This window comes from Georgenia soli (genome assembly GCF_002563695.1).
In the GTDB taxonomy this organism is placed as follows: Bacteria; Actinomycetota; Actinomycetes; order Actinomycetales; family Actinomycetaceae; genus Georgenia; species Georgenia soli.
The window spans coordinates 2336305-2392032 of sequence record NZ_PDJI01000004.1 but is presented as its reverse complement, the minus strand read 5'-3'; the positions used below and the strand labels follow the sequence as shown (position 1 = coordinate 2392032).

At 72.8% G+C, this 55728-nt stretch carries 57 protein-coding genes (2 of these 57 cut by a window edge); 37 read left to right on the top strand and 20 right to left on the bottom strand.

Annotation, left to right across the window (positions count from 1 at the left end):
- On the bottom strand, positions 1 to 408 hold the 5' portion of the coding sequence (mug, locus tag ATJ97_RS12140) for a G/U mismatch-specific DNA glycosylase (RefSeq protein ID WP_098483967.1). The gene continues 180 nt to the left of window position 1, outside the view; 408 of the gene's 588 nt are visible here — the first part of the coding sequence; the start codon lies at positions 406 to 408; the stop codon falls past the left edge of the window.
- Between the two features lie 852 nt (positions 409 to 1260).
- Here mug and ATJ97_RS12135 point away from each other — a divergent pair.
- Positions 1261 to 3255: a thioredoxin domain-containing protein gene (locus ATJ97_RS12135; protein ID WP_098485427.1), complete on the top strand. Its 1995-nt coding sequence runs from the start codon at positions 1261 to 1263 to the stop codon at positions 3253 to 3255.
- A gap of 114 nt (positions 3256 to 3369) precedes the next feature.
- Here ATJ97_RS12135 and ATJ97_RS12130 read toward each other — a convergent pair whose 3' ends face one another.
- Positions 3370 to 3942 (bottom strand): SRPBCC family protein, encoded by a 573-nt coding sequence (locus ATJ97_RS12130; protein WP_098483966.1) that lies wholly within the window; start codon positions 3940 to 3942, stop codon positions 3370 to 3372.
- A gap of 196 nt (positions 3943 to 4138) precedes the next feature.
- Between ATJ97_RS12130 and ATJ97_RS12125 the strand changes: the two genes are divergently transcribed.
- From ATJ97_RS12125 to ATJ97_RS12110, 4 genes are all read left to right on the top strand, one after another.
- A complete protein-coding gene (locus tag ATJ97_RS12125) occupies positions 4139 to 5128 on the top strand; it encodes a J domain-containing protein (RefSeq protein WP_098483965.1) in 990 nt (329 codons plus the stop codon).
- 141 nt (positions 5129 to 5269) lie between these two features.
- Positions 5270 to 6055 (top strand): TIGR01458 family HAD-type hydrolase, encoded by a 786-nt coding sequence (locus ATJ97_RS12120; protein WP_098485426.1) that lies wholly within the window; start codon positions 5270 to 5272, stop codon positions 6053 to 6055.
- Between the two features lie 44 nt (positions 6056 to 6099).
- On the top strand, positions 6100 to 6471 hold the full coding sequence (locus ATJ97_RS12115) for a nuclear transport factor 2 family protein (RefSeq protein WP_170037421.1): 372 nt from the start codon (positions 6100 to 6102) through the stop codon (positions 6469 to 6471).
- A 104-nt stretch (positions 6472 to 6575) separates the two neighbouring features.
- Positions 6576 to 7205: a class I SAM-dependent methyltransferase gene (locus ATJ97_RS12110; RefSeq protein WP_245862433.1), complete on the top strand. Its 630-nt coding sequence runs from the start codon at positions 6576 to 6578 to the stop codon at positions 7203 to 7205.
- 738 nt (positions 7206 to 7943) lie between these two features.
- Here ATJ97_RS12110 and ATJ97_RS12105 read toward each other — a convergent pair.
- Positions 7944 to 9308, bottom strand: a complete 1365-nt coding sequence (locus ATJ97_RS12105; protein WP_098483963.1) for an APC family permease — start codon at positions 9306 to 9308, stop codon at positions 7944 to 7946.
- 178 nt (positions 9309 to 9486) lie between these two features.
- On the opposite strand from ATJ97_RS12105, the gene ATJ97_RS12100 reads away from it, so the two are divergent.
- Entirely contained in the window at positions 9487 to 10596 is a 1110-nt protein-coding gene (locus ATJ97_RS12100) for a YihY/virulence factor BrkB family protein (RefSeq protein ID WP_098483962.1), read from the top strand.
- 90 nt (positions 10597 to 10686) lie between these two features.
- On the opposite strand, the gene ATJ97_RS12095 is transcribed toward ATJ97_RS12100, so the two are convergent.
- Both ATJ97_RS12095 and ATJ97_RS12090 read right to left on the bottom strand, forming a co-directional pair.
- Positions 10687 to 11769 (bottom strand): PQQ-dependent sugar dehydrogenase, encoded by a 1083-nt coding sequence (locus ATJ97_RS12095; RefSeq protein ID WP_245862430.1) that lies wholly within the window; start codon positions 11767 to 11769, stop codon positions 10687 to 10689.
- Between the two features lie 315 nt (positions 11770 to 12084).
- Complete coding sequence (locus ATJ97_RS12090; RefSeq protein ID WP_170037418.1) at positions 12085 to 13602, bottom strand: aldehyde dehydrogenase family protein; 1518 nt, start codon at positions 13600 to 13602, stop codon at positions 12085 to 12087.
- Between the two features lie 142 nt (positions 13603 to 13744).
- On the opposite strand from ATJ97_RS12090, the gene ATJ97_RS12085 reads away from it, so the two are divergent.
- Genes ATJ97_RS12085 through ATJ97_RS12045 form a run of 9 tightly spaced genes read left to right on the top strand, consistent with a single transcriptional unit; the run spans position 13745 to position 24599 of the window.
- Complete coding sequence (locus ATJ97_RS12085; protein WP_098483959.1) at positions 13745 to 15439, top strand: carbamoyltransferase family protein; 1695 nt, start codon at positions 13745 to 13747, stop codon at positions 15437 to 15439.
- Complete coding sequence (locus tag ATJ97_RS12080) at positions 15436 to 17220, top strand: HAD-IIIA family hydrolase (protein WP_098483958.1); 1785 nt, start codon at positions 15436 to 15438, stop codon at positions 17218 to 17220. Before ATJ97_RS12085 ends, ATJ97_RS12080 begins: the two co-directional genes overlap by 4 nt.
- Positions 17217 to 18377, top strand: coding sequence for a glycosyltransferase family 9 protein (locus ATJ97_RS12075; RefSeq protein WP_098483957.1), 1161 nt, complete (start codon positions 17217 to 17219; stop codon positions 18375 to 18377). Before ATJ97_RS12080 ends, ATJ97_RS12075 begins: the two co-directional genes overlap by 4 nt.
- Positions 18374 to 19333: a glycosyltransferase gene (locus tag ATJ97_RS12070; RefSeq protein WP_098483956.1), complete on the top strand. Its 960-nt coding sequence runs from the start codon at positions 18374 to 18376 to the stop codon at positions 19331 to 19333. Before ATJ97_RS12075 ends, ATJ97_RS12070 begins: the two co-directional genes overlap by 4 nt.
- A complete protein-coding gene (locus ATJ97_RS12065; RefSeq protein ID WP_098483955.1) occupies positions 19330 to 20607 on the top strand; it encodes a glycosyltransferase in 1278 nt (425 codons plus the stop codon). Before ATJ97_RS12070 ends, ATJ97_RS12065 begins: the two co-directional genes overlap by 4 nt.
- A complete protein-coding gene (locus ATJ97_RS12060; protein ID WP_098483954.1) occupies positions 20604 to 21293 on the top strand; it encodes a D-sedoheptulose-7-phosphate isomerase in 690 nt (229 codons plus the stop codon). The genes ATJ97_RS12065 and ATJ97_RS12060 overlap by 4 nt, the downstream gene beginning before the upstream one ends.
- Positions 21290 to 22783 carry a PfkB family carbohydrate kinase gene (locus tag ATJ97_RS12055; protein WP_098483953.1) on the top strand — a complete coding sequence of 498 codons (1494 nt, stop codon included), beginning with the start codon at positions 21290 to 21292 and terminating at the stop codon, positions 22781 to 22783. The genes ATJ97_RS12060 and ATJ97_RS12055 overlap by 4 nt, the downstream gene beginning before the upstream one ends.
- Positions 22780 to 23496 carry an SDR family oxidoreductase gene (locus ATJ97_RS12050; protein ID WP_098483952.1) on the top strand — a complete coding sequence of 239 codons (717 nt, stop codon included), beginning with the start codon at positions 22780 to 22782 and terminating at the stop codon, positions 23494 to 23496. The genes ATJ97_RS12055 and ATJ97_RS12050 overlap by 4 nt, the downstream gene beginning before the upstream one ends.
- On the top strand, positions 23493 to 24599 hold the full coding sequence (locus tag ATJ97_RS12045; protein WP_245862427.1) for a glycosyltransferase family 9 protein: 1107 nt from the start codon (positions 23493 to 23495) through the stop codon (positions 24597 to 24599). Before ATJ97_RS12050 ends, ATJ97_RS12045 begins: the two co-directional genes overlap by 4 nt.
- Here the strand turns inward: ATJ97_RS12045 and ATJ97_RS12040 are convergent.
- Positions 24578 to 25144 (bottom strand): recombinase family protein, encoded by a 567-nt coding sequence (locus tag ATJ97_RS12040; protein ID WP_098483951.1) that lies wholly within the window; start codon positions 25142 to 25144, stop codon positions 24578 to 24580. The genes ATJ97_RS12045 and ATJ97_RS12040 overlap by 22 nt on opposite strands.
- 252 nt (positions 25145 to 25396) lie before the next feature.
- Here ATJ97_RS12040 and ATJ97_RS12035 point away from each other — a divergent pair, with 252 nt between their 5' ends.
- Entirely contained in the window at positions 25397 to 26095 is a 699-nt protein-coding gene (locus ATJ97_RS12035; protein WP_211287200.1) for a recombinase family protein, read from the top strand.
- Positions 26096 to 26160: 65 nt separating this feature from the next.
- On the opposite strand, the gene ATJ97_RS12030 is transcribed toward ATJ97_RS12035, so the two are convergent.
- The 3 genes from ATJ97_RS12030 to ATJ97_RS12020 all read right to left on the bottom strand — a co-directional run bounded on the left by ATJ97_RS12030 (position 26161) and on the right by ATJ97_RS12020 (position 28312).
- Positions 26161 to 26583 (bottom strand): hypothetical protein, encoded by a 423-nt coding sequence (locus ATJ97_RS12030; protein WP_098483950.1) that lies wholly within the window; start codon positions 26581 to 26583, stop codon positions 26161 to 26163.
- A gap of 193 nt (positions 26584 to 26776) precedes the next feature.
- Positions 26777 to 27241 carry a hypothetical protein gene (locus ATJ97_RS12025; protein ID WP_143427011.1) on the bottom strand — a complete coding sequence of 155 codons (465 nt, stop codon included), beginning with the start codon at positions 27239 to 27241 and terminating at the stop codon, positions 26777 to 26779.
- A gap of 690 nt (positions 27242 to 27931) precedes the next feature.
- A complete protein-coding gene (locus ATJ97_RS12020) occupies positions 27932 to 28312 on the bottom strand; it encodes a hypothetical protein (RefSeq protein WP_143427010.1) in 381 nt (126 codons plus the stop codon).
- Positions 28313 to 28458: 146 nt separating this feature from the next.
- On the opposite strand from ATJ97_RS12020, the gene ATJ97_RS12015 reads away from it, so the two are divergent.
- Positions 28459 to 28713, top strand: coding sequence for a DUF2283 domain-containing protein (locus ATJ97_RS12015; protein ID WP_170037415.1), 255 nt, complete (start codon positions 28459 to 28461; stop codon positions 28711 to 28713).
- Positions 28714 to 28903: 190 nt separating this feature from the next.
- Positions 28904 to 29440, top strand: a complete 537-nt coding sequence (locus tag ATJ97_RS12010; protein ID WP_143427009.1) for a class I SAM-dependent methyltransferase — start codon at positions 28904 to 28906, stop codon at positions 29438 to 29440.
- 50 nt (positions 29441 to 29490) lie between these two features.
- Here the strand turns inward: ATJ97_RS12010 and ATJ97_RS12005 are convergent, their stop codons facing one another.
- Complete coding sequence (locus tag ATJ97_RS12005; RefSeq protein ID WP_098483945.1) at positions 29491 to 30018, bottom strand: hypothetical protein; 528 nt, start codon at positions 30016 to 30018, stop codon at positions 29491 to 29493.
- A gap of 216 nt (positions 30019 to 30234) precedes the next feature.
- On the opposite strand from ATJ97_RS12005, the gene ATJ97_RS12000 reads away from it, so the two are divergent.
- The 4 genes from ATJ97_RS12000 to ATJ97_RS11985 all read left to right on the top strand — a co-directional run bounded on the left by ATJ97_RS12000 (position 30235) and on the right by ATJ97_RS11985 (position 34599).
- On the top strand, positions 30235 to 30765 hold the full coding sequence (locus tag ATJ97_RS12000; RefSeq protein ID WP_098483944.1) for an RNA polymerase sigma factor: 531 nt from the start codon (positions 30235 to 30237) through the stop codon (positions 30763 to 30765).
- On the top strand, positions 30762 to 31781 hold the full coding sequence (locus ATJ97_RS11995) for a CU044_5270 family protein (RefSeq protein WP_098483943.1): 1020 nt from the start codon (positions 30762 to 30764) through the stop codon (positions 31779 to 31781). Before ATJ97_RS12000 ends, ATJ97_RS11995 begins: the two co-directional genes overlap by 4 nt.
- A 1471-nt stretch (positions 31782 to 33252) precedes the next feature.
- Complete coding sequence (locus ATJ97_RS11990; protein WP_143427008.1) at positions 33253 to 33735, top strand: cytochrome d ubiquinol oxidase subunit II; 483 nt, start codon at positions 33253 to 33255, stop codon at positions 33733 to 33735.
- Positions 33736 to 33801: 66 nt separating this feature from the next.
- Complete coding sequence (locus ATJ97_RS11985; RefSeq protein WP_143427007.1) at positions 33802 to 34599, top strand: hypothetical protein; 798 nt, start codon at positions 33802 to 33804, stop codon at positions 34597 to 34599.
- 39 nt (positions 34600 to 34638) lie between these two features.
- Here ATJ97_RS11985 and ATJ97_RS11980 read toward each other — a convergent pair whose 3' ends face one another.
- The 5 genes from ATJ97_RS11980 to ATJ97_RS11960 all read right to left on the bottom strand — a co-directional run bounded on the left by ATJ97_RS11980 (position 34639) and on the right by ATJ97_RS11960 (position 39141).
- Positions 34639 to 35625: a hypothetical protein gene (locus ATJ97_RS11980; RefSeq protein ID WP_098483940.1), complete on the bottom strand. Its 987-nt coding sequence runs from the start codon at positions 35623 to 35625 to the stop codon at positions 34639 to 34641.
- 462 nt (positions 35626 to 36087) lie between these two features.
- The gene (locus ATJ97_RS11975; RefSeq protein ID WP_143427006.1) at positions 36088 to 36348 is read right to left on the bottom strand and encodes a hypothetical protein; all 261 of its coding nucleotides are present in this window, start codon (positions 36346 to 36348) and stop codon (positions 36088 to 36090) included.
- Positions 36349 to 36515: 167 nt separating this feature from the next.
- Entirely contained in the window at positions 36516 to 37502 is a 987-nt protein-coding gene (locus ATJ97_RS11970) for a UDP-glucuronic acid decarboxylase family protein (RefSeq protein WP_098483938.1), read from the bottom strand.
- On the bottom strand, positions 37499 to 38470 hold the full coding sequence (locus ATJ97_RS11965) for a glycosyltransferase family 2 protein (RefSeq protein WP_098483937.1): 972 nt from the start codon (positions 38468 to 38470) through the stop codon (positions 37499 to 37501). The genes ATJ97_RS11970 and ATJ97_RS11965 overlap by 4 nt, the downstream gene beginning before the upstream one ends.
- A 215-nt stretch (positions 38471 to 38685) precedes the next feature.
- Positions 38686 to 39141 carry a DUF1440 domain-containing protein gene (locus tag ATJ97_RS11960; protein WP_143427005.1) on the bottom strand — a complete coding sequence of 152 codons (456 nt, stop codon included), beginning with the start codon at positions 39139 to 39141 and terminating at the stop codon, positions 38686 to 38688.
- A gap of 312 nt (positions 39142 to 39453) precedes the next feature.
- On the opposite strand from ATJ97_RS11960, the gene ATJ97_RS19840 reads away from it, so the two are divergent.
- The 4 genes from ATJ97_RS19840 (at position 39454) to ATJ97_RS11940 (ending at position 43754) form a co-directional block, all read left to right on the top strand.
- Positions 39454 to 39603, top strand: a complete 150-nt coding sequence (locus tag ATJ97_RS19840) for a hypothetical protein (RefSeq protein ID WP_170037412.1) — start codon at positions 39454 to 39456, stop codon at positions 39601 to 39603.
- Positions 39604 to 39748: 145 nt separating this feature from the next.
- On the top strand, positions 39749 to 40981 hold the full coding sequence (locus tag ATJ97_RS11950) for a zinc-dependent alcohol dehydrogenase (RefSeq protein WP_098483934.1): 1233 nt from the start codon (positions 39749 to 39751) through the stop codon (positions 40979 to 40981).
- Positions 40982 to 41037: 56 nt separating this feature from the next.
- Positions 41038 to 42699, top strand: a complete 1662-nt coding sequence (locus tag ATJ97_RS11945; RefSeq protein ID WP_098483933.1) for an NAD-dependent epimerase/dehydratase family protein — start codon at positions 41038 to 41040, stop codon at positions 42697 to 42699.
- 5 nt (positions 42700 to 42704) lie between these two features.
- Entirely contained in the window at positions 42705 to 43754 is a 1050-nt protein-coding gene (locus tag ATJ97_RS11940; RefSeq protein WP_098483932.1) for a zinc-dependent alcohol dehydrogenase family protein, read from the top strand.
- Positions 43755 to 43825: 71 nt separating this feature from the next.
- Here the strand turns inward: ATJ97_RS11940 and ATJ97_RS11935 are convergent, their stop codons facing one another.
- A complete protein-coding gene (locus ATJ97_RS11935) occupies positions 43826 to 44563 on the bottom strand; it encodes a hypothetical protein (RefSeq protein WP_098483931.1) in 738 nt (245 codons plus the stop codon).
- Between the two features lie 87 nt (positions 44564 to 44650).
- Here ATJ97_RS11935 and ATJ97_RS11930 point away from each other — a divergent pair, with 87 nt between their 5' ends.
- Positions 44651 to 45769, top strand: coding sequence for a ThuA domain-containing protein (locus ATJ97_RS11930; protein ID WP_098483930.1), 1119 nt, complete (start codon positions 44651 to 44653; stop codon positions 45767 to 45769).
- A gap of 153 nt (positions 45770 to 45922) precedes the next feature.
- Here ATJ97_RS11930 and ATJ97_RS11925 read toward each other — a convergent pair whose 3' ends face one another.
- Positions 45923 to 46768 carry a hypothetical protein gene (locus tag ATJ97_RS11925; protein ID WP_098483929.1) on the bottom strand — a complete coding sequence of 282 codons (846 nt, stop codon included), beginning with the start codon at positions 46766 to 46768 and terminating at the stop codon, positions 45923 to 45925.
- Positions 46769 to 46839: 71 nt separating this feature from the next.
- Positions 46840 to 47202, bottom strand: coding sequence for a nuclear transport factor 2 family protein (locus ATJ97_RS11920; RefSeq protein ID WP_211287197.1), 363 nt, complete (start codon positions 47200 to 47202; stop codon positions 46840 to 46842).
- Between the two features lie 103 nt (positions 47203 to 47305).
- Between ATJ97_RS11920 and ATJ97_RS11915 the strand changes: the two genes are divergently transcribed.
- From ATJ97_RS11915 to ATJ97_RS11885, 7 genes are all read left to right on the top strand, one after another.
- Complete coding sequence (locus ATJ97_RS11915) at positions 47306 to 48445, top strand: carboxylate-amine ligase (protein ID WP_245862424.1); 1140 nt, start codon at positions 47306 to 47308, stop codon at positions 48443 to 48445.
- Between the two features lie 90 nt (positions 48446 to 48535).
- The gene (locus ATJ97_RS11910) at positions 48536 to 49012 is read left to right on the top strand and encodes an RNA polymerase sigma factor (RefSeq protein WP_098483927.1); all 477 of its coding nucleotides are present in this window, start codon (positions 48536 to 48538) and stop codon (positions 49010 to 49012) included.
- Between the two features lie 4 nt (positions 49013 to 49016).
- Positions 49017 to 49724: a formylglycine-generating enzyme family protein gene (locus ATJ97_RS11905; RefSeq protein WP_098483926.1), complete on the top strand. Its 708-nt coding sequence runs from the start codon at positions 49017 to 49019 to the stop codon at positions 49722 to 49724.
- Positions 49725 to 49835: 111 nt separating this feature from the next.
- Positions 49836 to 51269 (top strand): hypothetical protein, encoded by a 1434-nt coding sequence (locus ATJ97_RS11900; protein WP_098483925.1) that lies wholly within the window; start codon positions 49836 to 49838, stop codon positions 51267 to 51269.
- A 76-nt stretch (positions 51270 to 51345) separates the two neighbouring features.
- Positions 51346 to 52920 carry a patatin-like phospholipase family protein gene (locus ATJ97_RS20060; protein ID WP_098483924.1) on the top strand — a complete coding sequence of 525 codons (1575 nt, stop codon included), beginning with the start codon at positions 51346 to 51348 and terminating at the stop codon, positions 52918 to 52920.
- A 125-nt stretch (positions 52921 to 53045) separates the two neighbouring features.
- Positions 53046 to 53408, top strand: coding sequence for a DUF1622 domain-containing protein (locus ATJ97_RS11890; protein WP_098485421.1), 363 nt, complete (start codon positions 53046 to 53048; stop codon positions 53406 to 53408).
- Positions 53405 to 53704, top strand: coding sequence for a hypothetical protein (locus tag ATJ97_RS11885; protein WP_211287193.1), 300 nt, complete (start codon positions 53405 to 53407; stop codon positions 53702 to 53704). The genes ATJ97_RS11890 and ATJ97_RS11885 overlap by 4 nt, the downstream gene beginning before the upstream one ends.
- A gap of 31 nt (positions 53705 to 53735) precedes the next feature.
- On the opposite strand, the gene ATJ97_RS11880 is transcribed toward ATJ97_RS11885, so the two are convergent.
- Positions 53736 to 54578: an SDR family oxidoreductase gene (locus ATJ97_RS11880; protein ID WP_098483923.1), complete on the bottom strand. Its 843-nt coding sequence runs from the start codon at positions 54576 to 54578 to the stop codon at positions 53736 to 53738.
- Positions 54575 to 54808, bottom strand: coding sequence for a hypothetical protein (locus ATJ97_RS11875; protein ID WP_170037039.1), 234 nt, complete (start codon positions 54806 to 54808; stop codon positions 54575 to 54577). Before ATJ97_RS11875 ends, ATJ97_RS11880 begins: the two co-directional genes overlap by 4 nt.
- Positions 54809 to 54926: 118 nt before the next feature.
- Between ATJ97_RS11875 and ATJ97_RS20585 the strand changes: the two genes are divergently transcribed.
- The 3 genes from ATJ97_RS20585 to ATJ97_RS11870 form a co-directional block, all read left to right on the top strand.
- Positions 54927 to 55049 (top strand): hypothetical protein, encoded by a 123-nt coding sequence (locus ATJ97_RS20585; RefSeq protein ID WP_281254951.1) that lies wholly within the window; start codon positions 54927 to 54929, stop codon positions 55047 to 55049.
- A gap of 185 nt (positions 55050 to 55234) precedes the next feature.
- Positions 55235 to 55390: a hypothetical protein gene (locus ATJ97_RS19830; protein WP_170037408.1), complete on the top strand. Its 156-nt coding sequence runs from the start codon at positions 55235 to 55237 to the stop codon at positions 55388 to 55390.
- Between the two features lie 87 nt (positions 55391 to 55477).
- Positions 55478 to 55728, top strand: partial view of a hypothetical protein gene (locus ATJ97_RS11870; RefSeq protein ID WP_098483921.1) — the 5' portion only. Its footprint extends 244 nt past the window's final position; 251 of the gene's 495 nt are visible here — the first part of the coding sequence; the start codon lies at positions 55478 to 55480; its stop codon lies off the right edge, out of view.

Here is a 55728-nt window from a genome sequence, read left to right as displayed (position 1 = left end):
CCCCAGGACCGCCAGCCACGCCGGCGCGTACGTCCGGACCTCCTCCGCCAGCCGCTCGCCGCCCTCCCGCAGCTCAGTGATGCTCAGCTCGGCGGCCGTCGCGGTGGCCCGGTTGACGACGTTCGTGATCCCCAGGCCGTGCTCCAGCAGCTCGCCCTGCTCGGCGGGAGCGAGGAGCCGCGGGGTCAGCCCCGACCTGTGCAGCGCCGGCCAGAACCGGTTGCCCGGTCGGGCGAAGTGGTGCCCCGTCCACGCCGAGTACAGGCCGGGGTTGATCCCGCACATGAGGATCCGCAGCCCCGGCGCAATCACCGGGGGGATGCCGCGACCGACGCAGGCCTCAAGTTCCTCCCGGCTCGGCCGCGGCGCGGTGGCCTGCCCGTCCGCCCGCCCCTTCGTCCGTCCCATCGCACGAGTGTGCCCTGCCTCCCTGCCCGTGTGGTGCCGGACCTTGCGCAACGGCTCTCGGTTGCGGACGCTCGCCGCCGGGTTAGCCTGCCGGGTGAGGCACCAGGCGAGAGCCGGGGGACGGAGCTACCTCCCGCCCGGGGGGCGCGAGGCAGAGAGGGCGGACCGACATGCGTGCGCGTGGTCCCGCCTTCGGACGTCGGGAGGCCTCCTCCGTGGCGGTGGGCCTGGTGGCCGGTCTGAGCCTCGCTGCGTCCGTCTCGTCCGGCGTCGTGCCGGTGCCCTGGGCCGACGGCGCGGCTCCGGCGGATGCCCCGCCGGAACACGTCGACGGGCCACGCGACGCGCCGGAGGCCGACCGGCAGGCGACGACACCGCCGGCCGCGCCGACGACGTCCACGCCGGCCTCCGCGGAACTCGGTCCGGCGGCCGGGGAGCCTCCTCCGGCACAGTCCGGGACCGAGGAGCCCGATCGCGCCGCCGCTGCAGTCACCCCGCCCCCCGCGCGGCTCCCCGAGGAGGGCTCGCAGAGCCCTGCGCCATCCGGTGGTGCCGACCCTTCCGCCTCACCGCCGGAGGCCAGGGCTGGCAGGGCCCAGCCTGAGGCGCCCGGCTCCCCGGCGGCTGGTGACCGGTCGCCGACGCGGAGTCCCGGTCCGACGGCGAGCACCAGCCCGACCGAGACGCATACCGCCGTGGACGCACCGTCGGAGGACGATGGCGGAGCGAGCCAGAACGACCGGCCCGGCGTGCCCCTGCTCCGGTGGCTGGTCGGGTAGGCGCGCGGGCCGTGCCCGTAAGTCGGCACGCTGCCCGGATGACGGACCTTGCCGGGCGTTCTACCGTGTGGAGATGAACCGCCTCGGCTCAGCGACGAGCCCTTACCTGCTCCAGCACAAGGACAACCCCGTGGCCTGGCAGGAGTGGGGCGAGGAGGCCTTCGCCGAGGCGCGTCGCCGCGACGTCCCCGTCCTGCTCTCGGTCGGCTACGCGGCCTGCCACTGGTGCCACGTGATGGCGCACGAGTCCTTCGAGGACCCCGACGTTGCCGCCGTGCTCAACAGCGGGTTCGTCTCGATCAAGGTCGACCGCGAGGAGCGCCCGGACGTGGACGCGGTGTACATGACCGCGACCACCGCCATGACCGGCCAGGGCGGCTGGCCCATGACGTGCTTCCTCACGCCCGACGGCGAGCCGTTCTTCTGCGGCACCTACTACCCCCGCGCCCAGTTCCTCCAGCTCCTCGGTGCGGTCCGCGAGGCCTGGACCACACGCCGCGACCAGGTCGACGCCACGGGGGCCAACGTCGCCCGCGCGCTGGGCCAGATGGCCCGCGCCGCCTCGCCGGACGCGCTTGACGAGGACGCCCTGGACGGCGCCGTCGCGGCCCTGTCCGAGGACTTCGACCCGGTCCACGGCGGCTTCGGGGGCGCGCCGAAGTTCCCGCCCTCCCCCGTGCTGGAGTTCCTGCTGCGCCACCACGCCCGCACGGGGGACGACGACGCCCTGCGCATGGTTGAGGCCACCTGCGAGGCCATGGCGCGCGGCGGGATGTACGACCAGCTCGCCGGTGGCTTCGCCCGCTACTCGGTGGACGCGCGATGGATCGTGCCGCACTTCGAGAAGATGCTCTACGACAACGCCCAGCTCCTGCGCGTCTACCTCCACCTGCACCGGGCCACGGGGTCGGCGCTCGCGGAGCGGGTCGTGCGCGAGACCGCCGACTTCCTGCTGCGGGACCTCGGCACCCCGCAAGGGGCCTTCGCCTCCTCCCTGGACGCGGACGCGGCCGGCGTCGAAGGGCTCACCTACGTGTGGAAGCCCGCCCAGCTCGCGGAGGTTCTCGGCCCCGACGACGGCGCCCGGGCCGCCGAGCTGCTCTCGGTGACGGACCTCGGGACCTTCGAGCGCGGCAGCTCCACCCTGCAGCTGCGCCGCGAGCCCGAGGACCGGGCGTGGTGGGCGGACGTCCGCGAGCGCCTTCTCACCGCCCGCGCGGAGCGCCCGCAGCCCGGCCGGGACGACAAGGTCGTCACCTCCTGGAACGGCCTGACGATCGCCGCGCTCGCCGAGGCTGGCGTGCTGCTGCAGGAGCCCGCCTACCTCGACGCCGCGCGTGCCTGCGCCGAGTTCGTCCTCGCCACCCACCTCGTCGACGGGCGGCTGCGCCGAGCCTCCCGCGACGGCGTCGTGGGCGCCGCGGCCGGCGTCGCCGACGACCACGGCAACCTGGCCGAGGGGCTGCTCGCCCTGCACCAGGCGACCGGCGAGCCCCGGTGGCTCGAGGCCGCCGGTGACCTGCTGGAGACCGCGCTGACGCACTTCGCCGACGGCGCGGGCGGGTTCTTCGACGTCGCCGACGACGCCGAGCGGCTGGTGACCCGGCCGAAGGACCCCAGCGACAACGTCGAGCCGTCCGGGCAGTCCTCGCTCGGCGGTGCCCTGCTCACGTACTCCGCGCTCACCGGGTCCTCCCGGCACCGGGAGGCGGCGGAGAGCGCGCTGGCCGCGGCCGGGGCGATCGCCCGCGCGGCCCCGCGCTTCGCCGGGTGGAGCCTGGCCGTCGCCGAGGCCGCGGCCGCCGGGCCGCTCCAGGTCGCCGTCGTCGGGGACGACGACGCAGCCGCCGAGCTGGCGGCCCTCGCCCGGGCGAGCACCTCGCCCGGGCTCGTGGTGGCGGTCGGGCCCCCGGACGCGCCCGGGGTGCCGCTGCTGGCGGACCGCCCGCTGGTGCGCGGCGGCGCCGCGGCGTACGTGTGCCGCGGCTTCGTGTGCGACCTGCCGGTCACGACGGCGCCGGACCTCGCCGCCCAGCTGGGCACCGGCTCCCGCGAGACCGCCTCGTAGGCCGCACCTTCTGCACAGCGTGCCGCACGGCCCGGTCCTGCACAGCGAGGAGGGCAGGCGCCTCAGCGCCTGCCCTCGTGCTCGTCCGAAGACCTGGGGGTCTCCTGGGACCGCTCAGATACCGCCGGTGGTGCCGGTCGTGCCGCCGAGGCCCGTGGTGCCGGTCCCGCCGACACCGGTGGTCCCGACCGAGCCGCCCGCACCCATGGTGCCGCCGGTGCCGGCAGACCCGCCGGCGCCGATGGTCCCGCGCCAGGCGCCCGTCGCGTACCCCTCGTCCTCGATGAACTCCTTGAACTTCTTCAGGTCGGACTCCGCCTGACGCTCGACGATCCCGAGGGTGTCACCGGCCTTCTCGACCACGCCCTCCGGCTCGAACTCCAGCGTCAGGGACACCTCGGTGCGGCCGTCGCCGAGGTCGCGGAACTCGACCGTGCCGGCGTTCGTCGCACCCTCCGACGCCGCCCAGGCGACCCGGGTGTCGGGCACCTGCTCGACGATCCTCGCCTTCCAGGTGCGCTTGACGCCGGCGATCTGCGCGACCCACTCCAGGCTCGCGTCCGTCAGCTGGGTCACCTTCTCGACCCCACCCATGAAGTGGGGGAAGTCTTCGAACTGTGTCCACTGGTTGTAGACCGTGGTGATCGGGACGTCGACCTGAACCGTCTTGTGAACCTTCGTGGTCATGCCAGAGCTCCTCCTTCTCGTCGTGCGAGCGAGGGACGGGGATCCGTCCGGTCTGTCCCCTCCAGCATCGGGGATCGTGGCGGACCTCGCGAGGCGAGCCGAAACTTCGGACCCGCGGGGCGCCCCGCAGAGATCGAGGAAACTCCCAGGTCAGGGCTGTACCGTGAAACCCGCTGTGCACACCCCACACACCTCCATGACCGACACCGCGCCCGGCACGCCCTACGACGTCCTCGGTGTGGACCGACACGCGTCCGCCGAGGAGCTGCGCCGCGCCTACCGGCGCCGGCAGCGCGAGACACATCCCGACCTCGGCGGCGACCCCGCCGCCTTCCACGCCGTGCAGGTGGCCTGGGAGCTCATCGGCACCCCGGCGCTCCGTGCGGAGTACGACCGCACGGCCGCCGGCGCCCCGCGGTCGGCACGCTCCCCGCAGGCGCAGGACGAGGGCACACGGGTCTGGACCACCGGGATGGGCCGGGGCAGCGCCCGTCCGCCGTCCGCCGCCCGCTCGTACGGGCACCCCGGCGGGGCGTCGCGCCAGCGCTACCTCACCCTCATCCGGGAGTGGGCGGGCCGCGGCGTCGAGCTCGACGACCCGTACCAGGAGGATCTGCTCCGACGCGCGCCCCTGGAGGTCCGGCACGCCCTCGCCGACGCGCTCGCCGAGGAGGCGACCGCGCGGATCGTGAGCAGCCTGGGACCGGCCTTCGCCGTCTGGCACGACGTCGCGACGGCCCGCGACAGCGAGGCGTGGACCCGGGACGCCGGTCTGGGGCCGTCCGAGTCGGCCAAGCTCGACCACGTCGTCCTCGGACCGACCGGGCTGTTCGTCCTGCAGTCGGAGGACTGGGGCGCCCCGGCCCGCCCCCGCGGCGGCGACCTCGTGAGCGACGCGCTCCCGCCGGGCGCGCAGCCGCTGCGGTCCCTCGCCCGCCGGGCGCGGATCGCCAGGTCGTGGGGCGCGGCGGTCACGGCCCTGGTGGTCGTGCTCCCCGACGGCGCGCTCGAGGAGGACGTCGTCCTGCTGCGCCGGGGACGCGGGCGCCGGCCCGCTCGGCTCGCCGTCCGGCGCAGCTCGCTGAGCTTCCTGCTGACCGTCGGCCTGCCCGGCACCGGCCGGCTGCCGGACGCCGCGTTCTTCGAGCTCCGCGCCCGGCTGCAGGAGTACATCCGCTTCGTCTGACCCGTGGAGGACGCCATGCCCGAGCCTCAGGACGCCCCTCGTGAGGCGGCCGCCGGATGGGCGGGCGGGCGGCGCGGCGGCGGGACCGACCGGCGCGGCGGCAAGACGGACCGGCACGGCGGCGGGACGGACCGGCGGGACCTGCGCGCGGTGCTGCTCGACATCGACGGCGTCCTCACCGTCTCCTGGAAGGCGGTGCCGGGCGCCGTCGAGGCGTTCGAGGCGCTGCACTGCGCGGGGCTCCGGGTAGCGCTCGTCACCAACACGACCTCCCGGACGCGCGCCGGCATCGGCGAGGCGTTGCGGGAGGCCGGCTTCGCCGTCGGGGACGAGCAGATCGTCACGGCCCCGATCGCCACGGCCGCCTACCTTGCGGAGCACCACCCCGGCGCCCGGTGTCTGCTGCTGAGCAGCGGGGACGTGGCGGCAGACCTCGCGGGCGTGACGCTGGTCCGGCCCGATGAGAGCGACGTCGACGTCGTCCTGGTGGGCGGCGGCGGCCCCGAGCTCGACTACGCCGCTCTCAACCGCGCCTTCGCGGCCCTGCGGTCGGGCGCCGCCCTGGTCGCGATGCACCGCACGATGTACTGGCGCACCGACGCCGGGCTCCAGCTGGACGCGGGCGCGTTCGTCGTGGCGCTGGAGGCCGCGGCGGGCGTCGAGGCGGAGGTGGTCGGCAAGCCGGCACGGGGGCTGTTCGCCGCAGCGCTCCAGGCGGTCGGTGCCGGTGCTGACGAGGCCGTGATGGTCGGGGACGACCTCCACTCCGACGTCCTCGCCGCCCAGGAGCACGGCCTCACCGGTGTCCTGGTCCGGACCGGCAAGTTCCTGCCCGAGGTGCTGGAGCACTCGCCCGCCAGGCCGGACGTCGTGCTGGACAGCGTCGCCGACCTGCCCGGCTGGCTCGCCGCCGACCGGTCGCTCTGACGGTACCCACCCGCCTACCGTGGGGAACGACGAACGGAGGCATCGTGACGCGGTCCACCCGAGAGGTGCTCGAGTCCCACCTGGCCCACCGTGAGGAGGGCGAGCTGGACGCTGATCTGGAGGAGAACTACGACCCCGACGTCGTCGTGCTCTCCTGGGGAGAGGGAGCGAGCCGCGGGCTGGAGGCGGTGCGGCACCGCGCGGAGGCGCTCTCGTCCTACCTCGGCCACGGGGCGTTCCGGTACGAGGAGCTCCTCGTCGAGGGCGAGTTCGGGATGCTGAGGTGGAGCGGACGCTCGCCGCAGGTGCGGGTGCGCAACGGTGTCGACTCGTTCGTCGTCCGTGACGGGCGGATCATCGCCCAGACGATCTACTACGCGGTCCAGAACGGCCGGAGCGCGGTCAGCGGACGGTGAGCGGTGGAAGCCCGGTCACCGGCCGGTGAGCGGCCGGCGAGCGGCCGGCGAGCGGCCGGCGACCGCGAAGAGGTGCCCCGAGCACCGTCGAAGAAGGAGGAAGAGTGCAGGAGCCGAGCGGCTGGCAGCGCATCACCGAGGCGAACCCCGACCACTCCCGGTGGTACGTCGAGCGGTTCCGCACCATGGCGGCCTCCGGGGCGGACCTCGCGGGCGAGGCGCGCCTGGTCGACGCGATGGTGCCCCGCGAGGCGCGGATCCTCGACGCCGGCTGCGGCCCCGGCCGGGTGGGCTCCGCACTGGCCGCGGCGGGCCACGAGGTGGTCGGCGTCGACGTCGACCCGGTCCTGATCGCCGCCGCCGAGGAGGACCACCCGGGACCCACCTGGCTGGTGGGCGACCTGGCCGAGCTCGACCTGCCGGCCCGGGGCGTCGCCGACGGGTTCGACGCGATCGTCTGCGCGGGCAACGTCATGACCTTCCTCGCGCCCAGCACCCGGCGCGAGGTCCTGCGGCGCTTCGCACTCCACCTGCGCGCGGGCGGGCGGGCGGCGGTGGGCTTCGGTGCCGGGCGCGGCTACGACTTCGAGGAGTTCCTGGCCGACGCCGCGGCCTCCGGGCTCGAGCCGGAGGTGCTGCTCTCGAGCTGGGACCTGCGCCCGCTCGGCCAGGGCTCCGACTTCCTCGTGGCGCTCCTCGGCAGGGCCGGCGAGACGGCCGCCGCCCAGCGGTAGCCGTAGCGGCGCAGCTGCTCCGTCCAGGTGTAGGCGCTGAGGCCGCGCGGCGCGTTCGACAGCGGCCGGAAGCGGATGGCCTCGTCGTGCGCGTCGGCCGGGGGACGTTCGCACTCCAGCGTGGCGAAGGTGCGCCACGGCCCGCCCGGCCTCGCCCACTCGAGCACGAAGATGCGCGGGTCGTCGGACGGCTCCGCCCCCAGCAACACCGGCCCGCGCGGTCCCTTGAACGGCATCAGGCTCGTGAACGCCCCGTCCTCGGGACGACGGCGGAAGGTCAGCACCCACCGGCTCCACCTGCCGCGGCCGGTCGAGGCGAGCAGGACGTCGATGGGGCCGGTCTCGTCGTGCACCCGCATCGCCAGGCCCTGGATGTCCGGGAACGACTCGGGCAGCCCGATCGCCCGCGAGAACCGCACCGTCGCCTCGCGGCGCCCCGGCACGCCGAGCGGCATCCCGAGCTCCGCCGGGCGGGAGTGCAGGTTGATCGACGCCCTCACCACCGAGCCGCGCGGGTGCAGCGGCTTGGCGCCGCGCACCACCCCGATCGCCACGGCCACGCCGCCCAGCAGCACACCGCCGGCCGCGGCGGCCACCGCCGCCGCACCCTGAAGGACGGCCATCCTCGTCACCTCTCGTCGGCGTCGACCGGACGGGTCAACGATCCCGCGCCGCGGCGCCGTCCGCCAGCGAGACGACGCCCGAGGAAGACCTGACCGGCGAGACGGCGCTCGAGCCCTACCTGACCGCGGGGGCGGCCGCACGCTCCTGCTCGTGCTCCGCCCGCACCGCCCGCGCGTGCGCGGTGCGCCGGGTGAACAGGTGCAGCACCACGCCCAGTGCCAGCATCCCGAGCCCGTACGCCCACACCTGCAGCGACTGCTGGGTGAGCAGCACCAGGCACGAGACGACGGCGAGCACGGGCAGGGCAACCGGGGTGCGGTAGTGCTCGTGCGCCACGCGGTCCTTGCGCAGCACGAGCACCGCGACGTTCGTGCTCAGGAAGACGAAGAGCAGCAGCAGCACGACGGTCTCGGCGAGCATCGCCAGGTCACCGACCAGGGTCAGCCCCACCGCCAGCAGGGTGGTGAGGACGATGGCGAGCCACGGCGTGCGCCGGTTCGGCAGGACCCGGGTGAGGGGGCGGGGCAGCAGCCCCTCGTCGGCCATGCCGTACGCCATGCGGCTGGACATGATCATCGTGAGCAGCGCCCCGTTCGCGACGGCGACGAGGGCGATGGCGCTGAACGCCCAGTCGGGCAGGCCGATCCCGGTGGCCCCGACGACGTCGAGCAGGGGGCTCGTGGAGCCGCTGAGCTCGGCGGGTGCGATGACCAGGGCGGAGACCACGGCGATGAGCACGTAGACCGCACCGGCCACCGCGAGCGCGCCGAACAGGGCGCGCGGGTACACGCGGTTGACGTGGTGGACCTCCTCGGCGACGTTGGCCGAGACCTCGAAGCCGACGAACGAGTAGAAGGCGATGAGGGCGCCGCCGAGGACGGCCGCGCCCAGGCCCACGCCTTCGGGGAGCTCGGTGAGCCGGCCGGGGTCGGCCTGCCCGCGGCCGACGGCGACCGCTCCGAGGACGATGACCAGCACCAGCCCGGACACCTCGATGACCGTCATGACCACGTTGGAGCGCACCGACTCCTTGATGCCCCGGGCGTTGAGCAGTGCGAGAAGGACGAGGAAGATCGGCGCGGCCACGGCCGTGGGGACGTCGACGAAGGTGGCGAGGTAGTCGCCGGAGAAGGCGATCGCGAGCCCCGCCGCGCTGGTAACGCCGGCGGCGAGCATGGAGAAGCCGACGAGGAAGGAGATGACCGGGCGGCCGAACGCGCGGCGCGCGAAGACGGCGGCACCGCCCGCCTTGGGGTACTTGGTGACGAGCTCGGCGTAGCTCGACGCCGTGAGCAGCGCCATCGCCATGGCGACCAGCAGCGGCGCCCACATCATGCCGCCGGCTTCCTCGGCCAGCACGCCCACGAGGGCGTAGACCCCGGCCCCGAGGACGTCCCCGAGGATGAACAGGAACAGCAGGGCGGGGGTGATGCCCTTCTTCAGGCGCGAGCGTCGCTCCGCCGGTGCGTCAGTGGTCATCGGCAAAGGTTCAGGCCCGCGGGGCCGGTCGGCAACCGGAAGCCGGACGGCGTCCCCGGCCACCCCGGTTGGCCACCGGCGCTCACCCGGTCTCCGGTTGCCGCCCCCACCTGGTGGCATCACGCTGGCAGCACGCACGGCACCGGGGGTGCCGCAGCACACGCGGAGGAGAACCTCGATGAGCAAGAAGCACGCGGTGGACGCCGAGCATCCGGCCAAGCCGGACTCGGTCACCGACATCAGCAAGCCCTCGTGGGGCTACACGCTGCGCAAGACCGTCCGTGAGTTCATGGACGACGACTGCATGGACCTCGCCGCCGCGCTGACCTATTACGCGGTGCTCTCGCTCTTCCCCGCACTCATCGCGCTCGCGTCGATCCTCGCCCTCGTCGGTCAGGGGAACACCACGCAGACCATCGTGGACACAGCCTCGGAGTTCGTGCCCAAGGACACGATGGAGCAGCTGCGCCCGATCATCGACAACATCACGTCGACCGACGCACCCGGCATCGGCCTGGTGCTCGGTCTCCTCGTGGCGCTGTGGACGGCGTCGAACTACGTCAACGCCTTCTCGCGGGCCATGAACCGCATGTACGAGGTGGCGGAGGGCCGGCCGATCTGGAAGCTCCGGCCCGTGATGTATCTGCTCACCCTGGTGATGCTGATCCTCGTGGCGATCGCGGGTGTCATCCTCGCGGTCTCCGGGCCCATCGCCAAGACGGTGTTCGGCCTCATCGGGCTGAGCGACGTCGGCCAGACCGTCTGGAGCATCGCCAAGTGGCCGGTGCTGCTGCTCATCGTCGTGGTCGCCATCGCCCTGCTCTACTACGTGACCCCCAACGTGAAGCAGCCCAAGTTCCGCTGGATCAGCATCGGGGCGGTCATCGCGATCGTCATCGCCGGTCTCGCGGCGCTCGCCCTCGGGCTCTACGTCTCCTCGGACCTCGCCAGCTACAACAAGACCTACGGCGCGCTGGCCGGCGTCATCATCTTCCTGCTGCTGCTGTGGATCGTGAATCTCGCCCTGCTGTTCGGTGCCGAGTTCGACGCCGAGCTCGAGCGGGCCCGCCAGCTGCAGGCGGGCATCCCGGCCGAGGAGACCGTCCAGCTGCCGCCGCGGGACACCAAGGCGAGTGACAAGAAGGCCAAGAAGGCGCAGGAGGACATCGAGCGCGGGCGGGCGCTGCGCGTGTCGCGCGGCCAGACCACCGACCTCGACGCGGTCGACGACGTGGCCCTCCCGTCCGACGGCAGCCCGAGCCGCACGGACGAGGCCCGGCACCGCTGACCAAAGAAATCGCGGGCGCCCGGCACTGCCAGGCGCCCGCGATTCCGGTCCCGCGGTTCCGCTGTCCGTCGGCTCCCCCGTCTCGGCGGCCTACCCGAGCTCCTTGAGGGCGACGACGACGATCCGGTCGTCGTCGGGCGTGGGGTTACCGCGGGAGACGTTGGACGTCAGCAGCCACAGGTTCCCCGCGCCGTCGGGCTCGACGGCCCTCAGCCGCCCGTACTCGCCCTGGAGCAGCCGGACCGGCTCGCCGGTTCCGCCGTCCGCGGTCAGCGGCACCCGCCACAGCGACTCACCGCGGAGAGCCGCCAGGTACACCGCGTCGTCCACGACGGCGATGCCGCTCGGTGACGCCTCGTCCGTGGGCCACTGGCGCAGCGGGTCGACGTAGCCCTTCACGCCGGCGGCGCCCTCCACCTCCGGCCAGCCGTAGTTGGCGCCCGGCCTGATCAGGTTCAGCTCGTCGTAGGTGTGCTGACCGAACTCGCTGGCGTACATCCGGCCGTCCGCGTCCCAGGCGATGCCCTGCACGTTGCGGTGCCCGTAGGACCACACCGGGGACCCGTCGAAGGGGTTGCCGGGCGCGGGGCGGCCCTCCTGGTCGATACGCAGGATCTTCCCGCCGAGCGAGCCGAGGTCCTGAGCCCGGGACGGGACGCCCGCGTCCCCCGTGGTGACGTAGAGGTAGCCGTCGGGGCCGAAGGCCAGGCGTCCGCCGTTGTGGTTCCCGGCCCGCGGGATGCCGTCGAGGACGACCGTGGGCGACCCGAGGGCGTCGTCGGCCAGGCGCATGCACAGCACCCGGTTGTCCTGCTCGGTCGTGGCGTACACGAAGACGTTGCGGCTGCGGCCGAAGTCGGGGGCGACGGCGATCCCGAGCAGTCCCCCCTCGCCGCCGTGCCGCACGCCGGGGACGGTGCCGAGCGCCTTCACCGCGCCGCCGGGCGAGACGCGGAGCACCCTGCCGGTGTCGCGCTCGGTGACGAGGGCGTCGCCGTCGGGAAGAAAGTCGATCCCCCAAGGGGAGACGAGGTCGGTCGCGAGGACGCCGGGTCGCGCCGTCGCGGAGGGGCTGGCCGTTGCGGACGCGCCCGCGCCGGCCGACTGGCCGGCGTCACCCGACGGGCTGCCCCCGCCGGACGGAGCGGCCGTGCCCGACGGCGCAGCGCTCACCGACGGCTCACCGCCGGAAGGGGCCGCCGAGCCGCTCGAGGATCCGTTCCCGCCGGCCGCACAACCTGCAAGCACGAGCGCGAGCAGGAGCGCCACGGGTCCACCCCGGCGCACGCGCCCTGCCGCCCTCCGCACGGGCCTCACCCCCTCGGACCCATGATGACGCGCGAGGGCGCAGGACCGCCTACATCTTGGGGGCGGCGTTCGCGCTCGGCACCACGCTGATGCCGCCCGACGTCTCCAGCACGGCCCACTTGATCTGGTCCATACGCTCGAGGCCCTGCGTCTCCCGGGCGGCCGAGAGGGTCCGCCGCCTCAGCGGGCCGCCTCGAGGTGCACCGTCTTGAGCACCGTCATGGCCGTGAGCAGGTCGGGCCCGTAGCCGGCCCCCGCACCGCTGTCCCGTCGCGGGTCCGCCGAGCCACCGGGCGCACCGCCGAAGACGGCGTTGATCTTCACGGTCCCGACATCCAGCTCCTCGCTCGCACGCAGCGCGTGCCCCAGGTAGGGGGTGAGGACGGTGGCGGCGAGTCCGTACCGTCCCGTACCGGCGAGACGCAGCGCCTCGTCGAAGTCGCGCACGCGGGTGACGGCCGCGACGGGCCCGAAGGTCTCTTCCGTCATGACCGCCATCTCGGCGGTGCACCCGTCCAGGACGGTCGCCGGGTAGTAGCACCCCGGCCGGTCCTCCCGCGCGCCCCCGGCCAGGCACCGGGCGCCGCCTGCCACAGCGGCGGACACGTGCTCGGCGACCACCGCGAGCTGCGCCTCGTCGACGAGCGGGCCGAGCTTCGTGGCCGGGTCGTCCGGAGAGCCCACGCGCAGGTCGTCGGCGAGGCGCACGAGCTCGGCCAGGACGTCGTCGGCGACGGACTCGTGGAGGTAGACCCGCTCCACGGAGGTGCAGATCTGACCGGTGTTCGTGAAGGCGCCGAGGGCGATCTGCCCCGCCGCCCACACCGGGTCGACACCCGCGTCGACGACGATGGGGTCCTTGCCGCCGTTCTCCAGGAGCACCCGGGCCCCGCGAGCGCCCGCGGTCGCGGCGATCCGACGCCCGGCGGCGGTGGAGCCGACGTGGGCGACCAGGGCCACCCGCTCGTCCAGCACGAGGCCGGCGCCGGTCTCGCCGTCGCCGTTGACGATGTTGAGCACGCCGGCGGGCAGCTCCTCCGCGATGAGGCGGGCCATCGCCCACCCCGGGGCGGCGCTGCGCTCGGAGGGCTTGTGCACCACGGTGTTGCCGGTGACGAGGGCGGCGGCGAGCAGCCCGGCCGCCGCCGGGAAGGGGTCGTTCCACGGGGTGACGACGGCGACCACACCGCGCGGCTCCCGGCGGACCACGTCCAGGGCTGACGATCCCCCGGCCAGGGTCCGCCCCGTGGCGCCGAGTCCCGTGGTCGCGGCCTCCTCGAGCAGGTCCGCGGCCACCTCTGCCCCCTCGACGGCCTGGCCGATCAGCCGCCCGGTGGTCGCCGTGAGCAGCGCACCCAGCTCGGGCGCGGCCGCCCGCACCGCGGCAGCCGCACGGCGCAGCGCGGCCGCACGCTCGGCCGGCGGCGTCCGGCGCCACGCCGCCCGGGCGGCGTCCGCGGCGCCGACAGCCTCGGCCACCTCGGCGTGGGTCGCCGGGACCACGACGCACGCCGGCTCCCCCGTCGACGGGCTGGTGCGCCGGATCTCGCGCTCGTTCGCGGCCGGCACCTCCCGTCCCCCGACGTAGTGGGTGGCCAGCACCCGTGCGGCAGGCGTGGTGGTGGGCACCCCGGCGGCCTCGGCACCACGGGCGGGGACCGAGGTTCCGGCGGTGGACCGGTCAGCGGTGGCAGTCACAGACACTTCCTTTTCTGCACAACAGAAGCGGTTCTGCTGTGCGGAACGATTCGGCGTGCGGTGGAGGGGAAGACGGTCCACGGTGAAGTGAACCGAATCACCTATAGGTGACTGTGAACGAGTACGAGGAGGTACGCCACTCATGCGCGTGCTCGGAGTGAACGCCCTTTTCCACGACCCCTCGGCCGCCCTCGTGATCGACGGGAGGGTCGTGGCCGCCGCGGAGGAGGAGCGCTTCAGCCGCCGCAAGCACGGCAAGCGTCCGGTGCCCTTCGCGGCGTGGGAGCTGCCGGAGCTCGCCATGCGGTGGTGCCTGGAGCAGGCGGGGCTCCGCCCGCAGGACCTCGACGTGGTGGCGTACTCCTACGACCCCGACCTGGCCCGGCCGGCCGAGGAGATGGGCCTCACCGACCCCTGGGACCACCTGCGCCAGACCTACGCCCGCCGCGCGCCGCAGTTCCTCGCGGCCGCGCTGCCCGGGCTCGACCCGGCCAAGGTGCGGTTCGTCCCGCACCACGTGGCCCACGCGGCGTCAGGCGCGCTCGCCTCACCGCACCCGAGCAGCAGCGTCCTCGTCCTCGACGGCCGCGGCGAGCACGCCTCGCACCTGTCCGGGCGCTACACCGGCGGCTCCCTCGAGATTCTCGCCGGCCAGGACCTCCCCCACTCCCTCGGCCTGCTGTACGAGTCCCTCACCGAGCACCTCGGGTTCCTGCGCTCCTCCGACGAGTACAAGGTCATGGCGCTCGCCTCCTACGGCACACCGCGGCACCTGGAGGAGCTCCGCGAGACGATCCGTGCCACCGACGACGGCGGTTTCCAGGCGCCGATCCCGGACTGGTCGCGCTGGGCGCCGCCTCGGGACCGGGACGCCAAGCTCGACGAGGACTCCTGGCGGGGCGCGCACGCGGACCTCGCCTGCTCGGTGCAGGCCCGCCTGGAGGAGGTGCTGGTCGACCTCGCCACCTGGATCCACGAGCGCACCGGCGACAAGGTCCTCACGATGGCCGGCGGCACGGCGCTGAACTGCGTGGCGAACTCCCGGATCTGGCGCGAGACGCCGTTCGAGGACGTCTGGGTCCAGCCCGCCGCGGGCGACGCCGGCACGGCCCTCGGCGCCGCCCTGCAGGCGGCCGCCGACCGCGGCGAGACCACCCTCCCCATGCCGTCGGCCGCGCTCGGGCGCTCCTGGTCCGACGACGAGCTCGCCGCCTGGCTGCGCGGCGCGGCCGTCCCTTTCACCACGCCGGACGACCTCGCCGGCGAGGTCGCCGACGTCCTCGCGCGCAACGGCGTCGTGGCGTGGTTCGACGGGCGCAGCGAGTTCGGCCCGCGGGCGCTGGGCCAGCGCTCCCTCATTGCCAACCCCGGCGTCGCGGCCAACCTCGAGCGCCTCAACGACGTCAAGGGCCGCGAGCAGTTCCGGCCCGTCGCCCCCATGGTGCTCGCCGACCGCGCGGCCGAGATCTTCTCCGGCGGCCCGATCCCGAGCCCGTACATGCTCTTCGTCCACGAGGTGGCGCCCGAGTGGCGCGACCGGATCCCCGCCGTCGTCCACGTGGACGGCACTGCGCGCATCCAGACCGTGGACCCGGCCACCCAGCCGCGGCTCGGCGCCATGATCGAGGCTTTCGAGCGCCGGACGGGGCTGCCGGTGGTCGTGAACACCTCGCTCAACACGGCCGGCCGGCCGATGGTCGACGACCCGCGCGACGCGCTGGAGCTGTTCGGCTCCGCCCCGGTGGACCTGCTCGTCCTGGGACCGCACCTCGTGCGCCGGGGGGCGATGTTCCGCAGCGCGGACGTCTCGTCCGCCGAGCTCGAGGCCGTCCTGTGAGCCCGGCGCCGTCCTACACCGTCGTCGTCCCCACCATCGGGCGGCCCTCCCTGGCGGCCCTGCTGGACTCCCTCGCCGCCCAGGCCGAGGACCCCGGCCACGCCGCGCCCGCCGAGGTGGTCCTGGCCGACGACCGCCGGCTGGACCTCTCTCCCGGCGCCGCGGTGCCGCCGCCCCTGGAGGTGCCGGAGCTGCCGTGGCCGGTGCGCGTGGTGCGTACCGGTGGGCGCGGACCCGCGGCGGCACGCAACGCGGGCTGGCGCGTCACCACCACCGAGTGGGTGGCGTTCCTCGACGACGACGTGCTGCTGCCCGCCGACTGGTCCCGCCGCCTCGCCGCCGACCTCGCGGCCGCGGACGAGACCGGCGGCGGCCACCGCGTCGGCGCCACCCAGGGCCACATCCTCGTCCCGCTGCCCACGCACCGGCGGCCCACCGACTGGGAGCGCAACACCGCCGGGCTGACCACGGCGCTGTGGGCGACGGCCGACATGGCGTACCGGCGGGAGGCGCTCGCCGCGGTGCACGGCTTCGACGAGCGGTTCCCCCGCGCCTACCGCGAGGACGCCGACCTCGCGCTGCGTGTGCGGCGGGCCGGCTGGCGCCTGGTGCGCGGCGGGCGGACCATCATCCATCCCGCCCGGCCCGCCGACTGGACGGTCAGCCTGCGCATGCAGGCGGGCGCCCGCTCCGACGCGCTCATGCGCGCCCTCCACGGGCCCGCCTGGCGCGAGGAGGCGGAGACTGGCCGCGGTCGTTTCCGCTGGCATCTCGCCACCGTCGCGGCGGGTGTCGCGGCGGGCCTCGCGGCGGGTCTTGCCGCCGGCATCACGGCCGCTGAGGCTGCGACCTCACGGGCAACCAGGGGCGAGGAAGTGGTCCTGCGGCGGAACAGTGGGCCCAGGACGACTTCACCTGCGCAGCAGCACTTATCCCCACATCGCTTCACGGCGCCGGCGGTCGCGGCCGCTGCGTGGGCGGCCCTGACCGCAGACTTCGCGAGGCGTCGCATCGCGCCCGGCCCCCGACCCGGTGAGGAGGGCTGGCTCGCCGAGTGGGCTCGCATGGCCGTCACCAGCGCCGCCATCCCCTGGCTCGCCGTCTGGCACCGCGCGCGCGGCGAGCGGAACTACCGTCACGGGGTCGCGCCCTGGCCCCCTCCACTGCGGGCCGTGCTCCTCGACCGCGACGGCACTCTCGTCCACGACGTGCCCTACAACGCGGACCCGGACAAGGTCCGCCTCGTCGACGGCGCCGCCCAGGCCGTGCGCCGGCTGTGCGCCGCCGGGCTGCGCACCGGTCTGGTCACGAACCAGTCGGGGGTCGCCCGCGGACTCCTCACGGAGGACGACGTCCGTGCCGTCAACGCGCGCCTCCTCGACGAGCTCGGCGGCCTGGACACGGCCCAGCACTGCCCGCACGGTCCCGGCGACGGGTGCGCGTGCCGCAAGCCCGGACCGCTCATGGTTCTGCGGGCCGCCGCCGCACTGGGTGTCGCGCCCTACGAGTGTGCGGTGGTCGGGGACATCGGCGCCGACGTCGACGCGGCGCGGGCCGCCGGCGCCCGGTCGGTCCTCGTTCCGACGCCGGAGACCCGGCCGGAGGAGGTCGAGCAGGCGGACGTCGTCGCCCCTGGCCTGTCTGCGGCTGCCGAGCTCCTGCTGGCCATGGCGCGGGGCACGCACGGGGACAGTGCTCTCCGCGGGCGCCCCGTCCACGACGGTCGTGGCGCTCTGGACAAGTCCGCTCCGGCGGCCCCTGACCTGGCGGTGTCGCGATGACCCGGGTGCTGGCCGTCCGGCTCGACAACGACGGCGACGTGCTCCTGGCGGGTCCCGCCGTCCGTGCGCTCGCCCCCTCCGCCGACTCGCTCGACATGCTCGTCAGCCCCGCCGGTCAGGCTGCCGCCCGGTTGCTCCCGGGTGTGAGCGACGTCCTGGTCGCCGACGTCCCCTGGTCCGGGTACGCCCCGGCCCCGGCGGACGCGTCCAGGCTTCAGGCGCTCGTCGCGCTCCTCGCGGAGCGGCACTACGACCGGTGCACCGTCTTCACCTCCTTCCACCAGAGCCCGCTGCCCATGGCGCTGATCGCCAGGATGGCGGGTATCGGGTACGTCGCCGCGACGAGCGTCGACTACCCCGGCTCGTTGCTCGACGTGCGCCACCAGCGTCCGGAGGGACTGCACGAGGTGGAGGCCGCCCTCGATCTCGTGCGCGCCACGGGCGTCACGCCCCCTGCCGACGACGACGGCCGCCTGGCCCTGCGCCGGCCGTTGCCGCCGGTCCCGGCGCTCGTGCCGGCCGGTCCGTACGTCGTCGTCCATCCGGGGGCGTCGGTGCCGGCCCGGGCGATGACCCCCGACCACGCCCGGGCGATCGTCGCGGCACTGCGCGCGGCCGGCTGGCCGGTGGTCGTCACGGGCGGGCCGAGCGAGCGCGAGCTGGCGGCCGTGGTCGCCGGGCCCACGGAGGCCGCGTCCCGCCCCGCCGCCGGGCCCGCGGCCCCCGCCCGGGTGATCGACCTCGCCGGACGGACCGACCTGGCGGAGCTGGCGGCGGTCCTCGACGGCGCCGCGTGCGTCGTCGTCGGGAACACCGGGCCCGCCCACCTGGCGGCCGCCGTCGGGACGCCCGTGGTCTCGCTCTTCTCCCCCGTGGTGCCGGCCGGACGCTGGGCGCCGTACGGGGTGCCGAGCGTGGTGCTCGGCGACCAGCAGGCGCCGTGCCGCGGCAGCCGTGCCCGCGAGTGCCCCGTCCCCGGACACCCGTGCCTGACCGGCGTGCCGCCGGAGGACGTGGTGGCCGCGGTCGACTCGCTCGCCGGGTCGCCGTCCTCCCCCGTGCCACCGGGCGGCGGGAAGTCCAGGCGAGCCTTCGTCCCGTCCCCGGCCCCCGCGCCGACCGACCCTGTTCACTCGACGGCGGAGGTGCCGGCATGAAGATCCTGATCTGGCACGTCCACGGCTCCTGGCTCAACCCGTTCGTCCAGGGGCCCGACGAGTACCTGATCCCCGTCCTGCCGGACCGGGGCCCCGACGGCCTGGGGCGCGCCCGCACCTGGACCTGGCCCCAGTCGGCCCGTGAGCTCGCCCCGGAGCAGCTGCGCGAGGAGGGGTGCGACGTCGTCGTCCTCCAGCGCCCGCACGAGATCGAGCTGCTGGAGGAGTGGACCGGACTGCGCGCGGGCGTCGACGTCCCGGCGGTCTACGTCGAGCACAACACCCCGGCCGGGCCCGCGGCGGCCACCCGCCACCCGCTCGCGGACCGCACCGACATCCCCGTCGTCCACGTCACCGACTTCAACGCGCTCATGTGGGACTGCGGGGACGCGCCCACCACGGTGATCGACCACGGCATCGTCGACCCCGGGTACCGGTACACCGGCGAGGAGGAGCGGCTCGGCGTCGTCGTCAACGAGCCGGTGCGCCGCTGGCGCGTGGCGGGCACGGACGTGCTGCTGCGGATCGCGGACGAGCTGCCCGTCGCCGTGCACGGCATGGGCATGGCGGCCCTCGCGGAGCGCGCGCCCCACCTCGCGGGCCACCTGCACGAGGACGTGCCGCAGGACGCGATGCACGACCTCCTCGCTTGCCACCGCGCCTACCTCCACCCCTACCGGTGGACGTCGCTGGGCCTGTCGCTGCTCGAGGCGATGACCCTCGGGATGCCCGTGCTCGCGCTCGCGAGCACGGCCGCCCCGGAGGCGGTGCCGGACGAGGCGGGTGTGGTGAGCTCCGACCCCGACGTGCTCGCCGCCGCCGCCCGCCGGTGGCTCGCCGACCCCGACGAGGCGCGCGAGCGCGGACTCGCCGCCCGTGCGCACGCCCTGGACCGCTTCGGCCTGGACCGTTTCCTCGCCGACTGGCAGCAGCTGCTGAAGGAGGTAGCACGATGAGGATCGCGATGGTCTCGGAGCACGCCAGCCCGCTCGCCGCCCTGGGCGGGGTCGACGCCGGAGGGCAGAACGTCCATGTCGCCGCGCTGGCGACCGCCCTCGCCGAGGAGGGCCACGTCGTCGAGGTGTACACGCGGCGGGACCGGGTCGACCTGCCCGAACGCGTCACGATGCATGACGGGGTCGACGTCATCCATGTGCCGGCGGGACCGCCGGAGCCGCTGCCGAAGGACGAGCTGCCGCCGTTCATGCCCGCCTTCGGTCGGTGGCTCGCGCGGCGGTGGTCGGAGGAGGGCGCGCCGGACGTCGTGCACTCGCACTTCTGGATGTCAGGCCTCGCCGTGCTCGAGGCCACGCGCACCGTCCGCGTCCCCGTGGTGCACACGTACCACGCGCTCGGCTCCGTCAAGCGCCGCTACCAGGGCGCCGCGGACACCTCGCCGCCCACCCGGATCCGCGACGAGCGCACCATCGGCCGCTCGGTGGACCTCGTCGTCGCCACGTGCAGCGACGAGTTCGGCGAGCTGCGCCGCCTCGGCGTCCCCGTCTCGCGGCTGCGGGTCGTGCCGTGCGGGGTCGACGTCGAGCACTTCACGCCCGGACCGCCCCACGACGCCGCGGCGGGAGCTGCCGGGGCGGCCGACCCGGGCGGAACCGCGGGCCCGGCGGGGCCCCGCCGACTCCCGCACCGTCTGCTCACCATCGGCCGCCTCGTCCCGCGCAAGGGCGTCGCCACCATCGTCGAGGCCCTGCCCGCCGTGCCGACGGCGGAGCTGGTCGTGGCGGGCGGTCCGCCGCGCCACGAGATCGACACGGATCCCGAGGTCCGGCGGCTCACCGCGCTGGCGGAGGACCTCGGGGTCGCGGACCGCGTGACCTTCCTCGGCTCGGTCCCCCACGACGACATGCCGGCCCTGATCCGGGAGGCCGACGTCGTCGTCGCCACGCCCTGGTACGAGCCGTTCGGCATCGTCCCGCTCGAGGCGGCGGCCTGCGGGCGACCGGTCGTCGGCGCAGCCGTGGGCGGCCTGCTCGACTCCGTGGCCGACGGCGTCACGGGCGTGCTCGTCCCTCCCCAGAACCCCACCGCACTCGCCGACGCCCTGGTCCCGCTGCTGCAGGACCGGGAGCGGCGCAGCCGGTTCGGCACCGCCGCCCGACGACGGGCGGTGGACCTCTTCTCCTGGACCACGGTCGCGGCCGGGACGCTCGCCGCCTACGAGGCCGCCGCGTACCCCGCGATGTACCCCGCACTGAAGGAGGCATCGGCATGACCGCACTGAACGCTCTCGACTGGATCGACGCGCACGAGCGCGAGCTCGCGGACGCCCTCACCTCGCTGCGGTGCAGCTCCGGCACCGTCGCGCTGTGGGGCCGCACGCTCGCGGAGCGCCTCACGGACGGCGGCCGGCTGCTCGCCGCCGGCAACGGCGGCAGCGCCGCGGAGGCCCAGCACCTCACCTCCGAGCTGGTCGGCCGCTTCCTCGAGGAGCGCCGCCCGTTCTCCGCGATCTCGCTGTGCGCGGAGAGCTCGTCGGTCACGGCGCTGGTCAACGACTACGGCGTCGACGAGATGTTCGCCCGGCAGGTCGAGGGGCACGGCCGCCCCGGCGACGTGCTCGTCCTGTTGTCCACCTCGGGGAAGAGCCCCAACGTCCTGCGGGCCGCGGAGCGCGGCCGGGAGATCGGCCTCGAGGTGTGGGCCATGACCGGCCCGGCGCCCAACCCGCTGGCGGAGCTCAGCCACTCCGCCCTCTGCGTCGAGGCGCCGTCGACGGCGGCCGTCCAGGCCGTGCACCTCGTGGCGATCCATGCGCTGTGCGCGGTGCTCGACTCCGAGCTCACCGCGCTGGCCGAGCGCCGGATGCTGAGCGAGGCCCCGGTCCCTGAGTCGCCCGACGTCGCGGCCACGGCCGCCGTGCCGCTCCGCACCTCCGTCCCCCGACGGCGGACCGCGTGACGCGCCGGGCGCCCCACGTGGTCGTCGTGGGCGACGTCGTGCTGGACCGCGACGTCGACGGCCGGGTGGAACGGCTCAGCCCCGACGCCCCCGTGCCGGTGGTCGACGTCAGCGGTGTGCGTGAGAGCCCCGGCGGGGCCGGCCTCGCGGCGCTGCTGTGCGCGGCGGGCGGGGCCCGGGTGACCCTGGTCGCCCCGGTCGCCGACGACGCCCCGGGCGAGCGTCTCGCCGCCCACCTGCGCCGCGCCGTCACGCTCGTCCCCCTGCCGCACGAGGGCGGGACCCGGACGAAGACGCGGGTGCGCAGCGGGGGCCAGTCCCTCGTCCGCGTGGACGACGGCGGACCCGGCACCCCGGGCGAGCCGTCCTCCGCCGTCGGAGAGGTCCTGGCCGACGCCGACGTCGTCCTCGTCTCTGACTACGGTGCCGGCGTCACGCGCGACCCCGCGCTGCGCGAGGTGCTGTCGGCGGCCGCACGCTCGCGCCGGCTCGTGTGGGACCCACACCCCCGCGGCGGGCCGTCGGTGCCCGGAGCCGCGCTCGTCACGCCGAACCTCGCCGAGGCCCGGTCGGCCGCATCGGGCGACGGCCGCACGTCCTCAGCCAGTGCCGGGGAACCTGTCTCTCCCGACGCACCGGCCGACGTCGTCGCCGCCCACCTCGCCGACAGGTGGTCGGCGAGTGCGGTGTGCGTGACCGCCGGAGCGGCGGGCGCCTACCTGGCCCGCGCCGGCACCGAGGCGGTCTTCTTCCCGGCCACGGCCGTCGAGGGCGACCCGTGCGGGGCGGGCGACCAGTTCGCCGCGAGCTGCGCCGTCGCCCTGGCGCGTGGCGCGCTGGTGCCGGAGGCCGTCGAGGGGGCGGTCGCCGACGCGTCGGCCTGGGTCGCCGCCGGCGGCGCGGAGGGCTTCCGCGCCCGGGAGTCTGCCCCGAGCGGCGAGGGCCGCGCGGCTGGCGCTGCCACCCGCACCGGGCGACCAGACGTGGGCGAGTACCGCCCCTGGTCCGAGGACCCGGCGTCGCTCGACCGGCTCGCCGCACGGCTGAGGGCCGACGGCACCGTGGTCGCCACGGGCGGCTGCTTCGACATCGTCCACGCCGGCCATGTCGCCACGCTGCAGGCTGCCCGCCGCCTCGGCGACCGGCTCGTCGTCGTCATGAACTCCGACGCGTCGGTGACCCGGCTCAAGGGTCCCGGCCGCCCCGTCGTGCCCGCGCCCGACCGCGCCCGGGTGCTCGCCGCCCTCGACTGCGTGGACGCCGTCGTCGTCTTCGACGAGGACGACCCACGTGCGGTCCTGGGCCGCCTGCGGCCCGACGTCTGGGCCAAGGGCGGCGACTACGGCGGCACCCCGCTGCCCGAGGCGGAGGTCGTGCGCCGTCACGGCGGTCGCGTCGTGCTCCTGCCCTACCTCGGCGGTCGTTCCACCACCTCGATCATCCAGCGCTCGGGCCTTGCCCGGGCATCATCGACAAGGAGTTCTGCATGACCACTGCCCCGCAGCAGTCCCGTACCCCGCGCGAGGTCGGCACCGTCTTCGTGACCGGCGGCGCCGGTGGCCTGGGTGCCGCCGTCGTCGACGCCGTCCGCGAGGCCGGCGGAACCCCCGCGGTCCTCGACCGGGACGTACCTGCCGACGGCGTGCCCCACGTCCAGGTGGACCTGGCCGACTCGGCGGCCGCCGCCGAGGCGGTGGAACGGCTCGTCGCCGAGGTCGGTCCGCCGTCGGCCGTGGTGACCGCGGCCGGGACGGACGCGTGCGGCCCGATCCTGGAGATCTCGCCGGAGGCGTGGGAGAAGGTCATCCGGGTGAACCTGCTCGGGACCGTCGCCGTGGTGCGGGCGTGCCTCCCGCACCTCGAACGGGTGCGCGGGACCGTCGTGACCGTCTCGTCCACCCTCGGGCTGCGCGGGGCCGACGCCGCCACCGCCTACTCCGCGTCGAAGTTCGCGATCCGTGGGTTCTCCCAGGCGCTCGCCGCGGAGTACTCCGGGCGCGTCGGCGTCACCTGCCTGGTGCCCGGCGGGATGCGGACGGCGTTCTTCGACGGCCGGGACGAGCGGTTCCGCCCGGCGCCGGACCAGGAGCTCAACGACCCGGCGAACACGGCGGCGGCCGTGCTGACGGCGCTGCGGCAGCCGGTCGGCAGCGAGATCCGGGAGATGCTCGTCATGGCGTCCGGGGAGCCGTCCTGGCCGTGAGTCGCGGGGTGGGGCCGCCGTTCGGCCCCGTCTCCGGGACGGGCCGCGGCGCCGACAACGGCGGCGACGGCGATGTCCTGGTGCTGCGCGCCCTGGGGCTCGGCGACGCCTTCGCCGGGGTGGCCGCGCTGCGCGGGGTGCGTCGTGCCTTTCCCGCCCGGAGGCTCGTCCTGGCGGCACCGGCGGGCGTCGGGTCGTGGCTGCGTGACCACGGCATCGTCGACGACGTGCTTCCGACGTCGGGCCTCGACCAGCCGCTCGCGTACGACGGCACCGGGCACGTCGCGGTGAACCTCCACGGCCGTGGGCCCCAGAGTCACCGGCTGCTGGCCTCGACGCACCCCGACGAGCTGGTGGCGTTCGGTTGCGCCAAGGCCAGTCATGCCGGGCCCGAGTGGCGGCCGGACGAGCATGAGGTCGACCGCTGGTGCCGACTCGTCCGGTCGGCGGGCGGGGACTGCTCGCCGGAGGATCTGCGCATCCCTGTGCCGGACGCGTCGGGCGGGCGCGTCCGAGTGGGAGCCTCCGCGGCGCACACACCTCGCGCCCCGCACGGCGGTCCGGCACGGAGGGAGGACACGGCCGCGCCGGTGGTGGTGCACCCCGGGGCGGCGTCGAATGCGAGGAGATGGTCGGCCGAGCGGTGGACCGCGGTGGCAGGCGAGCTCGCTGCGACACGCCACGAGGTCGTGGTGACCGGTTCCGGGGACGAGGTGCCGTTGTGCGAGCAGATCGCCGCTGACGCGGGCCCGGGCGTGCGCTCGGTCGCCGGGACCCTCGACCTTAGCGGACTAGCGGAGGTTGTGGCAGGCGCGCGGCTGCTGGTGTGCGGGGACACCGGCGTCGCCCACCTCGCGACCGCGTTCGCCACCCCGTCGGTGCTGCTGTTCGGGCCGACTCCGCCGGCATGGTGGGGTCCCGCTATCGACCCGCACCTGCACGCCGTCCTGTGGCACGGCACCGGACCAGGCGACCCGCATGCGGACACCGTCGATCCCGCTCTCGAGGCTATCGACGTGGAGGAGGTGGTCCGGTCCGCACATCACCTCCTTGCCACGACAGGTGCCCCGGAGAGCCCGCCTCAGTCTGCGAGGTGCCGGTAGACGGTCGCCCGCGAGACGCCAAGAGCCTTGGCGATCTGGGTGGGTGTCTCCCCGGCGGCGCGCCGAGCCCTGGCGGCGGCAGTCTTTTCGGTGTCCATCACCGAAGGCCGACCGCCGACTCGCCCCTGCGCCCGCGCGGCCGCTAGGCCGGCCATCGTGCGTTCGCGGTTGATGTCGCGCTCGAGCTCCGCAAAGGCAGCCATGACGGTGAAGAAGAACTTCCCCTCCCCCGTCGGTGTGTAGGTGCCGACGAGCGCGCCGCTCAGCACGCGTAGGCCGATCCCACGATCGTTGAGGTTGTCCGCGATGGTGAGGATATCTCTGGTCGACCGGCCGAGACGGTCGAGCTTCCAGACGACGAGGGTGTCCCTACCGTCGCGAAGAAAGTCCAGCGCCTGCTCCAGGCCCGGGCGCCTGCTCGACCGGCTGCTGACCTTCTCCTCGAAGATCCGGACACAACCGGCCGCCTCAAGGGCGTCGCGCTGCAGCTGAAGGTCTTGGAAATTTGTCGACACACGGGCGAGCCCAATGAGCGATTCCGTCACTGCACGAGCGTCTCAGGAACAACCCGCCGCGGACGTCGAAATGAGGGCCTCCAATCCATTTCGCAGAGCGGTGGAGGGGGATCAACCGGCTGCTGGCCCACCAAGCCCGGCCCGTCTGTCACTTAAGCGGCCGGGGACCGTTTTGGTGACATAGATTAAGTGACGGGTTAAGTGACACAGTCATCGTCGACTACGTCGAAGCCCCGCTTTTGTCACGCAATCGGTCGTTTAAGTGACAAAGGGAGTGTCTCGGTGCTGGTCGGCTACATGCGGGTCTCCAAGGCCGACGGGTCCCAGACCACCGACCTGCAGCGCGACGCCCTCCTCGTCGCCGGCGTCAACCCCGGCGCCCTGTACGAGGACAAGGCCTCCGGCAAGACGGACAACCGTCCCCACCTCGCCGCGTGCCTGAAGGCGCTGCGGCCCGGTGACACCCTCGTGGTGTGGAAGCTCGACCGGCTCGGCCGCAACCTGCGCCACCTGGTCAACGTCGTCCACGACCTGACCGACCGCGGCATCGGCCTGAAGGTCCTCACCGGCCAAGGCGCGGCCATCGACACCACCACCGCCTCCGGCAAGCTCGTCTTCGGCATCTTCGCCGCCCTTGCCGAGTTCGAACGGGAACTCATCTCCGAACGCACCATCGCCGGACTCGCCGCGGCCCGCGCCCGCGGCCGCACGGGCGGACGCCCCAACAAGATGACCCCCGCCAAGCTCCGCCTCGCCCGGGCGTCCATGGGACAGCCCGACACCAACGTCGGCGAACTGTGCAAAGAGCTCGGCGTCACCCGCCAGACTCTCTATCGCTACGTCTCCCCCACCGGCGAGCTCCGCGACGCCGGCCGCCGGCTCATGGATCTGAGCCCCGGCAAGGGACAGGTCCGGGTTCCTGACCTTCACTGCGATAAGCCGGGGTTAGCGTTGACGGCCGTGACGGTCCTGCCGTTTTGAGGGCCGCCGCTTGTGTCGGCTGCGCTCCTTACTGGGCAGGGGCCGTTTGAAGTCAGGGTCATAAGTCATGACCATCGAGGCCAGGTCGGGAGGGAGCCGGGCAGCGGTGTATTCGTCGGTGAACGCGTACCGGGCCGCCGCGCCCATCGCGGATCCCGCCGGCAGCGCTCGTCAAGTTCCTTCCAGAGATCTCGACGGTCGGGGATCAGGCCGACGAGCAACCCAAGACCGACGTCCTCGGTGACCTCATCGTCGCCGATCTCCTGCTGAAGGATCGCGTCAAGCAGGCGCAGTGGGTCGGGGCCGTGGGCAATGTAGTTCTCCACCTCTTCCCGGGTGTCCCGGGCACCCCATTCGGGAGGGTGAATTCTGCCAGTGCGCACGTCCGCGACGTAGGCCGTGGCCAACTCGCTGGCCTCGCTGTCGGTGAGCCGGCGCCGGCCCGACGGCTCGCCGACGTGCTCAGTCAAAGCGTCACCCTTACTCACGCCGGCAAGTTACCGGCCCCGCCTGGGGAAGTTGCGCGCTTCTACCCTCGTTGGTGCCCGGCTAGTACCCTCGTTGGTGCCCGGCTAGCCGGAACCCGCAAGAACGCTCAGAGGTCGTTCGGGGACAGGCCGTCAGGCGAATAGCGGGTGTTCGTGTCCGAACGTTCGACGAAGTATCGAAGCGCGTGGCCGGTCACGCTTCTTCCTCGCGGTCGCGCCTCCGGCGAGCCCCAGGACGACGAACAAACAGTTGCACGATGGCGATGGTCCCGAGCGTCCCGCTGACGACCAGAATGACCCACCAGATCGGTGCGTACCGGCCCCCCGACCCGTTGCCGGCAAGCGAGATCACGCTGGCCACGGCCATCGCCAGCGAGGACATCAAGCTCAACGTGTAAGTCCGACGCGTAGCTGCTCCTTCGCGGCCGGTGTCTAGGTCGTTCACGTAACGCTCGGTCATGAAAGCCACCAGGACGAGCATCACGGCGGGCACCAGCAGGATCACGAAGATGAGGACTCCCACACCATTGCCGGACAGCACCGACCACGCCACCGCAGCCACACCGACGACAAATAGAAGCGCTGCCACCAGGTAGAACCGTCGCTTGCGCGCCACCACCCAACGATCCCGCGCGGTCGGTTCCTCCAGTTCGGCCATGCTGCGAAGCATCGCAGCGGCGGCTCTCGGGCGCTAACGATTGGGAGCACCCAGCCTCACTCATCACATCGGATTCGCTGTCGTTCCGCGGATGAGGCGTGACTCGCTCACCGCCACCACGAAGCGCAACCGTGGTGAAGCAACACCAGCGACACATGGAGCCAGCTTTGGCGGGTCGTAGCGAGAACCAGCAGGCTCATGTATGGCCGTAACCAACGTTGTCGGACAGGGCCTTCTTCATCACTCCCTGGCGCATCACTCCGAGCGCTTGAGATCGATCAGCGGCGGTGCCGGCCACCGCTATCGAGCGGTTCGCGCCTGACAAGATTCAGCATCCGGCGCAGCTCTTTGGCTTGCCGCTTAGCCGCCTTGGGCGTGGTGACCGTGAGGTCAAACCTCTAGCCTCCCCGGCAGAATCCCCTGACGAACCCCGCCCCGGAGTCCTTGACGGTCACGGTTCGGTGGGTGCCCTCAAGTGCACACAGCGTCGCTCCGCGATGCGGTAGCCGCACCCCTGACCGCACCGGGCGGACCATGGGGACCGCTCTTGCCCGGGACCGGAGAACAACAGCTCCCACTACCGGAACCCCAGCTGCTTCTGTGACGTCGCGAGCGTGCGGTTCTTGCGAGCCCGCTCAGGCGGCGGAGTGGGCGACGAGGGCTGCCACTCAATCAACCAAGGCTCCTCTTTCAACGCAGGTTGGCGAGAGACGCGAGGACTTGCTCGACGTCGCGGGCCAGTATCGCGAACAGGACTCGCTCGTCGCCGGTGCCGGTATCCGATTCGATGGCGATGATGCGCGTATCGCCATCGATAATGCTTGGGCCTAGCCCCAGAGGTTCGACGCGGATCACGTCGTACGACTCGGTCTTCGGCATGTCATGCCACGTGAAATCAATCCGCCCCGGTGAAACTGCGACTTCCCCTGCAAGCCACTTCGCCATGCGGGACTCTCGCATCGCGACATAACGGCCGCGACCAGCTGCGTCTCGCTGACGCTTCTTGACCACCATCCGCTCACCCGCGGCCATGCCGAGCCACGATCCGACTAGTTCGAGCAGCAGACCCATGAAAGAAATGTAGTGGGCGTTGCTACTCCCCGACGGGTAAACGTTCATGGGTCCACGTCGATGCAATCGGGCAGTCAGCCGCACAGTTCGGCTGTCTAAAATAAATGAGGCAAGCACGCCGTGCGGTGTGGCTCGACAATATGCGCATGATTGAGCGCGACGTTGCGATGGCTACCACGTTCGACGCCGAGGCGGACGCCGCCTACATCTATCTCGCTGGCGAGAGTCCCGTAGGCGGAGTCACTAGGACGGTTGTGGTCGAGGATCAACGGGTAGCCGGCATGGTCAACCTCGACTTCGACAGCGATGGTCGCCTGGTCGGCGTCGAGGTGGTGGGGGCCATGGACGTCCTCCCGCAGTCTCTCCTCGACGTCCTGTCTGCAGCTGGCCCGCGGAAGTAACCGCCGGCGTGGTCCATAAGCGAACGGTTTCGGACGGCTGCAACTGTGATGATCAAGCCAGCGAAGAGCCATCGGTAGCCCTCAGCCGTGTCCGATAGCGTGGCGGTTCGTGTGGGGACCTTACGCAGAGAAGTTCCGGGGCCTGATCCGAGATGGGGTCGACCTTGGAGCCGAGGCTCGCTTCCTCGACATGCTGCTGCCCAGAGCCAGCACAGTCCTCGATGTCGGGTGCGGCACCGGAAGCGCCGTGGCGCATCTGCGCGTCGCAGGTCATGAGGCATACGGGATCGACCCGGACGACACAGTCCTCAAGGTCGCATACGAGAACTTCGACGAGGCGTGGTACCGCTCCGGAGGTGGCGCAGATCTGACCGGACCATGGTTGTCGGCCCGTGAGCTGCCAACGACCTATGACGCTGTCACTTTGCTGGGCAACGTTCTCGCCTTCCTGCCAGCAGGGACGGCGGACGACCTCGCCGAACGAGTGGCAGCAGTGCTGCGCCCTGGTGGTCTCCTGGTCGTGGGGACGACCTCGGCGACAGGCAGAGTGACCATCGACCAACTGGACCGGGCCAGCGAAGATGCCGGCCTGCGCCTTGTCCACCGCTTCGCGGACTGGCACCTCAGCCCGTACCGGGAGTCCCCGTGGTCCGTGTCGGTCTACCAGGAGCCGAACGGCGCCCTGCACTTCGAAGGCCCGGACGGGATCTTCGTTCTCGCCGAATGAGTTGGAGACACGCCCTGGTGGCGCCGCCCCTCGCACGAGTCGGGGTGGACCTACCGTTGCGGTGGCATGGGCGACGGTGGTCGGTTCTGGAGGACGACACACTGCTCGTCCCCGACCGACAAGATCGTGTGGGCGTCGAGGTTGAGCGTATCCCCGGGATCCAGGTTGGTCGCCCCGTTCCGGCGCACCCCGTTGATCGCATTCAGGTAGGAGAGGTTGACGCAGAAGCGCTCGGCGATGAAAGCCCCCACGTCGCCCGCCGCCACGGTGTACTCCACGGGAATTCCTGCGTCATCCAGGATGGCCGTGCCGTTCGCGAACTCCCGTGTCCCACCATCGACGGGAACCTGCTGCTTCCAGCCGGCCACCGCCTCGGGATCCCCCGCTTGCGCGAACTCCAGGTCCGGGCAATCACCACCCTCAGCCGCTGGAGCCCGCGAGGTGGACGCAACGGCTGAGGGTTCCGGCTTGCTCACAACCGGCGCCGATTCGGAAGCCACCACTGTGTTGTCCGGGGTCGCGGTGTCCGAGGCGGTGCAGGCGGAAACGATGAGCGCAACGGCACACGCAAGCGACATGCACGTGAGTCTTTTACTCATCCGATCTCCCGCAAAGTTCCGATCCGCAAACAACTAACTTCAGCATTTGACAGACTTGCCAATATCGCACGGATCACTAGTGCACGTCCCTCAGAATGAGGTGGGCACCAGGGACCGCCTAATTCGGATGTGACGGACGGGCACCTGCCGGCCATGTATGGGTGACAAGGGTCCACCGGCAACGAGGCGGTCTGCATGTCCGACGAAGAACTATTCGATCGCCTCTACGAGGCGCATCTGCCCGACCTCCGGGCGTTCATCTATCGACGCATCCCACCGGCCCAGGTCGACGACGTCGTCGCCGAGACCTTCCTGGTGGCCTGGCGCCGCATCGCCGAAGTACCGGCGGAGCCGCGCCCGTGGCTGTTCGGCATCGCCCGCAGGGTGATGCTCACGACCAGGACACAGGGACGCTGGCTCGCCCTGCAGGTGCGGCTCGCGGCCGAACCGCCTGGCCGGCCACAGGAGCTTGCGGGCGATGTCGCGGCGCGCCTGGATCTGACGCGCGCCTGGAGCAGGCTCACCGCGGGTGAGCGCGAGGTGCTCAGCCTGATCGCCTGGGACGGGCTCACCGTCGCCGAGGCCGCCACCGTGCTCGGCTGCCAACCCGGCACGTTCCGCATGCGGCTCATGCGAGCCCGCCGCCATCTCCTCCACATTCTTGACCGCCTGCCCGCCGTCGAGGCGTGGCCACTACATCCCGTCACCGAGGGAGTACGCCCATGACGACCAACGACACCGTGCTGCGACAGCTCACCGAGCTCGACCCCGCACGCGACCTGGCCCCACCCACCCCTGCCCAGGCGGCGCACCTGCGCGCCAGGATCCCCACGCACGCCGAGGACCTGCCGGCCCCGGCACCGCTTCACCGGCCGCGCCGACGTCTCGCCCTGGCCAGCGCCGCAGCAGCCGTAGTCCTCGGCGTCCTCAGCACCGCCGTGCTGCCGGGCATCATCAGCGGAACGGGCACCACCGCCACGGCAGCCGCGATCCCGATGCTCGAGTACGCCGTCCCCGCTGGCGTCGACGCGGCTGCCGAGCTCGAACAGCTCGCCGACCACGTCCGGGAAACCGCGCCGCCCGACCCGGCGCCGGGCCCGTACACCTACACCCACTACCGCGAGTCCACCTGGGCCAGCGAAGACAGGGGTGATGGCGTCATCGAGCGGCACCCGCGCGAGGTCGAGCGTTGGACCTGGGTGGCCGCGGACGGGACGTCACGGACGCTCGACAAGACCGACGGCGTGACGGGCACCTACCAGGACTGGCCCGCCGAGGGGCACGGAACCGCGGCGGACCTGTCCGGCACCCCGGAACAGGTAGTGCGCCGAATCGCCGGCGCCGAGCCCGAGGAACGTGACGGCTGGGAGCTCATCGGGACGTACCAGTCGGACGTCTCGCGGTACGGGCAGTTCAGTGCCAAGGATCGGGCTGCGTTCTTCGAGGCTCTCGCCACCACTGACGTGACCAGCTACGGGAACGTCACCGACCGGGCGGGCCGCAAGGGCATCGCCTTCGGCTCGAGCTTCCAGCACGACGGCCTCGTCGATGAGTACCGCATCATCGTCGACCCGGACACCGGCGCGGTCCTCGGCTCCGAGGACGTCATCACAGGTCTGAAAGACGCAAGCGGAGAGGACGAGGTGGTCAAGAGCTATCTCGTCATCCTCGAGTCCGGCTACGCCGACGGACTGCCCGAATGCGGCGACATCGGCTGCCGCTCCATGGGTCTGCCCGGCTAAGACACGCAGACACAGCAAAGCGGGGCGGGGCGGGGCTGATAACGGCCCTGCCCCGCTGCGCTGCATTCACCTGTCGAACATTGGTGCACTGCTTAGGTTCAAGCACCAGCCCCGTTCTGGCTCGCGGGCATGACACTGCTGCTCCGCTCAACGCTGCGGGGGCCGTGGTCGAACGCCGGCTGGGCGCCCTCACCGCGCCCATCCTCCTCGCAGTCACCCTGCTCGCAACGAGCGGGTCGGTGCTGACCGAGTCGCGATGGCAAGCACTGACCTAGCGGAATCGCAGCAACCAACGAATCTTCACGCAGCGGGCAGGCCGTCGGTCGGCCTGCCGTCCTGGGATGGGCGCGGCGGAAACGGTGGTGAGGTCCCTCGGTGCTCTCTTCAACGAGCGATCCCCGGACATCCGGCGCGCACCCGGCAGAGACGCGACCGTTCATTCGGCATGAGCCAGTCCTCGCGGAGGCCCATGATCTGAGTCTGGATGCCCAGACCGGCGAGCGGGCGCTGAAGGTTTCAGCCAAGCGCACCCTCACAGCGAGCGGGGTTACGTACTACCCGAAGGAGAACCAATGAGTGGGTGGGGATGGGACGACAAGAGAAACAGATTTACCCCCGCTGCCAGCGGTGCCCTTGCAGGCTGGATAATCGGTGGCTTCTTGGCGCTCTTCCTCGGCGGAGAACTCCTCGACGCATCCTGGCTATGGCTCCCCGGGTGCTGGCTAGGTGCGCTGATCGGATGGTTCGTTGGCAAGAGCCGCAGTGCGAAGGAGAAGTGATGGCTACACACCCAACTGAAGAGAGGAGAGAAGGCGCCTGTCTGGCTCCCCGGGCTGGCAGCGGTAACGAACCTTTATGGACCATTGCTGATCGCGTGGGCGGTTTCGGGCGGCCGGCAGTCGCTCAACTCTTGAGTCCCAACTCGGATGCCGAACACACCTTTGGCCCGAGCCTGCGCGTGCTTAATCGACAAAATACGGCAGAAGCCCCGCGATGAAGATTACGCCCGTCAACACCCCCAGCATCCGATAATACTTTTGTCTACGCTTTCGCATGCGGGCAGATTCTCCCGGCGCGAAGCGCTCCTCTAGAGCGAGGACGACTTGCGGGAAGATTAATAGGACCACCGTTAAGGTGCCGAAGATTATGTGAGAGAGCAGAAGCAGTGGTGTATCTGGCATTCGCCTAACTCCCTTGGCCTGTAGTCATGACACCGACCCCGCACACCAAGTCCGGCGACAGATCGCCCGGTCCGCCCACGGTCCGCAGACTCGCCGACTCCAGTGGCACCTTGTGAGCATCCTTGCCCAACGTTGCTCGGAGTGGGCGATATTGAATGTTTCTCGACGGCCTTCCGCGCTTAGCCGACGAACTCAGCCGGTCCTGTCACGCCGCATCCGAACACCTGTAGCCAGCGAATGACGCGAGCAAACGCCGATCGAAACATACGTGTGTCTGGAAGAGTCCCCGCATGGGAGCGGTGTCGGACGCGCCGGATGACTCGGCTCGGATTTTGAGGACCCCGCCGCTGTCGTGGCGCAACCGCGTGCTTCTCGCAGTCGGCGTCGTCACGCTCGTAGGGCTCGGGGTTTGGACGCTCGTGAGCGGTGGCGAGCTCATTACTGTCGCCCCTCTTGCGTTGTCTGCCACCTTTTTGATCATCCGGTTCAGTCCGCGCCGGATCGAGCTCTGGCCGACCGAGCTTGCACTGTCGTCCCCGCTGCGGACTCGACGCATCCCGTACGCCAGCATCAAGTCCGTCCACGGGGACGCCGGGCGACTGGCATGGAGCATGGTGCTCCAGATGGACCTTCAAGACGGCAAGCGGATCAAGCTGCCGTTGGTGGAGACACCAATCGTTGAGACGTACGACCTCATCACGCGGCACGCAGGCATACAGGGTTCCTCGGAGATCCGGCGGGGAGAGGACGACGTCGACGAGGAACGCCCGTAGCGGGGACCGGGAAAGTTCATGCCCGGGCTTCACGGCCGCCACGAGCAAACACCAAGGGGAGTGACCATGAGCGACGGGTCGGACAGGAACGACGCTGTGCTTGTTGGCCAGTTCCGGCGTGAGTTCAACGCGTTCTGGAACCGCGGGGATTGGCACGACGACGACCGGCCCAACGATGAGTGGGATCCGATCGCGGACGCCGGGATCTCCGCATTGCGGCGCGGCGACCTTGATGGCGCGGTACATGCGATCGTGCATTACGTCAGTGACGAGATGGAGCTCGAGGTCTCCTCACGAACGGAGTCTGAGCTGCGCAGATTCCTGTCGGACTTCGCCCGTTCTGCCGGGTGGACGTCAACCCACCCACCTGCCCACAACCGTTCGCCCCTCTCAGGGCCCTCCCCCGCGGACGTCGAGGGCGAGCGGCCCGGCCCGGCGGCGCTCTGGAACATGATCGACGACTTCTGTGACTCCGTGCGACCCAGCGCACGTGTCAACGAAACACAGCTGGCTCCGCGCCTGCGCGCAGTCGAGGTCGTGCCGAACAACCAGCACGCGATCCCGCTGTCGATCATCGTCGGCCCGGACGAAGTGATCCTGGGACTCGGACACGACGGTTGCCGCTTCGAGCTCAGCGCCAACGATGCGCCCAACCGATCGGAAATCCGCGAGATCCTCGAAGCCGCGCGCAAGGGCCGCGCGGAAGAGGAAACATGGCGCCGCAGCTCGGAGTGCCGAGTATGGCTTGCCGATGGCACAGAGCTGAGCACCCGGACGATCCACGGCCTGACCCTCAGGTCCATGCGCGGCCCAAGCACCCTCCGGCACTACGAGCCGTACGACCCCTCACCAATTACGTCATGACGGGCAGGTCGTCAGTAACGTTTGTGCACGGTGCAGATGTCACGGCCTCCGCAGTGGTTCGATGGGCTGCTCGGTCGTCACGCCGTCCCACGTGGCGTACTGCGAGAGGAGCAGTTTGTCTTCCGCCCAGATTTCGATGCTCTCGGGGTTCGCCTCGAGCAGTGCCCGACCGAGCTCGGGGGTCCACCGAGCTTCGTAGGTGTGAGGGTCCGCCCGCTGGAATCCCGCCGAGTCAAGGAGTGCCCGGTCGAAGGGAGCTACCTGGACGCGCATCCGGGTGGCTCCGGCGGTGGACAGCCATGTCACCACGTCCTCCCACCACGATCTGAACATCTCGTCCTGGCGTGATTCCGGGAGCTCGTTGAACCACCTCGGCAAGTCTCGCTCCTCCAACGGAAGAGGATCGGAAACCTGCGACAGCGCGATGACACCGAACGCCGGGTGGGAGAAGTTCGAGCACAGCCCGACTGTTTGATTGCTCCTCCGCCGACGACGGTGAAGGCGCGCCGTGACGCGTTGTGCCTTTCGCCGGGCGTGGAGCTCATCAAGGCGCACGAGCGGGGCCACGGGGCCGAGCTCGTCGACCAGCACATCACGCTCCTCGTCGGTCAGGGCCGCCACGACGGAGTAGCCGGAATCATGGAAACTGCCAAGCTCAAGGCCGCCTGGGCCGTAGAGCCACACTCCAATTGACCAGGGCGCGTAGCCGCGCAGGATCTCCCACTCGGCCTCCTGGCTGAGGTCGAGGTGGACTGCCATCGCGGGGTCCGAGAGTCCGAGGCGGTGCAGGAGCGATCGGTGCCGTTGCTGGCTCCCGCGCTGGCGGATCCATGCTTGGGCGGTGGCGGCCGAAGTGGTCAGCTCGTCGGCGTAGTCGGTGTACGCGTCGATGATCGCCAGTCGCAGGTGAGGGCGCAGCACCTCGAGGGTGGCGGTGCACACGAAGGTGGCTTCGGAGCGGTCGGTGATGTCCTTTTCGACGGCGTACTCCTGGCGAGGTAGTTCACCATCTGCGTTCCTGTGCACCGTCACATCCTTGTGCACAAGACGCCGGCACCGCGGCTGAACTCGCACCGTCGCAAGGCTCAGTAGCCAACGGTTATGAACACGTCTTCGACGAAGCATGAGGCAACGGCGCACTCACTTGCGGCGTCGACCGGTCGTGTACACGACAGCGCCACACACAACTGCTGCTGCGAGCGCGACGCCGATCCATACCCCGGATCCGCACGGGACCACGTAGCCCAAGTACGAGTAGCACTCGGGTGGTTGACGGTCGATCCCAGACGCTGGAGCGAGGAACACGTACACCACGACGACCGCGGCAAGAGCAGTAACGATTGCGGGCAAGACCCCTCGTCCACCGGAAGGGCTCCGACTTCGGTCAGTCCCGGAAAGGCTACTCTGGCGTTCTCGCACTCAACTCGTCCCTTCGACCAGTCGGAGCCGCGAGTGACGGGCTCCGGGGGATCACCAAGTATGGCGCTTCTAGGGGATTCCCCGATGTGGTGACTCTGTGTCGGCGAGCGTGGCTCTCGGGGCGATCAGCGCCTTGACGATGATCGAGGCGACGATCAGGCCGATGCCGAGCTGACCGGCAACGCCGACGGCCAGCAGAACGACGGAGGGAAAGTTCAGCGCGACTGCCGATCCGTACAGGAGCCACTCCGAGACGAACTGAAAGGCAGTCAGACCGGCGCCGAGCCAGAACATCTGGGCGGCCGACATCTTTGGCGGAACGCTCAACATGAACGGAACTTATCCCACGACGCGAGGGGGAAGTCCCGAACCGACCGAGCAACTCGTCAGCCGGAGAATGGACGACTGAATTCGACGGCGAACCTCTCGTGTCATTCATGCCGCGAGCACCCGGCGCGCGCGGGAAGAACGCCTCTCGCCGGCCGCGCAGCACCGCCTCACGCCGTTGCGCTGAGCGCCTCCCGGAACCACGCAACCGTCCGGTCGAGACCCTCGGCCCACCGCACCGTCGGCCGCCAGCCGAGCACCTCGGCGGCGAGCGTGGTGTCCGGCCGGCGCACCTTCGGGTCGTCCACGGGCCGCCCGACGAACGTGATCTCCGAGCGGGAGCCCGTGGCGGCCCGGACATCCTCGGCGATCTCGAGCACCGAGCGCTCGTGCGGGTTTCCGATGTTGATCGGCCCGGGGTGGGCGCTGGCCGCCATGGCGAGCACGCCCGCCACGAGATCGTCGACGTAGCACACGGACCGGGTCTGGCTGCCGTCCCCCGCCACCGTGATCGGCTCGTTCGCGAGCGCCTGACGGATGAAGGTCGGGATGGCCCGGCCGTCGTTCGGGCGCATGCGCGGGCCGTAGGTGTTGAAGATGCGAACGATCCCGGTGTTGACCCCGTGGGTGGAGCGGTAGGCCGTCACCAGCGCCTCGCCGTACCGCTTGGCCTCGTCGTAGACGCCGCGGGGCCCGATCGGGTTGACGTGCCCCCAGTAGTCCTCGGACTGCGGGTGCACCTGCGGGTCGCCGTAGACCTCCGACGTCGAGGCGATGACGAAGCGCGCCCCCTTGTCGCGGGCGAGCGCGAGCGCACGCTCCGTGCCGACGGAGCCCACGCGCAGGGTCTCGATGGGCATCTCGAGGTAGTCCACGGGCGAGGCGGGCGAGGCGAAGTGCAGCACCAGGTCGACGTCGCCGCGCACGTGCGCGTTCTCCGTCACGTCGCAGTGGATCAGCTCGAAACCGGGCCGGCCCACGAGATGGGCGACGTTCGACGGCGTGCCGGTGAGGAAGTTGTCCAGGCACACCACGGCCCAGCCCTCGGCGAGCAGCGTCTCGCACAGATGGCTGCCCAGGAACCCGGCCCCACCGGTCACCACCGCTCGGGGTTGCGCCGTGCCTTCCGAACCCTTGACGCTGCGCACCGATCTCATACGTCGCCTCCATAGCTGCCGGCGCCCACGCGGGCGTCCTCGGTCGTGCCCGCCCACGCGGGCGCTCGTCGCTCGGTCACCACCGCACTGGCGTCCGCCGGACGAGGCGCGGGTGCGTCGTCGTCGAGAAGCGTGAGCAGCTCGAGCACCTCGGGCGGCGCGGGCCGACGGGTTCGCACAGCGGCCGGCAGGTCGCGCAGCGCGTCCCGCACGCCGTCCCGGCGCGGCCCGCCTGCCTGCCAGGCGTCCCGCACACGGCCGACGACGTCCCGCCAGGGCAGTCGCATGACGGCGGTCAGCACCGCGGAGCGGGTGATGGCCCGGGTCCGCCGGTCCGGCGAGTGCCGCACGGGCGAGGGGTGGTGGTGGATGACGACGTCGTCGAGGTAGCTCAGCGCCCAGCCACCTGTCGCGAGATCGAGCGCGACGCGCTCCTCCTCGCCGGGGAACCGCACCACGGGGTCGAAGCCGCCGACGGCGAGGAACGCGTCCCGGCGCACCATCGCCGCACAGGCCACGAAGCCGAGGATCGGGACGCCGGACATCCCCGGCACGGCGGGGAGCGGTGACCGTGCCATGAGGTCGCACACGGTGTCGGTCCGCTCCTCGGCGCCCACGAGGATGTGAGCGTTGAGCAGGCCGAGGTGCGGGTTCCGCGCGAGGGTGCCGGCCGCGCGGGCAAGCGACGCCGGCGCCCACCAGGAGTCGTCGTCGGCGAACGCCACGAAGGGGGTGCGCGCACGCCGGACCCCGATGGTGCGGGCGAACGCTCCTGCGTTGCGGCGCAGCCGGACGATCTCCACGTGCGGGTGCGCCTCGCGCACCGCCTCGACGCTGCCGTCGGTAGACGCGTTGTCGACGTAGATGACGGGCGCGCGGTGCCGGGCCAGCGAGGCGAGCAGCTCCTCGCGGCGGTTCCGGCTCGCCACCACCACCGTCACGCGCGAGTCCTCCACCGCCGCGCTCATGCGTCGATCCCCGCCATCCCGCCTCCTGCCCCATCCGAGCCTGTAGGGCCCGAGTCCAGCTCTCCGGCCCGGACGGGCCCGCTGCCAGTCACCGTGGCACGCACCACCGGGGCCCGCATCCGGAGTGACGGACCGCACGCGCTCGGCGGAATGCCGCCGGACAGCGGTCGGTTGTACCGGTCGACCGGCCCGGTCCTTGCCCCCGGGCCTCACCTTCAGCCGCTGCGAGCGGCCTTCCGCCGAGAGGCGGCAGCCGGGCCGGTCATCACCTCGAACAGGCCGGCCACGGTGAGCCCGTAGACCACGTGCCCGGCGAGCCCGCGCAGGTGGGTCGCGAACGGGTACGCCCGGGGCGGCGCCGTGAAGCCGAGCAGCGGGTTGGCCACCTCGTCGACGACGACGGCGACGGACAGCCCGTAGGCCAGCCCCGCGGTCACGGGGCGCAGGCCGAGCCGTCGCCGCAGCACGACGTACCCCGGCGCGAGCACCGCTCCCGTCGCGTAGTGGAAGGCCTCGCCGAGGCGCTCCGCGCGCTCCGGCTCCACCTCCCTGCCCACCAGCGCCACAGCCTTCTGGATGACGACGGCGTAGGCGACGCCCTCGCTGGCCTCCTCCCGGCGCCTCGACGCCTCGGACTGCCGCTCGTAGAAGGCCGTGGTGGTCCTGTTCATGGCCCACGCCGCCCAGAGCCCCGCGACGACCGCCGCCAACGCGTCCCCGGCGAGCTGTTTCCGCGTCGATCCTTCACCGGCCACGGTTCCGTCCCTCCCGCGGGGCGCTCCGTCGGGACGCCGCTCCGCCGCGCAAGACTCTGGTCCTGGTCCCATGCTGCTCCCTTCCGTCGTCGCCGGCAGGAGTTCGGACCGCATGGGTGCGGGCAGGCGTTCCGCCGCATCCTGGCGGGCGCGGACCCGCACCACCCGAGGCCCCCGGCCGGTGCTGCCCGGATGCGGCGCTCCGACGGCGGTGCCACCGTTGGTCCCATGAGCGACACAACCACACCTTCCGAGCAGCCGTACGACGCGTCGCAGGACCCTGACGCCGACCCGGAGCAGCTGGAGTCGCGCGAGCCCGCCGACCAGCCCGACCAGGCCGAGGGTGAGAACGGCGCGGACGACTCCGGCGGCGCCTGAGGCACGAACGCCCCGGGCACAGGTTCGCCGTCGCCCCGGGCAGGTCCGCCCGCCGGGACGACACGTGGGCCCAGCCCGCCCGCGGGCCGACCGCCGCGCCCGGCCGACGGCACACACCGCACCCCCGCAGAGAAGAGGAGAACGCGTGCGCGCACTGACGTGGCAGGGCAAGGAGGACGTCCGGGTCGAGAACGTCCCGGACCCCACGCTGAAGGACCCGACCGACGCCATCGTGCGCATCACGTCCACCGCCATCTGCGGGTCGGACCTGCACCTGTACTCGGTGCTCGGCCCGTTCCTCGAGCCCGGTGACGTACTCGGCCACGAGCCGATGGGCATCGTGGAGGAGGTCGGCGCCGACGTCACCCACATCAGGCCCGGCGACCGCGTGGTCATCCCCTTCGTCATCGCGTGCGGCTCCTGCTGGATGTGCACCCAGGGCCTGCAGACGCAGTGCGAGACGACCCAGAACCACGAGCACGGCAAGGGTGCCTCGCTCTTCGGCTACACCAAGCTCTACGGGCAGGTCCCGGGTGGCCAGGCCGAGTACCTGCGCGTCCCGATGGCGCACTACGGCCCGGTCCCCGTCCCCGACGACGGCGAGCCCGACGAGCGCTACCTCTACCTCTCCGACGTCGTGCCCACGGCCTGGCAGGCCGTGAAGTACGCCGACATCCCGCCCGGCGGCACCGTCACCGTGCTGGGGCTGGGCCCGATCGGGCAGATGTCCGCCCGGATCGCCCGCCACCTCGGCGCCTCCCAGGTGATCGGTGTGGACCTGGTCCCCGAGCGGCTGGCGATGGCACGGCGGCACGGCATCTCGACGCTGGACCTGAACGACGCCGGCGACGACTTCGGCGAGTCGATCAGGGACCTCACCGGCGGGCGCGGCACCGACGCGGTGATCGACGCCGTCGGCATGGAGGCGCACGGCTCCCCCGTCGCGAAGGGCGTGCAGGCCGGCGCCGGGATGCTGCCCGACTTCCTCGCCCGCCCGCTCTTCACCAAGGCGGGCATCGACCGCCTGGCGGCGCTGCACGCGGCGATCGACGTGGTACGCCGGGGCGGCACCGTCTCCCTCTCCGGCGTCTACGGCGGCATGGTCGACCCGATGCCGCTGATGGACATGTTCGACAAGCAGCTCAACCTGCGCATGGGCCAGGCGAACGTGCGTCGCTGGATCGACGACGTGCTGCCGCTGGTCAGCGACCCGGCCGACCCGCTCGGCGTCCTGGACCTGCGCACCCACCGCATGTCGCTGGAGGACGCGCCGCACGGGTACGAGATCTTCCAGAAGAAGGACGACGGCGCCGTCAAGGTGGTCCTCGACCCCTCCCTCCCCGCCACGACGGCGGCCGGCGAGGCGCAGCAGCAGTAGCGGCGCGGGCCGCGCCGCCCGGGCTCACCGGGTGACGACGACGGAAGGACTTCGCGATGAGGGTCGCAGTGGTCGGGGGATCGGGGAACGTCGGCACCGCCGTCCTGGAGGCGCTCCGCGGCGCACCCGAGGTGGACTCGGTCGTCGGCCTCGCCCGCCGTCTGCCGGACCGGGGCGCCGAGCCGTACCGGTCCGCCGAGTGGGTCACGCTCGACATCGCGGCGGAGGCGGCCGACGACGCGGAGGAGGAGGCGATCGTCGCGCGCCTGGCGCGGGCGTTCGAGGGAGCGACCGCCGTCGTCCATCTGGCCTGGCTGATCCAGCCCAACCACGACCGGGACCTGCTGCGGCGCGCGAACGTCGAGGGCACCCGCCGGGTGGCCGAGGCCTGCGCGCGTGCCGGGGTGGCGCAGCTGGTGTGCGCGTCCTCCTGGGCGGCCTACTCCCCGGTCGACGACGACGTCCCGCGCGACGAGACCTGGCCCGCAGGCGGCATCCCGTCCTCGCACTACGGCGTCGACAAGGCCGCCCAGGAACGGGTGCTCGACGAGTTCGAGGTGGCCCACCCCGAGGTCGTGGTCACGCGGATGCGGATGGCGCTCGTCTTCGCGGCCGATCGCGGCGCCGCGATCGGCCGTTACTTCCTCGGCCCGCTCGTGCCGCGCGCGCTGCTGCGCCCCGGCGCGCTGCCGTTCCTGCCGCTGCCCAGAGGTCTGCGCGTGCAGGTGGTGCACGCGGAGGACGTCGGCCAGGCGTACCTGCTCGCGATCCTTCAGCGCGCCGGCGGGGCCTTCAACGTCGCCGCCGACGAGGTGCTGCTGCCCGGGGACCTCGCCCGGGTGCTCGACCACGGGCGCTTCTTCGAGGTGCCGCCGAGCGTCATCCGCCCGTTCCTCCACTACGCCTGGAAGTTCCGGCTCCTCGCCTCCGACGCCGGGTGGCTCGACATGGCGATGGGCGTGCCCGTGATGGACGGCGCCCGGGTGCGCCGCCTCCTCGGCTGGCGGCCGCGGCACGACGCCGAGTCGACGCTGCGCGAGCTGCTCGTCGGGATGGTGGAGCTGCGCGGCCGGCCGAGCGCGCCGATGCGCCCGGACGCCCGGCAGTACCGAGGGCCAGACACCAGCACCGGCAGACGCTCGACCCGACGGAAAGGGACCACCATGACAGGTCAGCACACGAACGGGGCGGCGTCCGCACCCGGCTCGCACGCTCAGGGGGCGATCGACCGCGAGCTGCTCGGGATCTACCTCGCCGACCACCTCACCGGCGCCACCGGCGGGGCCAGCCGCATCGAGCGGATGGCCAGGTCCTACGCGGACACCGAGCTCGGTCCGGAGCTCTCCGCCCTCGCCACGGAGATCGCGGGGGCCCGGGAGGAGCTCGCCGGGCTCATCGACCGGCTGGGCCTGCCGAGCAAACCCCACCGGCAGGCGGCCGCCTGGGTCGCCGAGCACGTCGGCCGGCTGAAGCTGAACGGCCGGCTCCTCAGCCGGTCCCCGATGAGCGTCGTGCTCGAGCTGGAGCTCATGCGCTCCGCCGTCGCCGGGCAGCTGGGGCTCTGGCAGGCCATGGTTGACCTCGCGCCGGACCTCGGCCTCGACGCCGAGCCGTTCCGCGAGCTCGCCGAGCGCAGCCGCGGGTTCCAGACCCGCCTGGAGCGGCTGCACGAGCACGCCCGCGTCAGCGCCTTCCGCGCCGACGAGAAGATCAGCTGACCGCCATGCTCGCGACGACGATCCACGCCCCCGGTGACATCCGCCTCGAGGAGGTCCCCGACCCGCACGTCCTGCTGCCCACCGACGCCGTGGTCCGGGTCAGCGCCGCCTGCGTGTGCGGCTCCGACCTGTGGCGCTACCGCGGCGTCGTCCCGGTGAACCGGCCCGGGCGGATCGGGCACGAGTTCGTCGGCGTCGTCACCGACGTCGGCGACGAGGTCGGCACCGTGACGCCCGGCGACTTCGTCATCGCCCCGTTCTCCTACAGCTGCGGTACGTGCGTGAACTGCCGCAACGGCGTCCAGACCTCCTGCGTGCGCGGCGGCTTCTGGGCCGGCCGCGACCGGGACGACCTCCCCGTCGACGGCGGACAGGGCGAGCAGGTCCGCGTCCCCCTCGCGGACGGCACGCTGGTCCGCACGCCTGAGGTGCCGGACGACGCGCTGCTGCCCGGCCTGCTCGCCCTCACCGACGTCATGGGCACCGGCCACCACGCCGCCGTGCGCGGCGGGGTCCGCCCCGGCAGCGTCGTCGCGGTCGTCGGCGACGGCGCGGTGGGCCTGTGCGCCGTCCTCGCCGCCCGCCGCCTCGGCGCCGAGCGCATCGTGATCTTCTCCCGGCACCCCGACCGGCAGGACATCGCCCGCGGCTTCGGGGTCGACGACGTCATCACCACCCGCGGCGACGAGGGTGTCGAGGAGCTGCAGACCCTGCTGGACGCCCCGGGCGCCGACGTCGTGCTCGAGGCCGTCGGCAACCAGGACTCCATGGAGCAGGCCGTCGCCGCCGCGCGCCCCGGCGGCTCCGTCGGCTACGTCGGGGTGCCGAACGGCATCACCGAGCTGCCGATGCGGGCGATGTTCAACCGCAACGTGGGCCTGGCCGGCGGCGTCGCCCCGGTCCGCGCCTACCTCGAGGAGCTGCTCCCCGAGGTGCTCGACGGCAGGCTCTCCCCCGGCGCCGTCTTCGACCGGACCGTCCCGCTCTCCGACGTCGGCGAGGCCTACGCGGCGATGGACCGGCGCCAGGCGGTCAAGGTCATGCTCCGGCCCTGACCGGGCGGGACCCGGGAGGCGGCGAGCAGCGGGCGGGACGACCGGGCCTGAACGTGCCCCGTCGTGTCTCGCTACGGGGTCGACTCGTCGGGGTGGTCGGCGAACTCACGGGGGATGGAGGCAGGGTCCCCGTCGGGGGTGAGGAACAGGTGCACATGGCCACCGCCGCTCCCGATCATGAGGCTGTCCAGCTGCGCCGCGCCGGCCAGCCACAGCTCGACCGCGGCGTCACGGCGGCCCCCGGGGGCGCCGGGGTCGTCGGCGGCCGAGGTGCTCGCCGTCGCGAGGTCCCGCAGCGCGGCGTCGAGCAGGTCCACCGCGCCCAGGAGCGCCGCACGGGTGACGGTGTGCTCGCTCGTCCCTTCCGGCACGGCGGCCAGGGTCGCCCGCGCTGCCGCGACCTCCTGGAGCCACCGGTCCGACGCGGCCGGGTCCGCCGCCGGTCCCGTGCCGCGGCCGACGGGCAACGTCTCGGAGACCTCTGCCAGCACCGGCATCAGCCGGTCGTACGCCTGCTCGGCGGCCGCCGACAGCTCCGCCGCAAGCTCGGCACGCTCGGCGGCCTGATCCTCGGCGAGCTGCGCGGCGATCGCCTCGACTGAACCCGGTTCCGGCTCCTCCTTGCCGCCCGCGTCGCCAGGGGCCGGGGCGGCGCCGTCGTCCGCGGTGCCCGCGCCGGCGGCCGGAGCGTCGCTCGCCCGGCCGACGGCGTAGCCGGCACCACCGGCGCCCAGCACGGCGAGGACGGCGACGAGGACCGCCGTGCGGACATGTCCCGGCCGACGGCGTGCGGGTGGGGGTGCGCTCACGACTTTCCTCTTCGTTGACGGCTGTGTCCGGTTCACCCTAGTTTGTTCTACAGCCGTACTAATACGGCATCTCGACGAAGGAGCGCAATGAAGCGACAGCACAGACCTGCACTTTTGGGCACCCTGGGCGTCTCCGCCGCCCTTTCCCTGGTCGTCGCCATGGCGCCGGCCCAGGCCGCGGACGAGGACTACGACGTCCTGGTGGTCGGGAAGACGACCGGCTTCCGGCACAGCAGCATCGACGAGGCGACGACGGCGATCATGGCCCTCGGCGAGGCGAACGGCTTCACCGTCGACGTGTGGGACCCGCCCGTCGCCGGACGTAGCCCCGGCCAGCCTGAACGGACCCTCGAGACGACCCCGTTCACCAACGCCGACAGCCTGGCGAAGTACGAGACGGTGGTCTTCGTCTCGACCGTCGACGGGACGAACAGCCTCAACCCGGCCCTGCCGACGCTCCTCGACGCCTCCGAGCTGGAGGCGTTCCAGGGGTACATCCGCGCCGGCGGCGGCTACACCGGCGTCCATGCGGCGACGGACACGATGCACACGGTCCCCTGGTACGGGCAGCTGACGGGCGGCGGCGCCCGCTTCATCAGCCACCCCGCGCAGCAGACGGCGGTGCAGACCGTCGAGGACGGCACGCACCCCTCGACGGAGCACCTCGACGACACGTGGACCCGGTTCGACGAGTGGTACAACTTCACGGAGAGCCCGCGGCCGGTCGTGCGCGTCCTGACGAACCTCGAGGAGAGCACCTACAACGCGGGTCGAGGCGCCATGGGTGAGGACCACCCGCTGTCCTGGTGCCACAACTTCGAGGGCGCCCGCTCCTGGTACACGGCCGGCGGCCACACCGAGGCGTCGTACACGGACCCGGCCTTCCTCGAGCACCTGCTCGGCGGCATCGCCTGGTCCGCGGGGGCTGTGAGCGGCGGCGGCGACTGCGTCACCTGGTACGAGGTGGACACGCTGATCACCGACCTTCAGGACGACGGTTCCGTCTCGCAGCAGGCGGCCACCCAGATCCGCAGGCAGCTCGACAAGGCACAGTCGCTGGCCGACGCCGGCGAGTCCGGCGAGGCGGCCGACAAGCTGAACGCGGCCGCGGCGCAGGTACGTGCGCACGTCTCCGACCAGGACGCGCGCGAGCTCCTCGCGGGCAAGGTCGCGGACCTGCAGACCTGGCAGCGGGGGATCGGCTGACGATCTCCTGACTTCCGGGAGCACGGCGTCGACCCTTCGGCGTCATGACGCGGCGCGACGGTCGGAGCGGGTCTCCGGCCGTCGCGCTCGTCGGCGGGGCGCGCGCCGGGGGCCCGTCGCGCTCGTCGTCGGGGCGCGTGCCGGGATCCGGCCTCACCACCGGCGCGGCGACACCCGCTCGCCCCACTCCTGAAGCCTCGACATCGCGGCCGTGGCGGTCCGCCTCGCCGTCCTCAGGGGACGGGACACGAGCCGGTCCTGCCAGGCCGGCGGCAGGAACGTCACCGCCACCACCACACCGGCGAACGCGACCGCCCCGCACCGGAACAACCCCCGCAACGGGGAGGTGTCGTGGGAGCCCCACAGGATCGACGAGGCGAAGAGCTCCGGCAGCGGCTGCGCGAGCGTCATCAGCACCCAGAACACCGCGACGACGCGGCCGTCCCGCCCACCGCGATGCCAGAACAGCACGGCCAGGCCGGCGGTGGCCAGGAGCGTGAAGAGGGTCAGCGAGTGCGCGGCGAGCCAGTCGCCGAAACCCACCGGTTCGCCCGCCAGCCCAGTTCGCCACACCGGCACTCCGAGGGCGAACCACACCGCGCCGGAGCCGACGCCCCCGACGACGCTCGCCGGCCAGACGAACCAGCGGCCGACGAACGAGAGGGAGACCACCGCCAGCCCGGCCCCGAGGAGCATCAGACTGAGCCCCTCCTGCTGCGCGGCGTCCGCGATCGGCACCCACGGGTGCTCGGGCACGAAGTAGTCGTACCTGTGGTCCTGCATGTAGGCGCACCAGTCCTCCGCCCGGTCCGCAGGCAGGTCGGGCACCGGCGGGACATCGCTCCCGAAGCACACGCCGAACCGGGACCACGACGCGCGGGCACCCTGCACCGCGGACGCCCCGAGCAGCAGGATCCCGACCAGCCGCAGCGCCGCCGCGACCACCACGCCGGCGATCCGCGCGCCGCGCCTCGTACGTGAAGGGGCTTCGGTGACCATCGCCGCTCCTTCCAGACGGAGGAAGCCACATGGTCCCGGCCACGGCGCTGCCGCGCTGGCGAACGGGACCTCTAAGAGGCAGGAAGCGGCATGCCCTGGTGATGGAGGAGCCGCCACGCGCCCTCGGAGCAGCGCCACAGCGAGCTCCGCCGGGCGGCGCGGCCACAGGGATCAGAGACGTATGTCAGCAGCACGAGGCCCGGTGCCACGACGGCACCGCTCATCTCGATCGCCTCGATCGCGGCGTCGTCGTCCGACGTCCCCTCGGCCAGGGCCGCCACGACCGCCGCGCGCGTCCACAGCCTCCCCGAGGTGCCGATCTCGAGAAAATCCGGGTCCAGGAGCTCCTCGACCCGGCCAGGGCACCTCCGCACCTCAGGGGAGAGCAGGGCCAGCTCCAGGATGATGACCTGCCCCACCGCTCCCGCGTCCACAGGCACATCCTCACAGGGCGTCACAGCGCGAGCCGTTTGCGGCACGCCTTCCGACATCACGTTCTGCCCCCTGCTGACCGACCGTGACTGTCACACTGACGACGTGCGCACCGTCGGCGTCGAGGAAGAGCTGCTGCTCGTCGAGAGCGCGACCGGGCGCGCGCTGTCCGTGGCCGCACAGGTCCTGGCGAACGCGACCGCTCGCACCGCCCGCGCGGTCGAGGCCGGAGACGCCGCCGGGCCGCCGACGGGCCCGGGAGGGCTCCTCGCCCGGGAGCTCCAGCAGCAGCAGATCGAGACAGAGACCCGTCCGCACACCGACCTGGGCGCCCTCGAGCAAGAGCTCCGGACGTGGCGCAGCACGGCGAGCCAGGCTGCGCGGCAGGTGGGCGCGCGCGTCGCGGCCTCCGGGCTGTGCCCCACCCCGGTCGCACCGCGCGTCGCGGACACCGAGCGTTACCGGACCATGATCGACCGGTACGGCATCCTCACCACGGACCACCTCACCTGCGGCTGCCACGTGCACGTCGGCGTCGAGTCCCGCGAGGAGGCGGTCGGCGTGCTGGACCGCATCCGGGTGTGGCTGCCAGTCCTGCTCGCCCTGAGCTCGAACTCGCCCTACTGGCAGGGCAAGGACACCGCCTACGCCAGCTACCGCTGGATGGTGCAGACCAGGTGGCCCTCCGCCGGACCCACCGAGCTGTTCGGCTCGGTCCGGGCCTACGACGACCTCGTCACCCGGATGATCGGCACCGGCGGGATCCTCGACACGGGCATGGTCTACTTCGACGCGCGCGCGTCCGCCCGCTACCCCACGGTCGAGGTCCGGGTCGCCGACGTGTGCCTCGACCCCGCGGACGCCGTGCTGCTCGCCGCGCTGACCCGCGCGCTGGTGGACACCGCGGCCGGCGAGTGGGCCGCCGGGGAACCGCCACCTCAGGTGCCCGGCATGCTGCTGCGGCTGGCCACCTGGCACGCGGGCCGCGAGGGCGTCACCGGAGACCTGGTCGACCCGGCCACCCTCAGACCGGCGCGCGCCGGAGAGATCCTTGCCCGTCTGCTCGAGCACGTGCGGCCGGCACTGCGCGCCAACGACGACGAGGCTCGCGCGGAGGCCGGCCTCGACCGGATCCTCGCCCGCGGCACCGGCGCCGACCGGCAGCGGGCCGTCATGGATCACACCGGTCGCCTCGTGGACGTGGTGGCGTTCATCGTGCGCGCCACCGCCGGCATGGAGGGCTGAGCCGGCCGGCTGACGCCGGCAGTGCAAGATGGGCGCGTCCGGTGACACAGACGGGCGAGGGCACTGTTGCCGCAGCGAGGGGGACGGGACGTGGACGGACGCGACGAGGCGTGGTTCGACGCACTCTTCCGCGCTCACGCCGCCGCCGTGCACCGCTACCTGCTGCGCCGTGCGCCCCAGGACGCCGACGACCTGGCCGCCGAGGTCCTCGCTGTCGCCTGGCGTCGGCGCGACGACGTGCCCGACGGCGCGGAGCTGCCGTGGCTGTACCGCACGGCCGGGTTCGTGCTGGCGAACCACAGGCGCAAGAAGCAGCCGCTGCCCCTTGCCGCCGTGCCGGAGCCGGAGGCCGACGACGACCCGGCCGACGTCGTCGTCACGGACGAGCTGGTCCGCGAGGCGCTCGCCGGTCTGAGCGCCCGGGACCGCCGCATCCTGCTGCTCCACGCGTGGGAGGGCCTCGCCGGGGAGGAGCTGGCGGCGGTCCTCGGCATCTCCCGCGGCGGCGCGGACGCCGCCCTCTCGCGCGCACGCTCGCGTCTCGCCGTGGCGTGGGCGCGGTCGTAGCCCGATGATCGCCGTGCCGCCCGACCTGTCACCGCGCGACGTCACGCTGACCGACCGCCGGTCGCAGAGCCGATGGACGGTTCGGGTCGAGCCCTTCCTCGTCGGTGCGACGCCGCTGACGCAGGACCAGGTCCGGTCCGTCACCGGGTTCGTCGGACCCGCTGCCGAGGTGCCGGCCACGGAGATCTCCTGGCGCGACGCCCTGGACCTGTGCAACCGGCTCTCCGAGCGCGACGGACTGCAGCCTGTCTACACCGTCACTCCCGTCCACGTGCCCGTCACTCCCGGCTGGGTGCCGCACGACCGCCCGGCACCCGACGACGTCCGGGTCACCTGGGACCGGGCGGCCGACGGCTACCGATTGCCCACCGAGGCGGAGTGGGAGCTGGCGTGCCGCGCCGGCACCCCCGGGCCCCGCTACGGCGATCTCGACGAGATCGCCTGGTACCGCGGCAATTCCGGTGGCCGCCCGCGCCCGGTGGGGACGAGACAGCCGAACCCGTGGGGTCTGCACGACATGCTCGGCGGCGTCTGGGAGTGGTGCTGGGACCTGTACGACGAGGAGGTCTACGGCCCGTACCGGGTGCTGCGCGGCGGCGGGTGGTTCGACGAGCCGTGGAGCTGCCGGGCCGGCGTGCGTCGGCGCAGCCAGCCGACGCTGCGCATCGACGACGTCGGGGTCCGCCTCGCACGGAACCTCCCGGCGCCATGACGGGCCTCCCCCGCCCGAGGCCCGGCTGTCGCGCAAGATCCGCGCCGGCCGGCACACATACCCGGTAGCAGGCCGGCCGGGCCGCGGCCGCCGAGCGCAGGAGGAATCGGGATGACCGACCACGACACCCCTGAGGACGAGATCCTCGACCGGCTGCGAGCCGCGGACCCGGCAGCGAGGTCCCGCCCGGATCTCGACAGGCTCCGCGTCGCCGTCGACGCACGGATCCGCGACGACGCCACCGCCGGCGCTGCCCCCGCCACCGCACGGCCCGCCGGCCGCGCCGGAGCGACGGTCACGCCCCTCACCTCCGCGCGCTCGCGCCGGAGCAGCTGGCTGCCCGTGGCCGCCGTCGCCGCGGGCGCGCTCGTCCTCGGCGCGGCCGGGTACGGGCTCGGTCTCCGGGCCGGCAGCGGCGACTCGGCGCCCACCGCCGCTCCCGCCATCAGCCTGGGCGGTCCCGCCGGGGGCGCCACCTCCCCCGGTGCGCCCGAGGTGATGTCAGCACCGGCGGACGCCGCCATGTACCCCGCGCCGTCGTGGTCCCACATGAGCTTCCACGCCGTCGGTCTCTCGGACGAGACCGGTACCTCCCCGGCGTGGACGTACGACCCGTCAGCCAGCTTCACCGCGGACCGCACCGCCGCGCTGGGCGCCGCGCTCGGTCTGGAGGGCGAGCCGCAGCGCGTGGGCGGCTCGTGGCAGCTGGGCGTCACGGACGGCAGCGGCGCGTACCTCATGCTCTCCCCGGACGGCACGACGACCGTGAGCTTCTACGACCCGGCGAAGGACCCGCACCAGTGTCCCCGCAGCGAGGCGGGCACCTCCGCCCCCGACGCGACGGGAGTCGCCACGGACGCCGCGCCGGCGCCGTACGAGTGGTGCGACGACAACCCTGACGCCGCGCCGCCGCCGCACGGGGAGGACGCGCTCTCCCCCGTCCGCACCCTGCTCACGGCCGCCGGGTACGACCCGGCCACGTTCGAGCTGGCCGAGAACGACTACGGCGACCCGAACGTCACGCAGGTCGTCGCGCACCAGCTCGTCGACGGCGAGCGCACCGGTCTTGCGTGGTACGTGATCCTGAGCGCCGCCGGCGTCCAGAACGTCAACGGCATGCTCGCGCCCGTCGCCGCGCTCGGCGACGTCCCGGTCGTCAGCCCCACCGACGCGGTCGACCGCCTCGGCGATCCGCGGTTCGGCTCGTTCGGCGAGGTGCGGATGCTCGCCGCCGCCGAGAACCACGCTCTCGACGCCGAGGGCACCGACGGCACCTCTGCCGACGCGCCGGTCACGTCCGGTTCCGTCAGCCAGGGCCCCGACGCCGCCCCGCCCACCGGGCCGCCGCCCGCGGGGACGCCCGGCAGCCCGGTCCCCTGGCCCGTCGAGGAGGTCGCGATCACCGGCGCCCGGCTCGGCCCGGCGCTGTACACCACGCCGTCGGGGACGGCGCTCCTCGTCCCCGCCTACGAGCTCTCCGCCGACGACGGCCGCACCTGGTCCGTCATCGCCGTCGCCGAGGAGTCGCTGGACCTCGCCCGGTAGGCGGCCACCTCCTCCCCCGGTAGCGGCCACCTCCTCGCCGTGAGGGCGTCACCGGGCACGCCCTACTGTGGGGACCATGTGGGTGGACGACGTGCTCTCGCGGCTGCCGTGGCGCCGGCGGACCGAGGTGACCGGGCTGGTCCTGAGCGGGGGCGGCGCCCGCGCCAGCTTCCAGATCGGGGCGCTGCGCTACCTCTACGACCAGGTCGGCATCCGTCCCGACGTCATCACCGGCACGTCGGCCGGCTCCGTGCTCGCCGCGGTGCTGGCCCAGTCCGACGAGCCGGCCGAGCAGCGCCGCCTCGTCGGTGAGCTCGAACGCGTCTGGCGGGGGATGCAGCACAGCTCGGACATGTTCGTGCCGCTCGAGTGGTTCGCCCGGCTGCGCGAGCGGGGCCCGGAGTGGGTGGCGGCCTTCTCGCGTCGCCAGCAGCGCCAGCGTCCGCTCGGCCGGACGTTCTCCCGGGTCGCCAATCTCGCCGCCCCACGGCTGACGCCGACGTCGACCAGGGCCCGCCCCTCGGCCCCTGCAGCCGCAGCCGTGGGGGTCGCCGCGGCAGCCGCGGAGGCGGCGCCCGAGCTCGACACCTCGCCGGAGTCGGAGGACCAGGGCACCTGGGGGTCCCTCGGTGTGGTGGAGTTCCTCACCGCCCTGCGCGAGGTCGGCCGCGCCCGCCCGGACCTCGAGGTCATCCTGCGCGGCGCCGAGCGCGAGCAGTCGATGTACCGGCTCGGCCCCATCGTGGAACGGCTCCTCGACCCCGAGGTCTTCGTCCCCGCCCGGGTGGCGGGCTCCGGGGTCACCCTGCGCATCGCCGTCGTCGGCCTGGAGTCGGGCGAGCTGCGCTACGTCACCGAGACCGGCGCCCTCCTCGACCGGCAGGGCCGCCAGCTGGACGCCGGACCGATCGACCTCGTCGAGGCCGTCCGGGCCTCGTGCGCCATCCCGGCCGTGCTGCCGCCGATCCGGCTGGGCGACGAGCACTACGTCGACGGCGGGGTCCGCGAGGCGCTGCCCGTCGAGGTGGCGGTCGAGCAGCTGGGCGTCACCCGGTGCTTCGCCGTCGTGGCCTCGCCGCCCGGGGTGCCCCGCGAGGACAGCTACGCGGGCAGGGACATGCTCTCGATCGTGCTGCGCTCGACCGCGGGAATCATGTCGGACGAGGGCCTGCACGACGAGGTGACGTGGGCCCGCCGCGCCGGCGCGGTGGTCATCGGTCCCGAGCTCGACGTCCACGACGTGCTCACCGTGGACCCGGGCCTGACCGCGATCTCCATGGACTACGGCTACATGCGGGCCGCCGAGGCGGTGCAGGGCGCCGGACCGGTGGAGTCCCAGCTCGTGCGCGACATCACCACGCTCCGCAAGGAGATCTGGCAGCTCGAGGTCGACCTCCTCGGCCCGGGGCCGGAGGACGCCTCCGCCGAGCCGGAGGCACCCGACGACGGTCCGGCGCCCGACCTCTCCGAGCTCTGGGCCCTCAAGCGGCGCCTGCGCTCCCTCGTCGACCAGACCCCGCTGGAGTACCTGCCTCCGGGGGCGCGCACCTGGTGGCGCCACTTCGAGGGGCACTCCTTCCCGATCGACCTGCCGCCCGGCTGGACGTCCACCACCGACGACGCCTACGCCGCCTCCGTCGCGAGCCGCTGACCGGCCCGGCACCGGGAGGCCGCCTGCGGTTGCGAGCCCCGGCCGGCCGGAGAACCGTGGGCGCCACCGCCCGTCCCACGAGGAGGCACCGTGTCGGAAGAGCTGCTCCGTCAGGGTCGGAAGAGCTGCTCCGTCAGGGCGTCGACTGGCTCGTCCGGTTCGTCGAGGCAGCGGGCGCGATCATCATCGGCGTCGGAGCCGTGACCGCGTTCGTGCTGTTCCTCGTCGCCATCGTGCGCCGCGACACGTCCGGGTTCGTGCGCGTGCGACTGCTCCTCGGCCGCTTCCTCGCGCTGGGTCTGGAGTTCCAGCTCGCCGCGGACGTCCTCACCACCGCGGTCGCCCCGACGTTCGTGGAGATCGGCAAGCTCGCCGCCATCGCCGCCATCCGCACGGGCCTCAACTACTTCCTCGCCCGCGAGATCAAGGAGGAACGCGCGGAGCTCGAGCGTGCCGGCACCCGGTCGGAGCTCGAGCCGCCGGCATGAACGGCGTCGTGGCGAACCTCGCCCTGGCGATCACCGCGGCCGGGGTCGTGTGTGCCGTCGGGGTGGCGGCCGTTGCCGGGCTGCGCGCGGCGGTCCCGGTCCTGCTCGACTTCCTGCTGGCGGCCGGCCTGCTGCGTCTGACCTCCGGGCTCGAGTGGGACAGCATCGCCGCCACCGGCCTGATCGTCGTGGCGCGGCATGTCATCACCGCGGGTCTCGCCGTCGGCACCCCACCGCGCAACGGGTGGCGAGCGGCCCTGGACCCGCGCTCGCGGAGCCCCCGGCCTCCCGGGTGACAGCTCCTCGGTGCGCCCGGTGGCGCGCTGCTCAGCCGCGCGCCAGCAGCTCCGCGAGGGTGGTCCCTGGGTGCCCCGTGAGCTCGGGGACGTCCGGGCTGACGCCCGCCATCTCCCCCGCGGCGATGGCCGTGTAGGTGCTCACCCAGGCGTCGACCTCCCAGTCCGGGGCGCCGTAGTGCGCCCGCGAGGCGTACGCCTCCTCGACGCTCTCCTCGACGTAGCGGACCTGGCGCCCGAGGTGTGCGCCGAGGATGCCGGCGACCTCCGTCAGCGTCAGCTCCTCCGGCCCGGTCAGGTCGTACACCCTGCCGTCGTGGCCGGCCGGGTCCTGCAGGATCGCGACGGCGGCGTCGGCGATGTCGTCCTGGGCGACGGCGGAGACGCGGCCGTCGCCGGCCGGTCCGCGGATGACGCCGTCGTCCCCGACGAGGGCCGTCATGAAGTCGAGGTAGAGGTTGTCGCGGAGCATCACGGTGGCCAGGCCGGTGGACCGCAGGTGCTCCTCCGTCTCGTGGTGGAGGCGGGCGTGGGTGAAGGTCGCGTCGGGAGCGGCGCCGTAGAAGGAGACGTAGACGATCCGCTCCACGCCCGCGGCGACGGCGGCGTCGACGAAGCTGCGGTGCTCGGCCGCCCGGTGGGGCGACTCCGAGGCGGACACCATGAACAGCGTGCCGACGCCGTCCAGGGCGGCGCGCGCGGCGGCCGCGTCGCCGTACTCCGCCACGGCGACGGACGCGCCGGGGAGGTCCGGCGCACGGGCGGCGTCGCGGACGACGAGGCGCTGAGGCACGCCCGCCGCGGCCAGGCGCCGCGCCACCCGGCCACCGAGCCGGCCCGTCGCGCCGGTGACGGCGAGCGCCCGCGAGGTCACCCGTCCAGACCGCGGAAGAACGCGTCGGCCGGGGTGTCGTCGTCCGTGCCCGCCCCCTCGTCGCGGACCACGTCCTCGTCCCCGGGTGCGCCGTCACCCCTGGCCGTGTCGGGCTCCTCGCCCTCGATGCCGAACCCGGGAGCTGTCGGCGGTGCGCCGGGCCCGGGGTCGGCCGCCGGGATGCCGTCCTCGGCGTCGGGGCGAAGGTTCGGCTCGAAAGGCTCTGACATGGACATGGCTCTTGCCTACCACCGCCGGGCCGGTCCCGCGCTGCGTGGGGCCGAGCATCTGCGCACCGGGCCGAATAATCCGTTGCGCGTGCCGTCGGGACCCTGCTGTGATGTCGCCATGACCACGACGAAGGACATGGCCGCGCCGGTGATCGCCGACGGCCGAGCTCCCGTGGTCGGTGGGATCTCCCTGCCCCTCGTGCCTGCCCCGGCCGCCCCGCGCGGCGTGCGGCTGAGCTGACGCGGGAGGCCGGCCGCCCACCGACGACGGCGCACGGCCCCGCATCACCCCAACCGCACGCTCCGGCCCAGGCCGGAAGCCCGAACGGCCCGCACCGCGGCCGTACCGCACGATTCCCTCGCTCGGTGACGGGCGCGCTCCCCTGCGCGCGCCCGGCCCGGAGCACCACCGGAAGGAGGCCCCACATGGACCCGATCATCGACGCCTTCACCGCCCGCTACCTGGGCGTCCCCGCGGACGAGTACCTGCACCTCGCCGGCCGCCAGAACCGCGCCGGCCTCGTCAGGTCCTCGCAGCGCAGGTCTGCCGCGGGGCAGTTCCTCAGGACGGCGACCCGCTAGCCGGGCGCCCGCGCAGGAGTCGGGCGCGGCACGAGCTGAGGCCATAAAGGTGTTGACGTGGCGCCATAGTGGCGTCATGCTGATGTCATGGATCTCAGCCCGTACCTCGCGTCCCTCCGGCAGGCGCTGGCCACGACGGCCCGCGGTTCCGGCGACCAGGTGCAGGAAGCGGCGGAACGGCTTGCCCAGAGCCTCGAGCCCGCACTGCGTCTGTCTCTCATGGAGCTCGCCTCGGACGTCGCCGCGGAGGTCACCGTCCAGCTGGACGGTGACGTCGTCGAGGTACGGCTCCGTGGCGGCAACCCCGAGGTCGTCGTCCAGCAGCGTCCCCGCCCCGC

Bases quoted from the DNA above. Each gene is read 5' to 3' on its own strand.
- ATJ97_RS11965 (WP_098483937.1), bottom strand. From the start codon at position 38,470: ATGAGCGCGGCGGTGGAGGACTCGCGCGTGACGGTGGTGGTGGCGAGC.
- ATJ97_RS12025 (WP_143427011.1), bottom strand. From the start codon at position 27,241: ATGGCCGAACTGGAGGAACCGACCGCGCGGGATCGTTGGGTGGTGGCG.
- ATJ97_RS11905 (WP_098483926.1), top strand. From the start codon at position 49,017: ATGATCGCCGTGCCGCCCGACCTGTCACCGCGCGACGTCACGCTGACC.
- ATJ97_RS11960 (WP_143427005.1), bottom strand. From the start codon at position 39,141: ATGAACAGGACCACCACGGCCTTCTACGAGCGGCAGTCCGAGGCGTCG.
- ATJ97_RS11985 (WP_143427007.1), top strand. From the start codon at position 33,802: ATGAGCGACGGGTCGGACAGGAACGACGCTGTGCTTGTTGGCCAGTTC.
- ATJ97_RS12060 (WP_098483954.1), top strand. From the start codon at position 20,604: ATGACCGCACTGAACGCTCTCGACTGGATCGACGCGCACGAGCGCGAG.
- ATJ97_RS11930 (WP_098483930.1), top strand. From the start codon at position 44,651: ATGAAGCGACAGCACAGACCTGCACTTTTGGGCACCCTGGGCGTCTCC.
- ATJ97_RS12125 (WP_098483965.1), top strand. From the start codon at position 4,139: ATGACCGACACCGCGCCCGGCACGCCCTACGACGTCCTCGGTGTGGAC.
- ATJ97_RS11925 (WP_098483929.1), bottom strand. From the start codon at position 46,768: ATGGTCACCGAAGCCCCTTCACGTACGAGGCGCGGCGCGCGGATCGCC.
- ATJ97_RS11990 (WP_143427008.1), top strand. From the start codon at position 33,253: ATGGGAGCGGTGTCGGACGCGCCGGATGACTCGGCTCGGATTTTGAGG.
- ATJ97_RS12020 (WP_143427010.1), bottom strand. From the start codon at position 28,312: ATGGGTCTGCTGCTCGAACTAGTCGGATCGTGGCTCGGCATGGCCGCG.
- ATJ97_RS12085 (WP_098483959.1), top strand. From the start codon at position 13,745: ATGCGCGTGCTCGGAGTGAACGCCCTTTTCCACGACCCCTCGGCCGCC.
- ATJ97_RS12005 (WP_098483945.1), bottom strand. From the start codon at position 30,018: ATGTCGCTTGCGTGTGCCGTTGCGCTCATCGTTTCCGCCTGCACCGCC.
- ATJ97_RS12065 (WP_098483955.1), top strand. From the start codon at position 19,330: ATGAGGATCGCGATGGTCTCGGAGCACGCCAGCCCGCTCGCCGCCCTG.
- ATJ97_RS20585 (WP_281254951.1), top strand. From the start codon at position 54,927: ATGACCACGACGAAGGACATGGCCGCGCCGGTGATCGCCGACGGCCGA.
- ATJ97_RS12105 (WP_098483963.1), bottom strand. From the start codon at position 9,308: ATGACCACTGACGCACCGGCGGAGCGACGCTCGCGCCTGAAGAAGGGC.
- ATJ97_RS11995 (WP_098483943.1), top strand. From the start codon at position 30,762: ATGACGACCAACGACACCGTGCTGCGACAGCTCACCGAGCTCGACCCC.
- ATJ97_RS12050 (WP_098483952.1), top strand. From the start codon at position 22,780: ATGACCACTGCCCCGCAGCAGTCCCGTACCCCGCGCGAGGTCGGCACC.
- ATJ97_RS12000 (WP_098483944.1), top strand. From the start codon at position 30,235: ATGTCCGACGAAGAACTATTCGATCGCCTCTACGAGGCGCATCTGCCC.
- ATJ97_RS11900 (WP_098483925.1), top strand. From the start codon at position 49,836: ATGACCGACCACGACACCCCTGAGGACGAGATCCTCGACCGGCTGCGA.
- ATJ97_RS11970 (WP_098483938.1), bottom strand. From the start codon at position 37,502: ATGAGATCGGTGCGCAGCGTCAAGGGTTCGGAAGGCACGGCGCAACCC.
- ATJ97_RS11940 (WP_098483932.1), top strand. From the start codon at position 42,705: ATGCTCGCGACGACGATCCACGCCCCCGGTGACATCCGCCTCGAGGAG.
- ATJ97_RS11885 (WP_211287193.1), top strand. From the start codon at position 53,405: ATGAACGGCGTCGTGGCGAACCTCGCCCTGGCGATCACCGCGGCCGGG.
- ATJ97_RS12075 (WP_098483957.1), top strand. From the start codon at position 17,217: ATGACCCGGGTGCTGGCCGTCCGGCTCGACAACGACGGCGACGTGCTC.
- ATJ97_RS12135 (WP_098485427.1), top strand. From the start codon at position 1,261: ATGAACCGCCTCGGCTCAGCGACGAGCCCTTACCTGCTCCAGCACAAG.
- ATJ97_RS12010 (WP_143427009.1), top strand. From the start codon at position 28,904: ATGCTGCTGCCCAGAGCCAGCACAGTCCTCGATGTCGGGTGCGGCACC.
- ATJ97_RS19840 (WP_170037412.1), top strand. From the start codon at position 39,454: ATGAGCGACACAACCACACCTTCCGAGCAGCCGTACGACGCGTCGCAG.
- ATJ97_RS12070 (WP_098483956.1), top strand. From the start codon at position 18,374: ATGAAGATCCTGATCTGGCACGTCCACGGCTCCTGGCTCAACCCGTTC.
- ATJ97_RS11875 (WP_170037039.1), bottom strand. From the start codon at position 54,808: ATGTCAGAGCCTTTCGAGCCGAACCTTCGCCCCGACGCCGAGGACGGC.
- ATJ97_RS11945 (WP_098483933.1), top strand. From the start codon at position 41,038: ATGAGGGTCGCAGTGGTCGGGGGATCGGGGAACGTCGGCACCGCCGTC.
- ATJ97_RS11975 (WP_143427006.1), bottom strand. From the start codon at position 36,348: ATGTTGAGCGTTCCGCCAAAGATGTCGGCCGCCCAGATGTTCTGGCTC.
- ATJ97_RS12015 (WP_170037415.1), top strand. From the start codon at position 28,459: ATGATTGAGCGCGACGTTGCGATGGCTACCACGTTCGACGCCGAGGCG.
- ATJ97_RS19830 (WP_170037408.1), top strand. From the start codon at position 55,235: ATGGACCCGATCATCGACGCCTTCACCGCCCGCTACCTGGGCGTCCCC.
- ATJ97_RS12100 (WP_098483962.1), top strand. From the start codon at position 9,487: ATGAGCAAGAAGCACGCGGTGGACGCCGAGCATCCGGCCAAGCCGGAC.
- ATJ97_RS20060 (WP_098483924.1), top strand. From the start codon at position 51,346: ATGTGGGTGGACGACGTGCTCTCGCGGCTGCCGTGGCGCCGGCGGACC.
- ATJ97_RS12130 (WP_098483966.1), bottom strand. From the start codon at position 3,942: ATGACCACGAAGGTTCACAAGACGGTTCAGGTCGACGTCCCGATCACC.